The sequence below is a fragment of the Amycolatopsis sp. A133 genome (assembly GCF_031082405.1).
Classification (GTDB): domain Bacteria; phylum Actinomycetota; class Actinomycetes; order Mycobacteriales; family Pseudonocardiaceae; genus Amycolatopsis.
In genome coordinates, this window is record NZ_JAVHJU010000043.1 from 113,979 (window position 1) to 171,649 (window position 57,671).

The following is a 57,671-nucleotide window of genomic DNA, read 5'->3' on the forward strand; positions in this document are numbered from 1 at the left end:
CGCTGCAGCTGCTCGGTCAGGTCGTGCCGTCGAACGTCTCGGAATCCGATTCCGGCGAGGATTCCGTCGTACTGCCCGGGCTGGCTGAGCTCGTTCAGCCGGAACGTTTCGGCGAGGGTTTCGCGTTGCGCCGGCCCGAGCGGGAGGCGCTCGGTGTAGTCGCTGAACACCAGCCGTCCGCCCGGGGTGAGCACCCGGTGGATTTCGCGCAGGCACTCCGCCCGGTCCGGCAGGTACATGAGCGCTTCGATCGCCCACACGGCGTCGAACGAGCCGTCGGCGTACGGCAGCTTCATCGCGTCCACCTGTTCGAAGCGCACCAGGTCACCGACGCCTCCGGCCGCCGCGAGCGCGGTGGCGCTGCGGACCTCCTCGCCGCTGACCGTGATCCCGGTGACCGACGCGCCGGTCTTCTTCGCCAGCCGGACGGCGGGGCCGCCCGCGCCGCAGCCGACGTCGAGCACCCGGGCGCCGGCACCGGGCCGGAGGTGGGAAATGAGGTAGTCGGTGAATCGGTCTTCGGGTGCGTCGCCGGGATCGGTGTCCGGCCCCCAGTACCCGATGTGCCGATTGCTTCCCATCAAGATGTCGTAGAGCCAGTTCATATTGTCGTAAAGCTCACCGACCTGCGCGGGATCGGACGTGCTAACCACCCCCCATGGCCGGTGGCTCTCAAGCCGCGAGCCACACCGTCTCCTTCCGCATCGTAGCGGACGCAGCGGCGGAACAGTGAAGATTCACCCGGCGCGAAGGGACCGGTTTCCGGTGCACGGCACCACTCAGGACATAAGACGATGGTGAGTTGCGCAGTTCCCGCGGCCGTTGACATACTCGCGGCATGTCCCGGGCCAGTACTCTTACCGCTCCCTTGCGCCATCCCGACTTCCGGCGGCTGGTCACCGGGCGCACCTTCGCCGAATTCGGCAACGCCGTCGCGCCGGTCGCGCTCGCGTTCGCCGTGCTGGACCTGACCGGATCCGCCGTCGACCTCGGGCTGGTCGTCGGCGCCCGCTCGCTGACGAACGTGGTGCTGGTGCTCTTCGGCGGGGTGCTCGCCGACCGGCTCCCGCGGTCGGTCATCCTGCAGGGCACCGAAACCGCGGCGGCGATCACGCAGGCCGCCATCGCGGTCAGCGTGCTCGGCGGGTTCGCTTCCGTACCGTTGCTGCTCGGGCTCAGCATGGCCAACGGCGCGGTGTCGGCCATCGCGTTGCCCGCTTCCTCCTCGATCGTCCCGCAAACCGTGCCCGCTCCCCTGCTCCAGCCGGCCAACGCGCTGAACCGGATGCTCTCCAACACGGGCCGGTTCGTCGGCGCCGCGGGGGGTGGCGTGCTGGTGGCCGCCTTCGGTTCGGGCTGGGCGATCGGCGCGAACGCCGCGCTGTTCCTGTTCGCCGCGCTTTCCTACCGGCGCCTGCGCATCGCCCGCCCGGAGCGGACCGGGAAGTCGCGGCCGTTCGCCGAACTCGCCGAAGGCTGGCAGGAATTCCGGTCGCGCACCTGGGTCTGGGTCGTCGTGCTCCAGTTCATGCTGGTGAACGCCGCCGCGGCGGGCGGGATCTTCGTGCTCGGACCGGCCGTCGCGGACGAGACCTTCGGCCGGGCGGGCTGGGGCCTGGTGCTGGCCGCGGAAACCCTGGGCTGGGTGCTCGGCGGGGTGGTGGCCGCGCACTGGCGGCCGCAGCGCGCGCTGGCGATCGGCGTCGCGTTCGTGCTCTGCAACGCGATTCCGCTGCTGGTGCTGGCGAAAGCGCCGAACGTGGTGCTGCTCGTGGGCGTCATGCTGCTGACCGGCTGCGCCATCGAGCTGGGCGCCGTCGCGTGGGACGTTTCGCTGCAGGAACACGTGCCGGCGGACCGGCTCGCCCGGGTCTACTCCTACGACGTCCTCGGCTCGATCATCGCCGTGCCGATCGGGCAGGTGGCCGCCGGGCCGCTCGCCGAACGCTGGGGTCGCGAACCGGTGCTGCTGTGCGGCGCCGCCGTCATCGTGGTCGCGACGCTGCTCGCCTTGTGCAGCAAGCAGGTTCGCGGCCTGCGGCGCAGCACGCCCGAGTCCGCCCCGATCGCCTAGCGGCCGCGGTACCCGCCGCGTGAACCCCACCTCCAGGGACTTGACGTCCGTGAAGGTGGCCTTCACGGACGTCACCCTTCCTCGGGTACGGCGGCGGTCCGCGTCACGAGATCACGCAGGAGCGGCCCGAAGTGCCGGACCGGCTGCGGATCCAGCATCTCCTCGTGCAGGCAATCGACTTCGTGGACCTCGGCTCCCCCCTTGGCGAAGCCGGCCCAGCCGAGGCCTTCTTCGTCGCGGAGCTTCCGGGAACCCGCCGCCTCGATGCTGACGATCCGGCCGCCGAACACCCGCGTCCGGTGCGCGTCGAACAGGCGCAGGCAGTGGCGGGCGATCTCCGCGAGCCCGGCGACCCGGGTGGCCGACAGCTCGGCCAGGTCACCGGCCCCGCGGATCGACTGCTCGACGAGGTCGAGGACGTCCGCCGGCTCGTCCACGGCTTCCCCGCCCGGCCCCGGCGACGGGACGGCGTCGAACAGCGCCAGGAGCGGCACCGGCTCGCCGAGTTCTTCCAGTACCACAGCCATTTCCTGCGCGATGGTGCCGCCGAAGGACCAGCCCATCAGCGTGTACGGACCGGTGGTCTGGACCTGCCGCACCAGCGCGAGGTACGCGTCCGCCAGCTCCCGGACCGACCCCGGCCGCCGCTCGGCGTCGACGTAGGCGCTCGACTGGAGGCCGTAGACCGGGTGGCCCTTGGGGATGTGCGGCAGCAGCCGCGAGTAGCACCAGCTCAGCCCGCCGATCGGGTGGACCAGGAACACCGGGTCGAGGCCACCTTCGGCCCGCAGCGGGAGCAGGGTCGCGAAGGAGTCGCTCTGGGCCCGGTCCAGCCGTCCGGCCAGGCCGGCGACGGTCGGGTTCTCGAACAACGTCCGGATGCCCAAGTCCACCCCCAGTTCCGCGCGGACGCGGGAAACCAGCCGGCTGACGAGCAGGGAATGGCCGCCCAGCTCGAAGAAGTCGTCGTCGATCCCGGCGCGCTCGATGCCCAGTACCTCGGCGAAGAGGCCGCACAGGGTCTTCTCCAGCGGGCTGCGCGGCTCGTCGGCGGGTGCGGACCGGGCGGCGAACGGGGCCGGCAAGGCCCGGCGGTCCAGCTTGCCGCTGGAGGTCAGCGGCAGCCGGTCGAGCTCGACGATCGCCGGGACCATGTACTCCGGCAACGACTCGGCCGCGAACCGGCGCAGCCGGGCCGGTTCCACCGGCTCGGCCGGCACCACGTAGGCCACCAGACGCCGGTCGCCGGGCCGGTCCTCGCGCACGACCGCCGCGGCCCGGGCCACGCCGGGGTGCCGCAGCAGCACCGACTCGACCTCGCCGAGTTCGATCCGGAAACCGCGGATCTTCACCTGATCGTCCGCGCGGCCCAAGTACTCCAGGCCGCCGTCCACCCGACGGCGGACCAGGTCACCCGAGCGGTACATCACCTCACCCGGCGCACCGAACGGACACGCCACAAACCGTTCCGCCGTCAACCCGGGCCGGTTCAGATAACCCCGCGCCACCTGCGGGCCCGACACGTACAGCTCGCCCGCGACGCCGGGCGGGACCAGCTGCAGGTTCGCGTCCAAGACGTACACCGTGAGCCCCGGGATCGCCGGGCCGACGAGACTGCGGGAACCATCGCCGACCAGCGCGGGATCCAGCGGCAGCATGGTGACGTGCACGGTGGTTTCGGTGATCCCGTACATGTTCACCAGCCGCGCGGCACTCTCCGGGTGGCGCGCGTACCACTCCTGGACCCGCTCGAACGACAGCGCCTCACCTCCGAAGATGATCAAGCGGAGCGGGAGCTCGCGGGGCTCGGTGTGGATGAGTTCCGCGAACGCCGACGGCGTCTGGTTGAGCACCGTCACCTGCTCGGCGACCAGCAGGTCCAGCAGGTCCGCCGTCGACCGCGTCACGTCCTGCGGGACCACGACCAGCCGGCCGCCGTAGAGCAACGGTCCCCAGATCTCCCACACCGAGAAGTCGAACGCCAGCGAGTGGACCATCGCCCACACGTCGGCCGGGCCGAAGCCGTAAGTGTCCTCTGTGGAGCGCATCAGGCTGACGACGTTGCGGTGCGGGACCACCACCCCCTTGGGGTTGCCCGTCGTGCCGGACGTGTAGATGACGTAGGCCGGGTGGGAAGGCAGCAGTGGCGAAAGCCGGTCGCCGTCGACGAGGTCGTCCGCGGACTTTTCCGAAGCGGCAGCAAAAGTGTCCTCGGTGACGGTCAGCACCGGAGCGACGTCGGCCAGCATCAGCTCGACCCGCTGCGCCGGCCACCCGGGGTCGACCGGGAGATAAGCGGCACCGGCTTTCAGGACCGCCAGCACCGCGACGATCATGTCGACCGACCGCGGCAGCCGGATCGCCACGAACCGCTCCGGGCCGGCGCCGTGCTCGACGAGCAGCCGGGCGAGCCGGTTCGCCCGCGCGTTGACCTCCGCGTACGACAGCGAAGCCGCACCGGACACCACGGCCACCGCGTCCGGCGTCTCCCGGACCCGCGCCTCGAACAACGCCGGCAGGGTGACTTCCGGCACCACCACGGGGTTCCCGGCGCCGAGCAGCAGCTCCCGTTCCCCGCCGGTCAGCACGTCGGCCCGGCTCACCGGCCGATCGGGGTCGGTGGTCAGCTGCCCGAGGAGGGCGGTGAACCGCTCGGCGAGGGCCAGGACCGTGTCGTGGTCGAACAGGTCGGTGGCGTACTCGATGACACCGGTGACGCCGGCCGAGCCGGCCGATTCCCGGAGCGCGAAGTTCAGGTCGAACTTCGCCGAATCCCGCCCCGGCACGTCCAGCTCGCCGACCCGCAGGCCGGGCAGGGTGAAGGAGACGGTGTTGTTGGTGTCGAAGGCCAGCATCACCTGGAACAGCGGGTGCCGGGCCAGCGACCGCGGCGGGTCGAGCAGCTCCATCAGCCGCTCGAACGGCAGGTCCTGGTGCTCGAACGCGGCCAGGTCGGCCCCCCGCACCCGGGCCAGCAGCTCGCGGAACGTCGGGTCCCCCGAAACGTCCGTGCGCAGCACCAGCGTGTTGACGAAAAACCCGACCAGGTCGTGCAGGGCCTCGTCGCCCCGGCCGGCCACCGGCGTGCCCAGCGGGATGTCGGTCCCGGCGCCGAGCCGCGACAACAGCACCGCCAGCGCCGCCTGCACCACCATGAACGGCGTCACGCCGGTCAGGCGCGCCAGCTCGCCGATCGGCGCGGCCACGGCCACGGGAACTTCCGCGCCGCGGTGGCTCGCCACCGCCGGCCGCGGCCGGTCGAACGGCAACGCCAGCTCCTCCGGCAGGTCCGCCAGGGTCTCGCGCCAGAACGCGGACTGCCGGGTCAGCAGGCTGCCCGGGTCGTCTTCCGAGCCCAGCAGCTGCCGCTGCCACAACGCGTAATCGGCGTACTGGACCGGCAACGCGGCCCACGCCGGCGCCGCCCCGGCCAGCCGGGCCGCGTAGGCCTCGGCGATGTCGCGGCCCAGCACGGCCAGCGACCAGCCGTCGGCCGCGATGTGGTGGACCAGCACCACGAGCACGTGCTCGGCCGGACCGGTCGAGCACCCGCGGATCCGGACCGGGAGCTCGGCCGCCAGGTCGAACACGTACCCGGCGGCCTCGGCCACCAGGTCAGGCACCCGATCGGCCGGGGCGTCGCTCCACGTCAGCGGCAGCTTGACGGCGGCCGCGGGCACCACCCGCTGCACCGGCTCCCCGTCGACCACCGGGAACACCGTCCGCAGGCTCTCGTGCCGGCCCACGACGTCACCCAGCGCCGCCTCGAGCGCGCCGACGTCCAGTGTCCCGGTCAGCCCGAGCACCAGCGGCACGTTGTAGACCGCGCTCGGCCCCTCCAGCTGCCCGATGAACCACAGCCGCCACTGCGCGAACGACAGCGGCACCCGCTCCGGCCGCACCACCGGGACCAGCGGCGGCCGGACCCGGGCACTGCCGAGGCGTTCGAGGAGACCGGCGACCGTCGGGGTCTCGAACACCTGGCGGACGCTCAGCTCCAGACCCGCTTCCGCCCGCACCCGGCTCACCAACCGCGTCGCCAGCAGGGAATGCCCGCCGAGTTCGAAGAAGCTGTCGTCGACGCCGATCTGCCCGACGCCGAGCACTTCCGCCAGCACAGCGCACAACGAGGCTTCCAGGGGCGTCCGCGGTGGACGGCCGGCGGGACCCGGGCGTTCGGGTGCGGGCAGGGCCCGGCGGTCGAGCTTCCCGTTCGAGGTCAGCGGCAGACGCTCGAGCTCGACGACCGCCGGGACCATGTATTCCGGCAACGACTCGCCGACGATCCCCCGCACCTGCGCGGGCACCAACGACGCCCCGTCCGCCGGGACCACGTACCCGACCAGGCGCTTGTCCCCGGGCCGGTCCTCCCGCACGACCGCCGCGGCCTGCGCGACCCCGGGTACGGCGGCCAGGGCCGCCTGCACCTCACCGAGTTCGATCCGGAAACCGCGGATCTTCACCTGGTCGTCCGCACGGCCCAGGTACTCCAGGCCGCCGTCCACCCGCCACCGGGCCAGGTCACCCGACCGGTACATCACCTCACCCGGCGCACCGAACGGACACGCCACAAACCGTTCCGCCGTCAACCCGGGCCGGTTCAGATAACCCCGCGCCACCTGCGGCCCCGAAACGTACAGCTCCCCGGCGACGCCCGGCGGGACGGGCCGCAGCGCGGAATCCAGCACGAAGACGGCCAAGCCCGGGAGGGCCCGGCCGATGTCACCGCCCCGTCCGTCCACTTCGGACTCCAGGGCCAGGTGCGTGACGTGCACGGTGGTTTCGGTGATGCCGTACATGTTCACCAGCCGCGCGGAACTGCCCGGGTAGCGGGCGAACCACTCCTGGACGTGCTCGGCCGGCAGTGCCTCACCGCCGAAGACGACGTATCGGAGGCACAGGTCGCGCGGTTCGGCTCGGACCAGTTCGGCGAAGGCGGACGGCGTCTGGTTGAGCACCGTCACCTGCTCGGCGGCCAGGAGGTCCAGCAGATCGGCCGGTGAGCGGGTGACGTCCTGCGGGACGACGACCAGCCGTCCACTGTGGAGCAGCGCGCCCCACATCTCCCAGACGGAGAAGTCGAAGGCGAGCGAGTGGACCATCGCCCACACGTCGGCCGGCCCGAACCCGAACGCGTCCCGGGTGGCGCTGAGCAGGACGGCGACGTTGCGGTGCGGGACCACCACGCCCTTGGGATTGCCCGTCGTCCCGGACGTGTAGATGACGTACGCGGGGTGCGACGGCAGCAGCGGGGAAACGCGCCCGCGGTCGGTGAGGTCGTCCGCCGCCTGCTCCTCGGCGGCCGCGAACGTCTCCTCGGTGACGACCAGCACCGGGGCGGCGTCGGCCAGCAGGAAGCCGATCCGGTGCGGGGGCAGCGCGGGATCGATCGGGAGGTAGGCGGCACCCGCCTTCAGCACCGCGAGGACCGCCACGATCAGCTCGGCCGACCGCGCCAGCCGCACGCCCACGAACCGCTCCGGGCCGGCGCCCTGCGCCACGAGCACCCGCGCCAGCCGGTTCGCCCGCGCGTTCAAGTCCGCGTACGACAGCGATACCGCACCGGACACCACCGCGACCGCGTCCGGCGTCTCCCGGACGCAGGCCTCGAACAACGCGGGAATCGTGGCTTCGGGGACCGTGACCGCGCCGGAGTTCCATTCGGTGAGCAGCACCTCGCGCTCCCGGCCGGTCAGGACGTCCGCCTGCCCGATGGGCCGGCCGGGGTCGGCGACCAGGTGCTCGACCAGCCGCACCAGGCGGCCGGCGAGGGTGCGGACCGTGTTGTCGTCGAACAGGTCGGTCGCGTACTCGATGCCGCCGGTGATCCCGCCCGGCCGGCCGCCGTCGTCCCGGACCTCCCCGAACTCGAAGTTGAGGTCGAACTTCGCCGAAGCCCAGCCCGGGAGCTCCAGTTCGGTGGCCCGCAGGCCCGGCATGGTGAAGGAAACCCCGGCGGTGGTGTCGAACGAGACCAGCACCTGGAACAGCGGGTGCCGGGCCAGCGACCGCGGCGGGTCGAGCAGCTCCGTCAGCCGCTCGAAGGGCAGGTCCTGGTGCTCGAACGCGGCCAGGTCGGTTTCGCGGACCCGGGCCAGCAGCTCGCGGAACGTCGGGTCCCCCGAAACGTCCGTGCGCAGCACCAGGGTGTTGACGAAAAACCCGACCAGGTTGTGCAGAGCGTCGTCGCCGCGACCGGCCACCGGCGTGCCCAGCGGGATGTCGGTCCCGGCGCCGAGCCGCGACAGCAGGACCGCCAGCGCCGCCTGGACCACCATGAACGGCGTCGCGCCCACCTGGCGCGCCAAGTCGTCGATCCGCGCGTGCACGTCCGCCCCGATGCGCACCGGCACGTGCGCCCCACGGTGACCGGCCACGGTCGGACGCGGCCGGTCGAACGGCAGCGCCAGCTCCTCCGGCAGTCCCGCGAGGGTCTCCCGCCAGAACGCGGACTGCCGGGCCACCACACTGGCCGGATCGTCTTCCGAGCCCAGCAGCTCCCGCTGCCACAACGCGTAATCGGCGTACTGGACCGGCAGCTCCTCCCAGGCCGGCGCCGTTCCCGCCAGCCGCGCCGCATACGCGGTCGCGAGGTCGCGGCCCAGCACCTCCATCGACCAGCCGTCACAGGCGATGTGGTGCACCAGCAGCAGCAGGACGTGCTCGTCCGGCCCGGTCGAGAACCCCCGCGCCCGCACCGGGATCTCGGTGGCCAGGTCGAACACGTACCCGGCGGCCTCGGCAGCCAGGTCCGCCGGGGCGTCGCCCCACTCGAGCGGAAGCGCCACCTCGTCCGCGGGCACGACCCGCGGCACCGGTTCGCCGTCCACGACGGGGAAGATCGTCCGCAGGCTCGCGTGCCGTCCGACGACGTCGGCCACCGCCGCCCGCAGCGCGGCGACGTCCAGCGTCCCGGACAGCCGCAGCGGCAGCGGCACGTTGTAGACCGGACTGGGGCCTTCGAGCTGGCCGATGAACCACAGCCGCCACTGCGCGAACGACAGCGGCACCCGCTCCGGCCGGTCCACCGCCATCAGCGCGGGCCGGGCCTGCCCGGCGGCACCGTCGAGGCAGCGGGCCAGCCCGGCGGCCGTGGGGAACTCGAACACCTGGCGGACGCTCAGCTCCCGGCCCAGCACCGACCGCACCCGGCTGGTCAGCCGCGTGGCGAGCAGGGAATGGCCGCCGAGGTCGAAGAAGCTGTCGTCGATCCCCACCCGGGCGACGTCGAGGACCTCCGCGAGCAGGTCGCACAGCGACGCCTCCAGCGGTGACCGCGGCGCCCGGCCGGCGGCCGCCCCCGAATAGTCCGGGGCCGGCAACGCCCGCCGGTCCAGCTTCCCGTTGCCCGTCAGCGGCAGGCCGTCCACCACGACCAGCGCGGCCGGGATCATGTAGTCCGGCAGCGACTCGCCCGCGAACTCCCGCAGCCGCGCGGGATCCACCGCGGCCCCGGGGGCCGGCACCACGTACCCGACCAGCCGCTTGTCGCCCGGCCGGTCCTCGCGCACGACCACGGCGGCCCGCGCCACCTCGGGCCGCGCGCTCAGGACCGCTTCGACTTCACCGAGTTCGATCCGGAAGCCGCGGATCTTCACCTGGTCGTCCGCGCGGCCCAGGTACTCCAGGCTGCCGTCGGCCCGCCACCGGGCCAGGTCACCCGAGCGGTACATCACCTCGCCCGGCGCACCGAACGGACACGCCACAAAGCGTTGCGCGGTCAGCTCCGGCCGGTTCAGGTAACCCCGCGCCACCTGCGGCCCGGACACGTACAGCTCGCCCGCGACGCCCGGCGGGGCCGGTCGCAGGCCTTCGTCCAGGACGTAGAGCGCGAGCCCAGGGATCGCGGTGCCGATGAGGCTGCGCGTGCGGGACCGGTTCACCAGGCCGGGATCCAGCGCGAGGATGGTGACGTGCACGGTGGTTTCGGTGATGCCGTACATGTTCACCAGCTGCGCCGGGCTTTCCGGGTGCCCGGCGTACCAGTCCCGGATCCGCTCGAACGACAGCGCCTCGCCGGCGAAGACGATCAAGCGGAGGCTGAGCCCGCGGGCCTCGGTGCGGGCCAGCTCGTAGAACGCGGACGGCGTCTGGTTGAGCACCGTCACCTTCTCGGTGACCAGCAGCTCCAGCAGGTCCGCCGGTGAGCGGGTGACGTCCTGGGAGACCACGACGAGCCGGCCGCCGTAGAGCAGCGCGCCCCAGATCTCCCAGACCGAGACGTCGAAGGCGAGGGAGTGGACCATCGCCCACACGTCGTCCGGCCCGAAGCCGTACGTGCTTTCCGTGCCGGACATCAAGCTCACGACGTTGCGGTGCGGGACCACCACGCCCTTCGGGTGGCCCGTCGTCCCGGACGTGTAGATGACGTAGGCCGGGTGCCCCGGCAGCAGGGGTGAGACCCGCTCGCCGTCGTCGAGGTCCCCGGCCGCTTTCCCGGCGGCCGCGGCGAAGGTGTCTTCGGTGACGGTCAGCACCGGGGCGACGTCGGCCAGCATCAGCTCGACCCGCTGCCGCGGCAGCGCCGGGTTGACCGGCAGGTAGGCGGCACCCGCCTTCAGGACGGCCAGCACCGCGACGATCATCCCGGCCGAGCGGGGCAGCAGCACGGCCACGTACCGCTCCGGGCCCGCCCCGTGTTCGACCAACAGCCGCGCGAGCCGGTTCGCCTGCGCGTTCAGCTCCGCGTACGTCAGCGAGACAACGCCGTCGGCCACCGCGACCGCGGCGGGCGTGCGCCGGGCCTGCGCCTCGAACAACGCGGGCAAGGTGTCCCCCGGCACCTCCCGGGCGCCGGGGTTCCACTCCTCGAGCAACAGCCGCCGTTCCCGGGCCGTCAGCACCTCGGCGCGGCCGATCGGTTCCCCGGGCGCACCGATCAGCTGCTCGACCAGCCGCGCCAGCCGGCCGGCCAGCGCCTCGGCCGTGTCGTGGTCGAACAGGTCGGTGGCGTATTCGACGGCGCCGTCGATCCCCGCCGGACGGCCGTCCGGCCCGAACCGCTCGCGGAACTCGAAGTTCAGGTCGAACTTGGCCGAATCCCGGCCCGGCACCGCGACTTCGCCGACCCGCAGGCCCGGCAGGCCGGCCGCGGGCTCGTCCGCGGTGTCGAAGGCGAGCATGACCTGGAACAGGGGATGCCGGCCCAGCGACCGCGGCGGGTCGAGAAGCTCCGTCAGCCGCTCGAAGGGCAGGTCCTGGTGCTCGAACGCCGCGAGGTCGATCTCGCGGACCCGGGCCAGCAGCTCGCGGAACGTCGGATTTCCCGAAACGTCCGTCCGCAGCACCAGCGTGTTGATGAAGAACCCCACCAGGTCGTGCAGGGCCTCGTCGGCGCGCCCCGCGACCGGCGTGCCCAGCGGGACGTCGGTCCCGGCCCCCAGCCGCGACAGCAGCACCGCCAGCGCCGCCTGCACCACCATGAACGGCGTCACGCCCGCCTCGCGCGCCAGCTCCTCGATCCGCGCGTGCACCGGGGCGGCCAGGACGAGCGGGACCTCCGCACCGCGGTGGCTCGCCACCGTCGGACGCGGCCGGTCGAACGGCAGTGTCAGTTCCTCCGGCAGTCCCGAGAGCGCGTCGCGCCAGAACGCGGACTGGCGGGTCACCACACTGGCCGGATCGTCCTCCGAGCCCAGCAGGTCCCGCTGCCACAACGTGTAGTCGGCGTACTGGACCGGCAGTTCGGGCCAGGCCGGCGCCGCCTCGGCCAGGCGCGCGGAGTAGGCCGTCGCGAGATCGCGGGCCAGCAGTCCCATCGACCAGCCGTCGCACGCGATGTGGTGCACCAGCAGCACCAGCACGTGCTCGGCCGCCCCGGTCGAGAAGCCCTGCGCGCGCACCGGGAGCTCGGTGGCCAGGTCGAACACGTGGCCCGTGGCCCCGGCCACGAGTCCGGCCAGGCGATCCGCGTCGGCGTCGGCCCACGCCACCGGCAGCACGGCTTCGGCCGCCGGCACCACCCACTGGACGGGCTCGCCGTCCACGACCGGGAAGGTGGTCCGCAGGCTCTCGTGGCGCGCCACGACGTCGGCGAGCGCGGCCTCCAGCGCGCCGAGGTCCAGCGCGCCGGACAGCCCGAGCACCAGCGGCACGTTGTAGACCGCGCTGGGCCCTTCGAGCTGCCCGAGGAACCACAGCCGCCGCTGCGCGAACGACAACGGCACCCGCTCGGGCCGGCCGGCCCGGACGAGGGCGGGCCGGGCCGGCCCGCTGCCGCCGTCGAGACACCGCACCATGCCGGCGACCGTGGGGAACTCGAACACCTGGCGGACACTCAGTTCCAGGCCCAGCACCGAGCGGACCCGGCTCGCCAGCCGCGTCGCGAGCAGGGAATGGCCGCCGAGCGCGAAGAAACTGTCGTCGATCCCGACCCGGTCGACGCCGAGCACGTCCGCCAGCACGCCGCAGAGCAGCACCTCGAGCGGTGACCGTGGCGACCGGCCGGCCGTCACTCCCGCGTAGTCCGGCGCCGGCAGCGCCCGGCGGTCGAGTTTGCCGTTGGCCGTCAGCGGCAGCCGGTCGACCTCGACGACCATCGGGACCATGTACTCCGGCAGGGTTTCACCCATGACCTCGCGCACCTGCGCGGGGGCCACGTCCGCGCCGCCGGCCGGGACGACGTACCCGACCAGCCGTTTGTCGCCCGGCCGGTCCTCGCGCACGATGACAGCGGCCTGCGCCACGCCGTGCTGAGCGCCCAGCACGGCCGCCACTTCGCCGAGTTCGATGCGGAAACCCCGGATCTTCACCTGGTCGTCCGCGCGGCCCAGGTACTCCAGGCTGCCGTCGGCCCGCCACCGGGCCAAGTCACCCGAGCGGTACATCACCTCACCCGGCGCACCGAACGGACACGCCACGAACCGCTGCGCGGTCAGCTCCGGACGGTTCAAGTAACCCCGCGCCACCTGCGGCCCCGACACGTACAGCTCCCCGGCGACACCCGGCGGGACCAGCTGCAGGTTCGCGTCCAGGACGTACAGGGCGAGCCCGGGGATCGCCTGGCCGATCAGGCTCCGCGCGGGCGAGCCGGCCACCAGTGCGGGGTCGAGTTCCAGGGTGGTGACGTGCACGGTGGTTTCGGTGATCCCGTACATGTTCACCAGCCGCGCGGCACTCTCCGGATACCGGGCGTACCACTCCTGGACCCGCTCGAACGACAGCGCCTCACCGGCGAAGACGATCGTGCGGAGGCGGAGGTCCCGCGGCTCGGCGCGGACGAGTTCGTAGAAGGCGGACGGTGTCTGGTTGAGCACCGTCACCTTCTCCGCCGCCAGCAGGTCCAGCAGCTCCGCCGTCGACCGCGTCACCTCCTGCGGGACCACGACCAGCCGGCCGCCGTAGAGCAGCGCGCCCCAGATTTCCCACACCGAGACGTCGAAGGCCAGCCTGGCTGTCAGCGACCAGACGTCGTCCGGCCCGAAGCCGTAAGTGTCCTCTGTGGAGCGCATCAGGCTGACGACGTTGCGGTGCGGGACCACCACACCCTTGGGGTTGCCCGTCGTGCCGGACGTGTAGATGACGTAGGCCGGGTGCCACGGCAGCAACGGCGAAAGCCGGTCACCGTCGTCGAGGTTCTCCGCCGATTTCCCTGACGAAGCGGCAAAAGTGTCCTCGGTGATGGTCAGCACCGGAGCGACGTCGGCCAGCATCAGCTCGACCCGCTGCACCGGCAACCCGGGATCGACCGGCAGGTAAGCAGCACCCGCCTTCAGGACCGCCAGCACCGCAACGATCATGTCGACCGACCGCGGCAGCCGGATCGCCACGAACCGCTCCGGACCGGCCACGCGCTCGACGAGCAGCCGCGCGAGCCGGTTCGCCCGCGCGTTCAGTTCGGCGTAGGTGAGCGAGACCGCCCCGCAGGTCACGGCGCCCGCGTCCGGGGTCTTTGCGGCCTGCGCCTCGAACAGGGCGGGCAAGGTCGCGTCCGGCACGTCCCGCGGGCCGGGGTTCCACGCGCTCAGCAGCAGTTCGCGCTCCCGGCCGGTCAGCACGTCGACGAGGCCGACGCGCTGCCCGGGATCGGCGATCAGCTGCCCGGCCAGTGCGGTGAACCGGGCGGCGAGCGCCTCGACCGTGGCGTGGTCGAACAGATCGGTGGCGTACTCGACGACGCCGCTGATCCCGGCCGGCCGCCCGTCCGGCTCGAACCGTTCGCGGAACTCGAAGTTCAGGTCGAACTTCGCCGAATCCCAGCCCGTGACGTCCACCTCGTCGACCCGCAGGCCCGGCATGGCGAAGGACGTCCCGGTGTCGGCGTCGAAGGCCACCATCACCTGGAACAGCGGGTGGCGGGCCAGCGACCGCGGCGGGGCCAGGATCTCGACCAGCCGCTCGAACGGGAGGTCCTGGTGCTCGAACGCCGCCAGGTCGGTCTCGCGGACGCGGGCCAGCAGCTCGCGGAACGTCGGGTTGCCCGAGACGTCCGTCCGCAGCACCAGCGTGTTCACGAAGAACCCGACCAGTTCGCGCAGCATTTCGTCGGCGCGTCCGGCCACCGGCGTCCCGAGCGGGATGTCGGTCCCGGCCCCCAGCCGCGACAGCAGGACGGCGAGCGCGGCCTGCACCACCATGAACGGCGTGACACCGTTCTGACGGGCCAATCCCTCGATCCGCGCGTGCGTCTCCGCGTCCAGGAGCACCGGCACGCCCGCACCGCGGTGGGTGGCGACCGCCGGCCGCGGCCGGTCGAACGGCAACGGGAGTTCTTCGGGCAGCTCCGCCAGGGTCTCGCGCCAGAACGCGGCCTGCCGCGACACCAGGCTGCCCGGGTCGTCGCCGGCGCCCAGCAGATCCCGCTGCCACAGCGTGTAGTCGATGTACTGGACCGGCAGCTCGGCCCAGCCGGGCGCGGTCCCCGAGAGCCGCGCCGCGTAGGCCGTCGCGAGGTCGCGGCCGAGCATCCCCCACGACCAGCCGTCGCACGCGATGTGGTGCACCAGCAACACCAGCACGTGCACGTCCGGCGCCACCGAGAACCCCTGCGCCCGGATCGGGATCTCGGTCGTCAGGTCGAACACGTACCCCGCGGCCCCGGCCGTCAGCCCGGCCACCTCGCCGGCGCCGGCGGCCACCCAGGACACCGGCAGCGCGACCTCGCCGGCGGGCACGACGCGCTGCGCCGGTTCCCCGTCCACCAGGGGGAACACCGTCCGCAGGCTTTCGTGGCGCTCCACCACGTCGGCGACCGCCGCGTCCAGCGCGCCGCGGTCCAGCGGCCCGGACAGCCGCAGCACCAACGGCACGTTGTAGACCGCGCTCGGGCCGTCCAGCTGGCCGATGAACCACAACCGCCGCTGCGCGAACGACAACGGATACATGTCGGCTCCCCCTTGCCGCGGCCGGTGCCGGCACCGGCCGCGGCGGAATCGTGCTCGGATTCGGTGACGGCTATTCGTGGTCCAGCTCGGCCAGCGGCCGGTCGCCGCCGGCGACCATGGCCTCGAGCAGGTTCCGGTAGTACTGCGGGATGCGTTCGGCGAGGTCCGCGGGAACGACTTCGGCCGCGGACTCGAAGTCGCACCGGAAGCCGTCCGTGCGGTCGACGACGTTCAGCGCCAGCGGGTTGCCGATGTGCCGGATCGGCACCGGCTCGGCTTCGGTGACCACGAGCCCGTCCAGGACGGGCACGCTCACCTGGCGGTAGAACGACATCGACGTCGTGAACAGCTCGCTGCGCAGCCCGGCCCCCGGCGGGGCGAGGTCCGTGAGCAGCGCCGCGAACGGGTAGTCCTGGCTTTCCAGCGCGGTGACCAGCTGGTCCAGGACCTCGGCCACGTAGTCCGCGACCAGGACGTCCGACGGCAGCCGCAGCCGCAGCGGCAACAGGTTCGAGCAGTACCCGACCACCTGGTCCAGCGCCGGCGGGCGACGGGCGGACGCGACCGGCACGACGACGTCGTCCTGCCCGGTCAGCCGGTGCAGCAGGGCGCCCCAGGCCGCGACCAGGTAGGCGAACACGGTGACGCCCTCGGCGCGGGCCGCCTCGCGCATCCGGTCGCAGAAGCCCGGGTCGAGGTGGACGCTGTGCCGGACCGCGCGGTAGGGGAAGCTCGCCGGCCGGCCCGCGGACGGCAGTTCCGGCGTGGGGGCCTCCTTGAGGAGGGCGTGCCAGTAGTCGCGGTGCGCGGCGGCCCCGGGACCGGCGGCGACCCGCTCGTGCCAGCCGAGGTAGTCCCGGAACTGGACGGCCGGCGGCAGCCCGGGGCTCGTGCCCCGGCACCCGGCGTTGTACAGCGCGGCCAAGTCGTCGAGAAGGACGCTGTAGGACCAGCCGTCGACCAGCGCGTGGTGCACCGCGAGGAGCAGCAGGTGCCGTTGGGTGTCCGTTCGTACCACCGCGGCGCGGAACGCCGTCTCCGGTGGCTGCCCGGCCCAGGTCCGGAGGAAGTCGCCGAGGTCGGCCTCGGTCCCGCAGGTGTGCTCGGTCAGCACCGTCTGCGGGGTGGGCTGGACGACGAGCGTCTCCCCGTCCGCGCCGAACGCGGTCCGGAGGCTCTCGTGGCGGTCGACCAGGCCGCGCACGGCGCCGCGCAGGACGTCGTGGTCGAGCGGGCCGTCGAGCCGGAACCCGAGTGACATCTCGAACGCGGGCACGGCCCCCTCGTCGAGGTCCCGCAGCTGCCGCTGGGCGAGGGTGCCGCGCAGCGGCGCCGGCCGCGGGCTCGTCCGCCGTTCGCCGAGCAGGCCGTTGGCGCGCAGTTCCTCGGCGGACTCGCGCACCGCGGTGCGGATGTGGTCGAGGTCGGCCTGCTCGTGCGCGGTGGACAGGAAGAAGTTGCGCAGCTCCCAGACGAACACACCCCGGTCGAGCAGGTTGAAGTAGAACGGGTCCATGTTCTGCTCGTGCTCGAACTTGAAGATCGAGGAGAACCGGCGGACCTCGATCGGCAGTTCGAGCTCGCGGAAATCGGCGTTGAGCTGCCCGGCGAACACCTCGGTCTTGCGGTCGAGGTCGCGCTGCAGGCCGGGTCCCTCCGCGCGGAGGTGGTCCAGGACCGCCTTGGCCGCCGCCATGGTCAGCGGGTGCTGGTTGAACGTGCCGCCGAAGAAGGTCGATTCCACCGTCGGGCCGGAGTCGTCGCCGAAGTGCCAGACGCCGCCGTCGATGGCGTCCATGACCCCGCCCCGGCCGGCGATCACGCCGAGCGGCAGGCCGCCGCCGACGATCTTGCCGTAGGTGGCCAGGTCGGCCTCGATGCCGTACAGGCCCTGGACACCGGCCGGGTGGCAGCGGAAGCCCGTGACCATCTCGTCGAAGATCAGCTTCGTCCCGCAGGTGTGCGTGATTTCCCGGAGCCGGCGCAGGAATTCGGGCTTCTGCACGCCCGGCGTCCGCAGCGTCACCGGCTCGGTCAGGACGGCCGCGAGTTCCGGGCCGTGCTTGGTGAGGAAGTCGAGCGCCTCGTCCGTGCCGAATTCGAGGACGTAGACGTTTTCCACCGCACCCGGCGAGATGCCCGGCGCGAGCGGCTTCGTGCCGAAGACGCCGTTCTCGCGGGACGGCACGGCGAGCACGCCGTCGAAGTGGCCGTGGTAGGCGGTGGAGAAGACCGCGATCTTGTCCCGGCCGGTGGCCGCGCGGGCGAGGCGCACCGCCGTCATCACCGCTTCGGTGCCGCTGTTGAGGAAGGCGACCCGTTCCATGCCGGTGAGTTCGAGCAGGCCGGCGGCGACGTCCTCGACCAGCTGGGTACGCGGCCCGAGGCTGAAGCCGACGTCCATCCGCTCGCGCACGGCCGAGGTGACGACCGGCGGGTTGTGCCCGAGCAGGTGCACGCCGTAGCCCAGGGTGAGGTCGACGTACTCGTTGCCGTCGATGTCCCACAGCCGCGCGCCCCGGCCGCGCTCGGCGACGATCGGGTACAGCAGTTCTTTGGTGGCGGGCCGGAACCCGACGGTCGACCGGCTGTCGGCGACCATCGGCCGGTACCGCTGCGCGAAGTCCTTCGAGCGTTTCGTCCGGGCGCCGAGCCGCTCGGCCAGCGCCTTCAGGTAACGGGTGCGCTGGGCCGAGTCCACGGTGTCGGCGGCGCGCCGCGAGCCGGGCCACAGCGGCACCACGGACTTCGTCGCGGGCGTCGGTGGGTTCGGCTTGGCCGGCGCGGGCGGCTCGGTCCCGGCCAGGACCTCGAGCTGACGCTGCATGACCAGCAGCTGTTGCTTGATCAGGTCCTGCACTGCCGTGGAGACGCTGGTCGTCGGCGCTGCGGCGACCGGCGCCGGGGCCGGGTCCGGGGTGGGGGCCGGCGGGCCCGGGAGCTTTCCGGCCGGGGCGTGCGCGTGGAGGTACCCGGCGAGGTCGGCCGGGGTCTGGAGGTCGCCGAAAACCTGGCGGAGCGTCACTTTGCAGCTGTAGCGGTCTTCGACGAGCCGCAGCATGCCGAGCAGCGCCATCGAGTCGGCCCCGAGGTCGGTGAACGTGACACCGGCGTCCAGTTCGGCGGGCGGGACGTCGAAGTAGCCGCCGACGAGGGCGCGGACTTCCGCCAGCAGGGGTTCCACGGTGTGCTCCTCGTGGTCGGGCGGCGGGCTGTCGTCCGCCACCGGCCGTTCGGTGGCCGGCGGCGGCGCGAGGCGGTGGGTGGTGCGGTTCAGCGGGTGCGCCGGCAGCGGGACGCGGCGGTGGGCCTCCCCCGACCAAGCCGACCAGTCCACGGGCACGCCCGCGGCCCACAGCCGGCCCGCGGTGGCGAGCGGGTGTTCCCCGGCGCCGATCTCGAGCACGGTCGTCCCGGCGAAGGCCTCGGCCTGCCGGTCGCCGGTCCAGACGTCCCGGGTCCAGTGCAGCGGGTCGAGCAGCCGCTCCGGCGGCAGTTTCCCGCCGGTGACGGCCGAGCGGACCGGAATCCGCGGGATGGCGGGGTGCAGCTCGGGAGCGCGGTCGAGCCGCCCGGCCCGCCAGTCCAGCAGCGCCACCGCTTCGGCCGGGGCCAAGGCCCCGGCGAAACAGGCCGCGAGGACTTCGCCGGCCCCGGTTCCTCCGGCGGCCACCGGGTGGACGCCGGATTCCGTCCACCAGGTGGCGAGGACCAGTTCCGGTACCGGTTCGGCCAGGTCGGCGAGCGCGGGCAGCTGCGTGACGAGCGCCCGGAACTCTTCGGGAGGGATTTCGCCGAACCGGAAGGCCACGGCGGGGGCCTCGGCGGGCCGGCTGCCGTCGAAGGCAAGCGACTTCGCGGTGGCCGCCACGGGCCGGCTTTCCGCCAGCGCCCGCAAGCCCGCCGCCGCCGTGGCGTGGTCCTCCGCAACAACCGCGAACCGATGGGCGTACCCGCGCCGGCCTCGGCGCAGTGTGTAAGCCGCGTCGGCGAGGGTGGGGGCGTCCGGCTCCGCCAGTGCGCGCGCCAGCCGGGTGGCCAGCTCGCGCAGGGCCGGCTCGGTCTTCGCGCTCACCGCCAGCAGCTGCGGGCCGCCCGTCTCGGGCGCGGCCGGCAGCGGGGGTGCCTCCTCCAGCACCACGTGCGCGTTGGTGCCGCCGATGCCGAACGAGCTGACCCCGGCTCGCCGGGGCGTTTCTCCCCGCGGCCAGGCCATCGGCAGGGTGTTGATGGTGAACGGGCTGCCCGCCAGGTCGATCCGGGGGTTCGGCCGGGTGAACGTCGGGTGGCCCGGGATCTCGCGGTGCCGCAACGCCAGGACCGTCTTGATGAAGCCGGCGATGCCCGCCGCCGCGGCGAGGTGGCCGACGTTCGCCTTGACCGAGCCGAGGGTGCACCGGCCCGGCCGGGCGCCGCCCTCGGTGAAGGCTTCGGCCAGCGCGGCGAACTCGACCGGGTCGCCCAGGGTCGTCGCGGTGCCGTGCGCCTCGACGTGGGAAACGGTGGCGCTGCCGACCTCGGCGACCGCCTGCGCCTCGGTGATCACCGCCCGCTGCCCGGAAATGCCCGGGGCGGTGTAGCCGATCTTGTCGGAGCCGTCGTTGTTGATCGCCGACCCCTTGACCACGGCCAGGACCTGGTCACCGTCCTCGATGGCCTCGGCGAGCCGCTTCAACGCGACCAGCCCCACGCCGTCGCCGAAGGTCGTGCCCGCGCCTTCGGCGTCGAACGGGCGGCACCGGCCGTCCGGGGAGAGGATCATGCCCTCGCTGAAGAAGTAACCCGGGTAGCCGGCCGCGATCACCGAGACACCACCCGCCAGCGCGACGTCGCATTCGCCGGCGAGCAGGCTCTGCACGGCCATGTGCACCGCGACCAGCGACGTCGAACACGCGGTCTGGACGTTGACGCTCGGTCCCGTCAGCCCGAGCTTGTAGGAGATCCTGGTGGTCAGGTAGTCCTTGTCGTTGGCGATCATGAGCTCGGTGCCGGCGTGGCCGAGCGGGTCGCAGGCGCGGGCCACGACGTTGGTCAGGTACGTGTTCATCGACGCGCCGGCGAACACGCCGACGGCCTGGTCGCCCGCTCCCCCGGCGTAACCGACGGTGTCGAGCAGCTCCTGCGCCACCTCGAGCAGGAGCCGCTGCTGGGGATCGAGCAGTTCGGCTTCCCGCCGGGTGTAGCCGAAGAACTCGTGGTCGAAGTCGTACGCGTCCGGCAGGTGCGCGGCCCGCTTGACGTAGGCGGGATCACGCAGCACCCGCTCCGGCGCGCCGGCCGCCGCGAGTTCGGCGTCGGTGAACGTCGTGAGCAGGTCGTCCCCGGCCCGCAGCCGGCGCCAGAACCGATCGAGATCCGGCGCGCCGGGGAACCGGCCGCACATCCCGATCACGGCCACGTCGTTCGCGCGGATCCCGTCAGACATCCTTACCCCCGTTGGTCTCCGGACGCTGGCGCTCCCGCGCGCGCAGCCGGGCGCTGCGGGCCGTGCCGTCCGCCAGCTGCACCCGGCGGCTCGACGCCCGGCCCCGGCCCGGGTCCGCGACGACCGCGGTCCCGGCGAGGCGCCGCGCCAGGCCGGCCACCGTCGGGTAGCGGAACATTTCCGGCACCTGCAGCGGCCGGTCCGGGCTCTCGCCGGCGAGCAGCTCGTGCACCTTCATCAGCAGCAGGGAATTGCCGCCGAGGTCGAAGAAGTTGTCGTCGGGCCCGATACCGCGGCGGCCGAGCACCTGCTGCCAGACGGCGGTCACCCGGCCGACGTGGGCGCTGGGTGCCGCCCCGGCGGGCACTCGCGCCGGCGCGCTGCGCCGGGGGCCGCCGGGCTCGACTTCCGTCGCCACCGGCAGATCCGCGATACCGCGGCCGGGGTCGGCGAGCGCGGCCCGCAGCAGCGCCACGTAGTTCCCGGTCACCTCCCGGGCCGCGCTTTCGGAGAACACGGCCCGGCGGTACTTGAGCAGCCCGACGAGCCGGTCGCCGTCGTGGACGACCTCCAGCACGAGTTCGAGCTGGTCGTCCTGCTGGTCCAGCCGGAACGGCACCGCGGTGAGCCCCGCCCAGGCGACCGGGGCCGCGTCCTCGTCGGCGACGTACAGGGCCGCCAGCGCCGGGTACCGGCTCGGCTTCTGGTAGCTGAACATCGCCTGGAAAATCGGGTTGCGGTCGTCCACCCGGCGTGGCGCCAGCTCGCTCACGAGCAGCTCGAACGGGTAGTCCTGGTGCTCCAGTGCCTCGACGACGGCGGTGCGGGTCCGGCCGAGCTGCTCCCGGTACGACGCCGCGTCACCCAAGTCGGCCCGCAGCACCACCGGGTTGACGAAGTTGCCGACGCACCCGGCCAGCCCCGGATCGGTCCGGCCGGCGAAGGGCGAGCCGACCAGCACGTCCCGCCGGCCGGTGTAGCGGCTGACGAGGACCTGGAAAACCGTCAGCAGCACCGCGTACGGCGTGGCGCCTTCGGCCTTGGCCAGCGCGAACACACCGTCGGCGAGCTCGGCGGGGATCGGGAACACGACCGAGCCGCCCTCGGCGGCCTCGGGATCGACGTCGGACCGGGGCCACCCGACCGGTTCGAGCCGGCCGGAAAGCCGTTCGTGCCAATAGGACCGCGCCCGGGCGCCCTTCTCACCGTCGATCAGCGCACGCTGGTGGGTGACGAAGTCGGTGTACCGGGCCTCGTGAGCGGGCAGCTGCGCGGGGCGCCGCTGCACTTCGGCGAGGTAGAGCTGCTCGAGTTCGGCCAGGACGATGCCGAGCGACCAGAAGTCGCAGATCACGTGGTGCAGGGTCAGCAGGACGAGAGCCTCCCCCGGCGCCACCGCGAACACCCGCACGCGGAACAGCGGGCCGGCCGCGAGGTCGAACGGCTCGCGGTAGGCGCCGCGCACAGCGTCCCGGAGCTCCTGCTCGCTCCACCCGCGCGCAGCCCGCTCGGCGAAGTCCGGTTCGAGCCAGCCGTGCACCGTCTGGCTGTCGACGCCGCTGAACGTGGTGCGCAGGGCCGGGTGCCGCCCGGCGAGCGACCGGACCGCCGCGTGGAACGCGGTGCCGTCGAACCCGCCGGTGAACCGCGCGGTGAACCCGACGTGGTAGGACGCGCTGTCCGGGTTCATCCGGTGCAGCAGCAGCAACGGGCGCTGGGCGTGGGAAAGCGGGTGGGCGGTCCGCGCCTGGGCGGCGCGGGCCCGCAGTGCCGCCTCGAGTTTCTTGCGGACGTCGTAGTCGGTCATGCGGTTCCGTCCTGCTCGGCCAGCCAGGGCAGGAGCGCCTCGAGCTGGTCCTCGGTCAGCGAGTCGAGGTCGGCCAGGAGCCGTTCCGCCTCCTCCGCGGAGAAAGGCCCGGCCGGGGACGGCGGCGCAGCGGAGCCGGCCGGGACGGCCGGGGCGGCCGGCGCGTCGAGCACCAGGCGGTCCGCCAGCTCGTCGACGAGCAGCCGCAGCGCCTTGCCTTCGAGGAGGCCGGTGAGCGGCAGGTCGATGTCCAGGTCGCGGAAGATCTGGCCGCGGACCTCGACGGCCACCAGCGAATCGAGCCCGGCTTCCGCCAGCGGGAGCTCCTCGTCGACCGTCGTCTCGGCGATGCCGAGGCGGGTGGCCAGCATGCCGCGCAGGTACCCGAGCACCAGTTCGCGGCGGCGGTCCGGGGTGGCCGCCGGCCAGTCCCGCCGCAGCCGCCGGACCGGCTCCACCGCGTCGGGGGCGGGTGTCCCCGCCTCCGCGGCGACGGCTCGCCCGCCGGGGAACCGGGCCAGGTAGCGGGACCAGTCCACGGAGAAGACGCCGTAGTGGGCACCGGGCGCCGTCAGCAGCCGGTCCAGGGCGGCGAAGGCCGGCTCGGCCGTCAGCGGGGTGAACCCGCCGTCGGACAGCCGGGCCTGCAGGCGCTCGCTCAGCCGCGCCACCATGCCCGCCTCCCACGGCCCCCAGCCGACGCTGAGGGCGGGCAGGCCCAGGCCCCGCCGGTAGTGCGCGAGCCCGTCGAGGAAGGCGTTGGCCGCCGCGTAGTGGGCCTGCCCGGGCGCGCCGAGCAGCGCGGCCGTGGACGAAAAGAGGATGAAGTGCTCGAGGTCGAGGCCCAGGGTGGCCCGGTGCAGGTGCCAGCCGCCGGTCACCTTGGGCGCGAGCACCGCCTCGAACCGGTCCCAGCTCAGCTGCGGCAGCACGGCGTCGTCGAGCACGCCGGCGGCGTGGACGACGCCGGTGAAGCCGCCCCACTCCCGTTGCGCGCGCTCAACCAGCCGCCCGACCGCGGCTTCGTCGGTGACGTCGAGATCGGCGAGCGTGATCTGCAGGCCGGGCACGTCCTCGACCCGCGCTTCGGTGGCCCGGCGCGAGGCGAGCACGACGTGCCGCACCCCCTGCCGGGCCAGCCAGGCCGCGGTGCGCAGGCCGAGCGCCCCGGTCCCGCCGGTGATCAGGTAGCACCCGCTCAGGCGGCTCCCGGCCGTCGGCGGCACAGCCGCCGGCACGGAGACGCGGCGGAGCGTGGGCCGGTAGGCGCGGCCGTCGCGGATCGCGGCCTCCGGCCCCGGCACGTCCGGCAGCATCCGCAGCGCGCCGGCGAGATCGCGGGGGTCCAGGTCGAGCAGGCGCACGCCCAGCTGCGGGGCTTCCAGCGCGACCGTGCGGCCCAGGCCCCACAGCATCGAGCCGTACGGGTCGGCGGCGGCCCCGGCCACGGCCACCGCCCCACGGGTCAGCAGCACCACGGAGGCCGGCGGCCGGCCCGCCTTCGCGGCGGCCTGCACGAGCGCGGGCACGCTGCCGCAGGCGGTGCGCGTGTCCTGGTCCAAGCCGAGGCAGTGCAGGACGTGCGCCGGTCCGGTTTCGCGGAGCAGCCGTGCGAGGTGGTCGGCGTCGGCCGGGTCGAAGGTGGTGCTGACCTCGGCGACCACGCACCGGCCGCCCCGCGCCTCCAGCGCCGCGACCGCGTGCCGCCAGTGGCCCTGGCGGTCGGCGAGCACGAGCCAGGTCCCGGCCGGGGCCGGCGCGCCCGCCGTCTCGACCGGCTCCCAGTCCTCGGCGTGGATCGGCGCCTCGGCGGCCGGCGGCGTGCGGAAGGACACCGCCCGCAGTTCGAGGCCGAAGAGCTCGAGCAGGGGGTTGCCGTCGTGGTCGAGCAGCGAGACGTCGGCGACGGCCCGGGTGGCTTCGGCCACCCGGTGGCGGACGCGCGCGACCCCCGATTCCGCCGTCGACGGGTGGAACACCGCGCGTTCGATCCGGAACGGCAGCAGCACGCCGTCCTCGGGCACCTGCCGGGCGATCCGCGCCGCGATGGCCAGCTGGACGCCGGAGTCGAGCAGCGCCATCGTCCGCTCGCGCGGCGACGCGGCCGTGAAGGTGAGGTCACCGGTGCTGTCGTCGCCGTCCAGGCGCAGCTGGTCGATCCACCGGAACGCGGGTCCGAACCGGAACCCGGCCGCCTCGAACCGCGGGTAGAGCTCCGGGACCGGCCGTCCGGTGCGGTGGGCCGCCGGGTCCACCGGCTGCGGGGCGACGCCTGCCCGCTGGATCCGGCCCTCCGCGTGTACCTGCCACGCGTCCTCGGCCAGCGGATCGTCCACCCGGGACAGTCCGAGCGACTGGGCGACGAACCGGCCGTCCGCGGCCGGCGTGAGCACGAGCTGCACGCGGCGCGGTTCGTCCGCGGCTTCCAGCGCGCGCGGGAACACCAGGTCCTCGACGACCACTCCGGCCTCGCCGGCGACCGCCTCCACCAGGCAGGCCGTGTGGTAGGCCCCGGGCACGACGAGCCGCCCGGCGATCTCGTGGTCGGCGAGCACGCGCGGGGCGTGCGCGGCGACGGTGGTCTCGTACCGCCGCTGCGGGGACTGCGGCAGGGCGAGCCGGGTCAGCGCCGGCGGCCGGTCGCCGGCCGGCCGCGCGGCTTCGGCACCGGACGGCGCCGGCGCGAGCCAGTGCCGGGTCCGCGCGAAGGGGTAGAGCGGGGCGGCCACCTTGACCGCTCGCAGCGGCCCGTAGTACCCCGCCCAGTCGACCGGGATCCCGGCCCGCTCCAGGCGCGCGAGGTGCGTGAGGACGCCGGCCCGCTCCGGCTTCCGGGGTGCCAGGCCCGGCAGGAAGACTACGTCGTCGCCGGCCTGGGCGCGGCCCGACGTGGTGAGCGTCCGGCGCGAACCCACCTCGAGGAAGACCGTGCACCCGCCGGCGAGCAGCTCGCCGAGGCCGGCCGCGAACCGGACCGGCGAGGTCAGCTGGCGGCCCCAGTAGCCCGCGTCGAGCCCGGTCGCCCAGGTGCCGGTGAGGTTCAGCGCCATCGGCACGGACGGCGGCCGGTGGGTGATCCGGCCCGCCGCCGCGGCCACGGCCGGGACGACCGGGGCGACCAGCGACGAGTGGAAAGCGTGCGTCGTCTCCAGGGGGATCGTCCCCCACTTCCGTGACCGGAACTCGGTTTCCAGCTCGCCGAGCTCCGCGTCCGGGCCCGAGACGGTGATCCGGTCCGGCGCGTTGTACGCGGCGACCGTCACCGCCCCGCCCTTGGCCGCGACCAGGCGTTCCAGCTCGGCCACGTCGGTGCAGCCGACCGCGACCATCCGGCCGCCGCCGGGCACGGCCGCGAAGGCGCGCCCGCGTTCGCAGACCAGCTCGAGCCCGTCCTCGACGCTGAACACCCCGGCCACGCAGGCCGCGGCGTACTCGCCGAGGCTGTGCCCCAGCACGGCGTCCGGCCGCACCCCGCAGGACGCCCAGAACTCGGCCAGCGCGACCTGCAGGAGGAAGACCGCGGGCTGGAGGAGCTCGGCCCGCGCTTGAGCCGCCGCGTCGGCGAACACGTCGAGCAGCTCGGCCCCGGTGAGCCGGCGGAAGTGCTCCGCGTGCCGGTCCAGCGCCGCGCGGAAAGCCGGGTGCTCGCGGTGGAGCTCGACGGCCATGCCGGCGTACTCGGAACTCTGGCCGGGGAAGAGGAACCCGATCCTCGGCCGGGCCTTCGCGGCTTCACCCGCGTCGGCTTGCCCGGTCCCGATGCGCAGCCACGACTCGATGCGCTCGGCCGCCGCCTCCCCGGTGTCGGCCACCACGCTGAGCCGGTGCCGCAGCGGGCGCCGCCCGACATGACTGGTGTGGGCCAGGTCCGTCAGGTCCGCGCCCGGCTCGCGCAGGCGGCTCGCCCACCGCCCGGCCAGCGTGTGCAGCGCGTCCGCGGTCTTCGCGCTGATCGTGACGAGGTCGTGGCCCGGACGCCGGTCCGCCGTCGCCCGGTCCGGGGCCTGTTCCAGCACGGCGAACGCGTTGGTGCCGCCGATCCCCAGTGAGTTGACCGCCGCCCGGCGCGGGGACCCGGGCATCGGCAGCGGCTCGGCGTTGACGAACAGGCCCGAGCCGGCCAGCTTCAGCCGGGGGCTCGGGGCCGTGAAGTACGGGCTCGGCGGGACAAGGCCCTCGTGCAGGGCCAGCGCGGCCTTGATCAGGCCGGCGATGCCCGACGCCGCCTCCATGTGCCCGATCAGCGCCTTCACCGAGCCGATGGCGGTCGGGGCGTCCGGGCCGAAGACCTTCTTCAGCGCGCCGATTTCGGTGGGATCACCGAGCGGCACGCCGGTGCCGTGCGCCTCGACGTAGCCGATCGTGGCGGGGTCGACGCCGGAGACGGCCAGCGCCTGCCGCATCGCGCCGAGCTGACCGGGCAGGCTGGCGGCGCCGTAGCTGGCTTTGCCGCCGCCGTCGTTGTTGATCGCGGTGCCGAGGATGGTGGCGTAGACGATGTCGCCGTCGCGCACCGCGGCGGCGAGCGGCTTGAGGACGACGGCCCCCACGCCGCTGCCGAAGATCGTCCCGCGCGATTCGACGTCGAACGGGCGGCAGCGGCCGTCCGGCGACAGGATGCCGCCCCGGCGGTGCCAGTACCCGGCGGCCCGGGGCAGCCGGATGTTCACGCCACCGGCCAGCGCCGCTTCGCATTCGCCGCGCACCAGGCTCTGGCAGGCGAGGTGCACCGCGACCAGCGACGTGGAACACGCCGTCTGCACGGTCAGGCTCGGCCCGGTCAGGTTCAGCTTGTACGACACCCGGGTGGCGAGGAAGTCCTTGTCGGACCCGAGCTGTTCGAGCGAGGCCGTCGGGTCGGCCAACGTCCCGGCGTGGGTCAGCACCTCGGGCAGGTAGCTGGTGAGCACTCCGCCGCTGCCGGCGAAGACCCCGACCGGGGACGCGTCGCCGGCGGCCGGACGCAGGCCCGCGTGCTCCAGGGCGTGCCAGCACGTTTCCAGGAAGACGCGCTGCTGGGGGTCCATGACGGCGGCTTCGCGGCCCGAGATGTCGAAGAAGGCCGCGTCGAAGAGGTCGACGTCGTCGATCGAGGCGGCCGCCTTGACGTAGTCGGGGTCCTCGAGCCAGGCCGGGTCCACGCCGGCGCGGAGCAGTTCCTCGTCGCCGAGGTCGCGGATCGACTCGCGCCCGGCGAGGATCGCGTCCCAGAACTCGCCGACGTCCGCGGCTCCGGGGAACCGCGCGGCGAGGCCGACGATGGCGATCGGCTCGCTCATGCCGGCTCGCCGGCCCCGAGCCGGGGCGGCACGACCGGGTCGTAGGCCTGCAGCAGGTCCCCGACCGTGCGGACGCCGGTGATCGGCACCTCGTCGGAGAACGGGTCGGTGTCGAGCTCCAGCTCCAGGACGGCGACGAGCCGGGCCAGGTGCAGCGACTCCAGGCCGAGCTGGTCGACGAGCAGCCGGTCTTCGTCCAGGTGCTCGACCGGCCCGGCCACCTCGGTCACGATCTCGAGCAGAGCGGCCATGACCGTCTCGCGCCTGTTCATGCGATGCACACTCCCGTTCAGCAGGTGTAGCCGCCGTCGACCGTGATGGTCTGGCCGGTGATGAAGCTCGCCGCGGGCGAGGTGAGGAACCGGACGACGCCGAGCACGTCCTCGACCGAGCCGAGCCGGCCCAGCGGGGTCCGGCGCACGATCCGCCGTCGCCGGTCGTCGCCGATGCCGGCGGTCATCTCGCTCTCGAAGTAGCCGGGGGCGACGCTGACCACGCGGACGCCGGCCGGGCCGACCTCGCGGGCGAGCCCGCGCGTCAGCCCGTCGAGCGCGGCTTTCGCGGCGCCGTACACCGCGACGCCGGTCTGGCCGCGCAACGCGTTGATCGACGACATGTTGACCACCACGCCGGCCCGGCGGGCGAGCATGGGTTTGAGGCAGGCGCGGGCGAGCAGCACCGGCAGCGTCAAGTTGGTCCGCAGCGCGGCGTCGATCGCCGCCGGGGACGTCATCGTCAGCAGGCCCTCGAGCCCGATCGCGGCGTTGTTCACCAGCACGTCGATGCGACGGTGGCGGCGCACGGCCGCGCGGGCGAACCCGGCCACCGCGTCCGCGTCCGTTCCGTCCACTTCGGACCAGAAAAGCGAGTCGGTCTCCTTGCCCAGCACGGCCAGTTCGGCGGACTCCCGCCGGCTGAAGGTCTCCACCCGGTACCCGCGGTCGAGGAAGTCGGTCACCAGGGCCAGCCCCAGCCCGCGGCTGCCGCCGCTGACCACCGCCACCGGACGCTCGTCGGTCACAGCGCGCCTCCCTTCCGCTTGAACCGCTCACCGTGCAACGGCCGGTCCGAGACCGTGATGACGGCCGGGACCTTGTGCGACGGCAGGTGTTCGCCGCAGAACTGCCGCAGCCGGCGGTTCAGCGCCTTCCGCTCCTCCGGCTCGGCCAGCTCGACCGTGGCCACGACGATCGCGCCGGTGACCGCGTTCGCGCGGCCGGACACGACGACGTCGGCGACGTTGCCCGCGCGCAGCAGCACGTCCTCGACCTCGGCCGGCGACACCTTTTCGCCGCCGACGTTGATCAGCGCCGACCGCCGCCCGAGCACGCGCAGCGTCCCGTCCCCGGCCACCACGACCGCGTCCCCGGTGTTCAGCCACCCGTCGTCGTCGAACGGGCTGGGCGCGTTGAGGTACCCGAGCATGGCGCTGGGCGACTTGATCCACAGCACGCCGTCGCGCACCTCGGTGCGGAACCCGTGCCCGCCGACGGCCATCCGCAGCGAATCCGACGAGACGGACCGCGTGGGCAGGATGCCGGTCTCGGTCAGGCCGTAGGTCTGCTTGAACCGCACGTGCGGGAACACCTCCGCCGCGTGCGCGAGGGTGACTTCGCGCATCGGCTCGGTGCCGTAGGTGATCAGCTCGAGCGAGGACAGGTCGTGCTCCCGGTGGGCACCGGACAGCAGCAGCATGTTGAGGAACGTCGGTGTGGTCGGCAGCACCTGGACGCGGTGGCGTTCGATGGCCTCGCACGCGTGCTTCGGGGTGCGCCGCGGCTCGGTGATCACCGTGCCGCCGCCGAGGAGGGTGCGGAACAGCGTGTTGACGCCGCCGATGTGGTCCAGGGCCATGAACTGCAGCGTCCGCCGGGGGCGGGCCACCGCCCCGAACCCGCCGAGCAGCCGCGGCAGCGAAAGCAGGGCCGCCTTGCTCTCCCCCGTCGAGCCCGAGGAGAACAGCAGCAGGCCGGCTTCCCCGGACTCGGCGAGCTTCGCCGTCAGCTCGGGCCGCGGCTCGTCCGGTGCCGCGACCGTCGTGGCGGTCCACTCGCCGGGACCGCCGAACTCGACGACCTCGGTCACGTGCGCCGTCGCCATCCGGCGCGCCCGCTCCCCCGCCGGCGGATCGTGGGGCGCGAAGGGAACTACGACGCAGCGGCGGACGGCGAGGGCGGTGAAGAGCGCGACGACCTCGGGTGAGGCGTTCCCGACGACCGCGACGACCGCGCCCGCGGCCACGCCGAGCCGGTCGAGCTCGGCCAGCCAGGCGGTGGTGCGCGCGGCGAGCTCGCGGTAGGTGACCTGGCCGCCGTAGCCGGCCATCGCCTCGGCGTCGTCCTGCTCCGCCAACCGGGACAGCAGGGTGTCCATCAGGCGTCACCTCGCCGGCGCAGGGCGGGCCGGGGTGCGCTGTCGTCGGCGCCGAGCCGGTCCGCGATCTCGCCGATCGACTGCGCTTCGAAGAACGCGCGGATCCGCACCGAGCAGCCCAGTGCGGTGCGCACCCGCCCGATGACGGTCATGGCGAGCAGCGAATTCCCGCCCAGGTCGAAGAAGTTGTCCTCCGGGCCTGCGTGCGGCACGCCGACGACCTCGGCCACGATCTCGCACAGCTGCCGGACCCGCGGGTCCCCGGGCGGTGCCGCGGGCGAAGCCGGTTCCGGCTCGGCACCCGGGATCTCGATCGCCGACAACGCCTTGCGGTCCAGCTTGCCGTTGGGGGTGACCGGGAATTCGCCGAGGATCGCCACCCGGTCCGGCAGCAGCGCGGCCGGGAGCCGGCCCCGCAGGAATTCCCGGACGGCGGACGGCGTCAGCTCCGCCCCGGTGCCCTCGGCGGGCAGGACGCAGGCGACCAGCCGAGCCGCGCGGGTGCCCGGGTCGGTTGCGAAGACGGCAGCGCGGGCGATGGCGGGGTGCCCGAGCAGCGCGGCTTCCACCTCGCCGGGCTCGACGCGCAGGCCGCGCACCTTGACCTGGTCGTCGACGCGGCCCCAGAACTCCAGCTGCCCGTCGGGCCGCAGCCGGCCCCGGTCGCCGGTGCGGTACATGCGCTGCCCGGGCACCGGGCTGAACGGGTCGGCGACGAACCGCTCGCCGGTCTGCGCGGGCCGGCCCACGTACCCCTGGGCCACTCCGAGGCCACCGATGCAGATCTCGCCGACGAACAGCGGCGGCAGCAGCTGGAGCTGGTCGTCGACGACGTAGAGCCGCGACGTCCCGGCCGCGCGCCCGGCGACCTGGCGGGGGTGCTCGCCGATCTCCGCGACGGCCGAATCCACCGTGCACTCGGTGATGCCGTACATGTTGAACGCGACCAGCCCGGGCTGCTCGTGCAGGCGCCGCCACAGCCGGTCGGACGCGCTTTCGCCGCCCATCACGAGGATCTTCGGCGGGTGCGGCACGGCCGGCAGGCCGGCGTCGACCAGCACCTCCATCTGGCTGCTGTTGCAGTCCAGCAGGTCGATCGCCGACGCGGGGTCCGCCCCGCGAGCGAGCAGCCGCACCGGATCCATCCGCTCTTCCTCGCCGATCAGCAGCAGCCGGTGGCCGAAGGCGATCATCCCGAGGCACTGGTTGACGAACACGTCGAACGTCACCGAGCTCAACCCGCCGATATTCGCTTGGCGGCCCGCGGGAAGCCGGGCGTAGATCGGCGTGAGCTGGGTGGTGGCGAGCGCGACCACGCTCGCGTGGTCGACGAGCACGCCCTTCGGCTGCCCGGTGGAACCCGAGGTGAAGACGACGTAAGCGGGGGCGGCGCCCGGGCGGGCGGCGAACTCGTCCACCGGCTTCGCCGCGTCTGCCAGTAGCACGGCCGCCGAGACCGTCTCCACGTCCGAGAAGGGTTCGTCGGCGACCACGAGGGAAACGCCCGGGTCCTCGAGGAGCAGGCGGCGGCGGGCGACCGGCTGCTGCGGGTCCAGCAGCAGGAAAGCACCGCCGGCGCACCAGGTGGCGAGCATCGCGGCGATCAGGTCGCCGCGCCGGGGCAGGCAGATCCCCACGACCGTGCCGAGCCGCACGCCCCGGGCCCGCAGGGCCGCGGCCATCGTCCGGGCGCGGCCGGCCAGTTCGCCGAAGGTGAGCTGTTCGCCGTCCGCGGCGACCGCCTCGCGATCGGGGGTGGCCGCGGCGGTCCGGGCGAACAGGTCCCACGCCGAGGCGTGGTCCGCGGGCGGCGCGTCGTGCGCTTCGCCCGCGCCGAGCGCCAGCGTTTCCGCCAGCGTCCGTTCGTCGAGCAACGGGACGCTGCCCATCGGGACGCCGGGCGAGCGGGTGAGTGCGGCGAGCAGGTGCGCGTAGGCACCGGCGAACCGCCGCATGGCTTCGGCGGAGAACCGGCGGCGGTCGTATTCGACGGTGCAGGTGGTGCCGCCGGCCAGCCGCTGGATGTCCAGGGTCAGGTCGAACTGGATCGCCGGCACCTCCGCGGGCTCCCCCACGGGCGAGACCCGCAGGCCGTCGAGCGCCCACACCTCGCCCGGGTCGAGCGAGCCGTAACCGATGGCCGCCTGGAACAGCGGGTTGCGATCGGCGTCCCGGTGGGGCGCGACCTCGTCCACCACCACCTCGAACGGGACGTCCTGGTACTCCAGCGCGTCGTGCACCGTGTCGACCACGGCGTCGAGGAACCGGTCGAAGGTCAGCGACGGCGTGACCCGGCAGCGCAGCACGACCGTGTTGGCGAAGAACCCGATGGTGCGGAAGAACTCCGAGTGCGACCGGTTCAGCACCGGCGTGCCGACCGCGAGGTCGGCCGTTCCGGTCCAGCGTTGCAGCAGCACGAAGTAGACGGCGAGCAGGCCGGTGAACGGCGTGACCGAGCGTTCCCGGCAGAACGCTTCGAACTCCGCGAGCGTGTGTTCGGGCAGGGCGATCGGCAACCGGGCGCCGGCGAGCCCGCCCGCGGTTTCCCCGCCGTCTTCCGGCAACCGCGTCGGCTGGACTCCGGCCAGCCGGTCGCGCCAGTGGTCCAGGCCGGCGCGATCGACGCCGAGCGCCTTCTCCCGCAGGCAGAAGTCGGCGTACTGCGCGGCCGGCCCGGTGAAGCCCGGTGCGTCCGGGTCGGCGTAGGCGAGCCGCAGGTCTTCGGCGAAGACCTGCGCGGAAACCTCGTCGATGATGATGTGGTGGAACGCGAAGACCAGCAGGTGCAGCGCGTCCGACACCCGGATCACGCCGGCTCGCCACAGCGGCCCGGACGCGAGGTCGAACGGGCGGCCGATCAGCTTCCTGGCCTCGGTTTCCGCCCAGGCCCGGCGTCCGCCCGGCGATTCCCCCGGTGCCACGGCGAGGCCGGCCGCCACGGGCCCGGCCGGGTGCACCACCTGGAGGACTTCGCCACCACGCTCGAGAAACGTGGTGCGCAGTGTTTCGTGCCGTTCGGCCAGCACCGTGAGCGCGCGTTCGAGCCGGTCGAATAGCAGATTTCCCTCGACGGCGAGAACGGTTCCCCAGATATCGGCGGAACTGTCGGGCCGCAGCACCGAGGAAAAGTACATCCGGCGCTGGGCGGACGACGCGGAAACGACTCGCGAATGGCCGTCGGCGACGGTTCCGCCACCCCCTGAATCCGGCGAGCCGTGCAAATCAGCTTGACGCGCTCGTGACACGAAAGTCCTCCCACCGATCAGCCATGTCCGCGCGCGGACAGTCAGCCCGACAGTACCCGATCCCCGCACCGGAAATCACCGATGAACAAACCACGACCGCTCGCTTGTCCCGCCGGCGAGACATCGCCGCCGGGACGAGGCGAGCAGTTTGCCCCGCTGCCATTTGACCCGGATTTCACGCATTGCGCACCCGGCCACCGGCCCGCGCGGCGGCGCCGCCCGGCCGGGCCGACCAAGATCGATAAAGGGCCTTCCGGACCGAGTCCTCGCTGTTATAGTCGGTGGTGCAGCATGCACGAAGCGTACCTGGGGGGTAACGATGCGTACAGGTTCCATCTCGTCGCGCCCGGACGGGGCGGCGGCGCCACGGGCGACCGCGGAAACCGCCGGGCGGCCGCCCGAGGCGGGGGTCCAGTTCCACAAGTCCGGCTTGTTGTTCACGGCCAAGCACAGCCTCAGCACGTGGGAGAAGGTCGGCAGCAACCTCTTCTCCTTCGCGGACTCCTCGACCTGGTGGATCGCCGACTGGCTCGTCTACGGCGAATCCACGTTCCACGACCGCTACCGGGAAGCCGTGCAGCGGACGTCGCTCAGCTACCAGACGCTCCGCAACTACACCTGGGTCGCCCGCCGGTTCCCGCTGTCCCGCCGCCGGCAGGGCCTGAGCTTCAGCCACCACCTCGAAGTCGTGGCGCTCGACCGGCCCGAACAGGACTATTGGCTGAGGAAGGCCGAAGAGGCGACCTGGAGCCGAAACAAGCTCCGCGGCCAGATCCGCAGCAGCAAGCTCGCCCAGCAGGGCGAGATCACCCAGGCAGGAACCGGGAGCGGCACGGTCATGGACAGCATCGAACCGGCTCCGGCCGACGCCGCTCTCGCCGGCCCCGCACCCGAAGCGCCGCTGCTCGCCCTGCAGCTTTCGGCGGAGGACCTGGAGATGATCAAACGGGCCGCGGGCAAGGAAAGCGAGCCGGTCGAGGCCTGGGCGGCGGAAATGCTGCGGCGGGCCGCCGCCGGCTCCTGAACCGGCCCGGCGGCCTCACGCCGGATCGGCGGCCAGGGCGCTGAGCGCGTCGCTGAGCTCACCCAGCACCGGGTTCTTCAGGATGATGCGGACGGTGCGCGGGATCCCCAGCTCTTCGCTCAGCACCCGGCCGAGCCGGATGGCGATGATGGAGTTGCCGCCGATGTCGAAGAAGTCGTCTTCGAGACCGATGCCCGGCTTCCCCGTGAGCTCCCGGACGCTGCCGACCACCAGGGCATCCATGGAGTTGCGGAACTCGCTGTCGCTCGTCATGTCCCGGCCCTTCTCCGTCACTGTTCCGCGGCCATGGCTTCGACCAGGCCGGCCGGCCTCATGTCCGTCCAATGCGTGGAGACGTATTCGAGGCAGTTCGCCCGCGTGTCCTCGCCGTGCACCGCTTTCCAGCCGGCGGGCACGGGGCTGAACGCGGGCCACAGGGAATGCTGGTTCTGGTCGTTGACCAGGACGAGGTAAACGCCTTCTTCGTCTTCGAAAGGATTCGCCACGGCCGCAGTCTAACGACCGGCAGCACGACGGCGGCAAGGATTCTTGCGTCTGTCTCGCCGGCGGGACAGGATGGGGCTCGTGGCCGGCGGCTTGCCCGACGCTAGTGGTGAGGTGGGTATTCCAGTGTCCGATCGTGTTGCCGTGGTGGGAATGTCGATCCGCGCGGCGGGCGTGCGGAACACCGCGGATTTCTGGCAGCTGATCAGCACCGGCAAGACCGGGCGGCGGGAAATGGGCCAAGGTGAATTGACGCGGCGCGGCGTTCCGGAGCGGCGGTACAAGGATCCGGCGTACGTGCCCGTCACCTACCCGATGGCGGACAGTCTCGGCTTCGACCCGGCGGCGTTCGGCTTCAGCGGGCCCGAGGCGGAGCTGACCGACCCGCAGCACCGCGTGCTGCTGGAAGAATGCTACCGGGCGGTGGAAAGCTCGGGGTGCTTCATCGGTTCGCTGCCGGATCGCGTCGGGGTGTTCCTCGGGTCGCGCACGAGCGGCTACGGCCCGCGGATCGAATACCTTTCGGCCGCCGCCGGCCTCGACGTGGACGCGGCCGCCCTCGCCGTCGGCACCGACCCGGACTACCTCGCCAACCGGGTTTCCTACGCCTTCGGCCTCACCGGTCCGTCGATGACCGTGCTGACGGCCTGTTCGTCCTCGAGCGTCGCCGTCCACCTCGCGTGCCAGGCGATCCTGGCCGGGGAGTGCGACTCCGCGCTCGCCGGGGGTGTGGCGCTCGACGTGGGCGACGCGGGTTACCTGTTCGCCGAGGGCAGCATCAACTCCCCGCGTGGCCGGTGCGAACCGTACATGGCTTCGGCGGACGGCACGGTGGAGGGCAACGGCGCCGCCGTCGTCTTCCTGCGCCGGCTGGACGTCGCGCTGGCCGCGGGCCACCCGATCCTCGGCGTGGTCGCCGGCACCGCCGTGAACAACGACGGCCGGGAACGCGCCGGCTTCACCGCACCGGGGGTCGCCGGCCAGGTCGAGCTGATCGAAGAGGCCCTCGACGTCGCCGGGGTGCCTGCCGACGGCATCGGCCTGCTGGAAGGCCACGGCTCGGGCACGAGCATCGGGGACGCGCTGGAGATCGAGGCCGCGGCCCAGGCGTTCGGCGGCGCGGGCGCGTGCCGGCTCCACTCCGTCAAGGCGAACATCGGGAACCTCACCGCGGCGGCCGGCGCGGCCGGCCTCATCGCCTGCCTGCTCGCCCTGCGCCACGAGCGGATCCCGCCCAACGCGCCCCTGCTGACGGGCGCGCCGCCCGTGGACCTGCGGGGTACGCCGTTCACCCTGGCGGACCGGCCGGTCCCGTGGCCGCGTTCGGCGACCGGCCGCTACGGCGCGGTCAGTTCCTTCGGGCTGGGCGGGACGAACGCCCACGTCATCATCGGGGACGCCGAGGCGGAGGTACGGCTCGCCGCGCGCCGGGGGCGGTCGTGGCAGCTGCTTCCGCTGTCCGCGGACGATCCGGAACGCCTGCGCGCGACCGTCGAGGCGGTGCGCACCGCCGTGGACGGTGCCCCGGCCGACGTCCGGCAGGACATCGGCCACACGCTGCGGACCGGCCGCCCGGGGCTCGCCGCGCGCACGACCGCGCTGATCCCGTTGGAGGGCAACGGCACCTGGCCGGACCCGGACCGGTTCCGCACGGCTCCCCCGGGGCCGCCGCCGCTCGTCTTCCTGCTCCCGGACGAGGACGCCGGCGCGGCCCTCGCGCTCTACCGGACCGAGCCGGTCTTCCGGTCCACTGTGGACGAAAGCCTCGCCGTCATGGCGCAGACGCTGGACCCCGCGACGTTCGCGGCGGTACGCGACGCCGTCCGCGCGGGCGGGCCGGTTTCGCCGCCGGTGCTGCACCTGCTGGGCATCGGGCAGCACGCGTTCCTCGGCGAGCTGGGGATCCGGCCCGACGTGCTGGTGGGGCCGGGCGCCGGCGAGCTGACCGCCGCGCAGCTGAGCGGGGTCCTCTCGGCAGAAGACGCCGCCCGGGCCGTGTGCTGGCGCGGCCAGGCCCTGGCGGACACGCCTTCGGAGGCGGCCGCGCACTTCGCCCGCCGGCTGCGGGAGGTGCGGCTGCACGCACCCGGCACGCCGGTGGTTTCCGGCGTCACCGGGTCGTGGCTGACCGCCGAAGAAGCGGGCGATCCCGGGTACTGGGGTGTCCAGCTCGGCGAGCCCGTGCCGGTCGGCGAAGCCGTGCGCACGGTGGTGTCCGAGCACCCGGACGCCGTGTACCTCCAGCTGGGCGGCGGGACGGAACTGCTTGCCGCCGCCCGGCGCGGTGGCGTGGCCGAGGAGGCCGTCCTGGCCGCGCAGCCCGACATCTTCCAGGCCGTCGGCGCCCTGTGGGAACGCGGGGTGCGGGTCGACTGGGACGCCTACGCCGAGCGCGACCGGGCGCGGCGGATCGACGTGGCACCCCGGGCCTTCGCGCGGACGCCCTGGCTGCACCCCGCGCTGCGGGGGCACTGCCCCGGGATCGACCCGGCGGAACTGGCGGGAAAGCAGGCCGATCGATGACGTTCCCGTCTTCGCTGTCGCAGCGGCGGCTCTGGTTCACCGAGCAGCTGGTGCCGGGCACCGCCGTGCACCACCGGTGCGCCCGGTTCGCCGTCCGCGGCGAGCTCGACGTGCCGGCGCTGGAACGCGCGGTCAACGACGTCGTCGAGCGGCACGAGGCGCTGCGGACCCGCTTCGGTGTCGTGGACGGCGTCCCCGTCCAGGAGGTACTGGACCGGGCCGGGGTCACCGTGCGGCAGCTCGGCTCGGCCGCCGCGGTCGAGGAGTTCGCCCGCGAGCCCTTCGACCTCGGCACCACGCCCCCGTTGCGCGTGGGCGTGGTGCCGGGTGCGGCGCTGGTGTTCGTGCTCCACCACCTCGTCGCGGACACGCGCTCGATGGACGTTTTCCTGCGCGAGGTCGCGGAGCACTACCGGCACGACACGGTCCCGGACCTGCCCGCCCCGCCGGTCCGGTACGTCGACCACGCGACCGAGGAGCGTGCGCGGGTGGGCACGCCGCAGGCTCTCGAAGAGCGGGCGGCACAGCTGGCCGAGCTGGCCGGCTTCCCGACCGTGCTCGACCTGCCGGCCGACCGCCCCCGCCCGGCCGTGCAGACGTTCGCGGCGGCGGTTTCGTCGTGGCACGTCCCGGTTCCCGGGGCGCACGCCCTCGAGAAGGTGGCGCGGGAGCACGGCGCCACTCTCGAAATGCTGCTGCTGACGTCGTTCTCGGTGGTCCTCGGGCTGTGGTCGGGGCAGCCGCGGCTGCTGGTGGCGACACCTTCGGCCGGGCGCCCGGCCGAGGCGGACCAGCTCATCGGGTCGTTCGCGAACACCCTCGTGATCCCGGTGGACCTCACCGCCGATCCCTCGTTCGCCACCTGCCTCGAGCGCGTCCGTGACGCGTACCTGAACGCCGCCTCCCGAGACGTCCCGTTCGAGGAACTCGTCGACGGCGTGGCGCCCGAGCGCAGCCTGTCCCACCACCCGCTGGTCCAGGTGCGCACGACGGTCCGGACCGGACCCGGGCCGCGGCTCGACCTGCCCGGCGCCGGGCTGGAGCCGGTCGAGCCGCTCGCCGGGACCTCGCCGTTCGACCTCGAACTCGACGTCACGCTGCTCGACGAGGGGTTCGAAGCCCGGCTGCGCTATTCGACCGACCTCTTCGAACCGGTGACCGCGGAGCGCTTCGAGCGGCACCTGCGACGGCTGTGGGACCTCGCCGCCGCCGACCCGGGCGTCCGCGTCGAGGGCATCGACCTGACCGACGCCCGGGAGCGGGCCACGCTGGCCGAGCTCGGCACCGGCCCGGTGCGGCCGGTCGACTCCCGCGCGCTGCCCGCGCGGCTGGCCGAGACGGCACGCCGTCATCCCGGCCGCGTGGCGGTGAAGGCGGCCGACGGCGACTACACCCACGCCCAGCTCGCCGAGCGCGCCGCCGTCATCGGGGCGGAGCTGGCGGCCCGCGGGCTGCGGCCGGGCGAGCCGGCCGGCGTCGCCCTCCCCCGAGGCCGCGACCTGCCCGCCGGCCTGCTCGGCGTCTGGCACGCCGGCGGCGCGTACGTCCCGCTCGATCCGGCGTACCCCCGCGCCCGGCTGGCGCACATGACCCGGGACGCCGGCCTCAAGGTGCTGGTGAGCACGCGCGAACTCGCGGACCGGATCCCGGTACCCGATGGCACCGAAGTGCTGCTGCTGGACGAGCCGATGTCCGCCACCCCTGCCGCCCGGCCGGTGCCGGACGGCGGCAAAGTCGCCTACGTCATCTACACCTCGGGCTCGACCGGCCGGCCCAAGGGCGTGTCGGTCGGCCACGCAAGCCTCGGGAACCTCCTGGACGACTTCGCGGCCGAGACCGGGTTCGGCGCCGACGACCGGTTGCTCGCGCTGACGTCCCTTTCCTTCGACATCGCGGGGCTGGAGCTCTGGCTGCCGCTGCTGACCGGCGGGACGCTGGTCGTCGGGCCCGCCGGCATCGGGGGTGACCCGGACGGCCTGCACCGGCTGCTCTCCGACGAGGACATCACCGTGGTGCAGGCGACGCCGGCGACCTGGAAGCTCTACACCGCGACCACCCGCGTGGCGCCCCCGGCGCTCCGGCAGATCTGGAGCGGCGGGGAGCACCTGCCGCACTCGCTCGCCCAGGCGCTGACCGCGCTCGGCCCCGAAGTCCACAACCTCTACGGCCCGACGGAAACCACCATCTGGTCGACGCGGGCCGTGCTGCGGCCGTCGGACACCGTGACCGGGCTCGGCCGGCCCATCGCGAACACCAGCCTGTTCGTCACCGACGCCGCCGGCCGGCCCGTCCCGCTCGGGGTGCCGGGCGAGCTGTGCATCGGCGGCGCGGGCCTGGCCCTGGGCTACCTCGGCCGGCCCGAGCTGACCGCGGAGCGGTTCACCGAGGTGCGAGGGGTGCCGGTGTACCGCACCGGCGACGTCGTCCGCTGGCGGTCCGACGGGCACCTCGAGTACCTCGGACGGCTCGACGACCAGGTGAAGATCCGGGGCCACCGCGTGGAACCCGGCGAAGTCGACGTCGCCGTGCGCGCCTGTCCCGGCGTCCGCGACGCCTGCACGGTGGCCGTCCAGGACCAGCTGATCACGTTCGTGACGCCGGCGACCGAGCCGGAGCGGTCCGGCTCCGGCTCGGTTGACGGCGCCACGGACGACTGGCGCACCCTGTGGGACAACACCTACGCCGAAGGGGAACCCGCCGCGGCGGACGACCTCGACCTCAAGGGCTGGCAGAGCAGCTACACCAAGCAGCCGCTGCCCGAGCCGCACATGCGGGACTGGATCTCGCGGACCGTCGAGCGCATCGCCGGGACCGGCGCCCGCACCTTCGCGGAAATCGGCTGCGGCACCGGGTTGCTCCTGCTGCGCCTGGCTCCCGCCGCCGAGCGCTACCTGGGGGTCGACTTCTCCGCGAAAGCCGTCGGGCACGTGGCGGAGGCGGTCGCCCGGCGGGGGCTCGACGAGCGCGTGCGGCTGGCCACGGCCACCGCCACGCAGCTCGGCGAGGTGGCCGCCGGGGAGCGGTTCGACTGCGTGGTGCTCAACTCCGTCGCCCAGTACTTCCCGAGCCGGGACTACCTGACGTCGGTGCTGGCCGAGGCGAGCGGGATCGTCGCGCCCGGCGGCCACATCTTCGTCGGGGACCTGCGGAGCCTGCGACTGGCGGAGGCGTTCCACGCCAGCGTGCTGCGGACCGACGAGCGGCTGCGGACCGACGAGCTGCGCGGCCTCGCCGCCCGGGCCGCACTGGAGGAGGACGAACTGCTCGTCGACCCCGGCTACTTCGCCGCACTGCGGGAAACCATCCCGTCGATCACCGGGATCCAGGTCTCGCTCAAGGCGCCGGGCTTCGACAACGAGCTGACCCGCTTCCGCTACGACGTCCTGCTCCGGATCGGCGGCGAACGCCCGGAGCGGCCCGCCGGGCACCACGACTGGGCCGGGATCGGCGACCTCGCGGGCCTGGACCGGCTGCTCGGCGCGGCGGACGCGGCCGACGTCGTCGTCGACGGCATCCCGAACGCCCGCGTCGCCCGGTTCGCCGCGCTGCTGGCCGACGACGTGCCGGTTCCCCCGTGGTCGCTGGAGGACCTCGAGGAAATCGCGGCCCGGCACGGCCGCCGGGCGCACCACGCCTGGTCCTCGCGGTTCCCCGAGCAGGGGCGGGTCCGGACGACGTTCGGCCGCGGCGCGGCGTTCGTCCACGAAGAGCCGGCGATCGGCGGCCCGGTCACCAACGACCCGCGGCAGGGCGCGCTCCTGCGGATCCTGAAGCACCGCACGCGGGCGTTCCTGCGGCAGCGCCTGCCCGAGTACATGGTGCCGAACCGCGTCCTGACCGTGCCGGACCTTCCGCTGACGCCGAACGGGAAAACCGACCGGAACGCCTTGAAGGCCCTCGCCCGGCAACAGACGCCGAGCGCGGACCACGTCGCCCCGGACGGGCCCAGCCAGGACCTGCTGCACGAGGTGTGGTGCGAAGTGCTGGGCGTCTCCCGGGTCAGCGTCACCGAGAACATCTTCGACGCCGGCACGACGTCGCTGCTCGTCGTGCGGATCCAGCAGGAACTGCGCGACCGGCACGGCATCGACCTCCCGCTGACCGCCTTCTTCGCGTACCCGACGATCTCCGCGCTCGCCCAGGTCCTCCGCGCGCCCCGGGCCGCCGTCGAACGGGCCGCGAGCCCCCGGACGCGCAACACCACGGCCGCGCGGCGGCGGAACCACCGACGGCCCGGGGAAAGGCGGTGACAAAACCGATGGTGACCGTCTACACCGCCTGCCCGCCGATGGACGGCCATTCCCCCGCGGCGTACCGGAAGCTGCTGATCGACGTCGCGCGGTCGACCGAGCAGGCCGGGTTCACCGGCATCCTCACCCACACCGACAACTCGACGCTCGATCCGTGGTCGGCGGCCCAGCTGATCCTGGAGCACACGGACAACCTCGTCCCGCTGGTGGCCGTCAACCCGATCTACATGCACCCGCTGAGCGCCGCGCGGATGATCAACACGCTCGGGTACTTCTGCGACCGCCGCGTCGACCTGAACCTGGTGAGCGGCGGGTTCGCCCGTCACCTACGGGAAGCCGGGTGTTCCCTGGACCACGACCGGCGCTACGACCGGCTGGCCGAGTACGGCAAGGTGTTGCAGCTCGTGCTCACCGCGGGACGTCCGGTCAGCCATTCCGGCGCATACTACGAACTCGACTCGGCGAACCTGACCCCGCGGCTGGCCCCGGAGCTGATGCCGGGGTTCTACGTCTCCGGCGCGTCCGAGGCCTGCCGCCGCGTCCAGCGGGAACTGGGCGCGACCCGGCTGTCCTACCCGCACGAGATCAGCGCTTACGAGGGGACATCGCCGCTGCGGGGCACGGGTGCGGGGTTCGGGATCATCGCCCGGGAAACCGCCGAGGAGGCGTGGGCGGTCGCCCACGAACGGTTCCCGCTCGACGAGCTCGGCGAAGAACTCCACGAGTACGCGTCCGAAAGCGCCGAATCCCATTGGCACCGCAGGCTTTCCCGGGACGCCGTCCAAGCGTCGCCGCGGGAAGACCCGTACTGGCTCTACCCGTTCAGGTCGTACAAGACGTTCTCGCCTTACCTGGTCGGCAGCCACGCCGAGGTCGCCGAGGTGCTTTCCGGCTACCTCGCGCTCGGCCTGTCCACGGTCATCCTGGACGGCCTCCTGGAGCGGCCCGATCTCCACCACGCGGCGATCGCGTTCGAGCTCGCCCGTGCCGACCTGCCCGCCGATTGTTGAGGAACGATGGATTTCAGCCTGTTCTACTTCGCCGATGACAGCGGGACCGTGCAGGACGACCGCTACCGCCTGCTCCTCGACGGCGCCCGGTTCGCGGACGAGCACGGGTTCCACGCGGTGTGGACCCCGGAACGCCACTTCCACCCGTTCGGCGGGACGTACCCCAATCCCTCGGTGACCGGCGCGGCGATCGCCGCGGTCACCAGCCGCGTCAAGATCCGCGCCGGCAGCGTGGTGGCCCCGCTGCACCACCCGCTGCGGATCGCCGAGGAGTGGGCGGTGGTGGACAACATCTCGCGCGGCCGCGCCGGGGTGTCGTTCGCGTCCGGGTGGCACGCCGCCGACTTCGCGTTGAACCCGCCGGCGTACGCGGACCGGCGGAAGGTGATGTACGAGCGCATCGAGCAGGTCCGCGCGCTGTGGCGCGGAGAGCCGATCGACGCCGAAGACGGAGAGGGCAATCCCGCGAAGGTCCGGTCGTACCCACCGCCGGTGCAGGCCGAGGTACCGGTGTGGATCACCAGCGTCGGCGACGTCGAGACGTTCCGCAGCGCGGGCCGCATCCGCGCCGGGCTGCTGACCCACCTGATCGGGCAGAGCGCGGACCAGCTGGCCGAAAAGGTGGTGGAGTACCGGAAGGCCGCGACGGAGGCCCACGGCTGGCCGGGCCACGTGGTGGTGATGGTCCACACGTTCCTCGGCGAGGACAACGAAGCAGTCCGCGAACAGGTCCGCCCCTCGCTGACGGCGTACATGCGCAGTTCACTGGGGTTGATCCTGTCGTCGGACGGTCCCGGCGACCTCGAGCCGGACGAGATCGAGTTCCTGGTGGAGCGGACGTTCGAGCACTACTTCGACAACGTCGGCCTGCTCGGTTCGGTGGACAAGGCCGAGAAGGTGGTGGGCCGGCTGGCGGACCTCGGAGCGGACGAAGTCGCGTGCCTGATCGACTTCGGTTTGCCGGCGGAGGAGGTTCTTTCGGGCTTGGCGCACCTCGAACGCCTGCGGGAGGTGTGTCCCTGAGCTGCCCGGAGCCGGTCGGGCGTTGTACCCCGTTGGGTCGCGGACCATGGTGAGTGAGTCAGGCCGCTGCGGGGGATGTCGCCGCCGAGCGATCAGTTCCCGAACCGGTCGGCGGTAGCCGAGGCGGTCGGTGTCCGGGCTGCTCGGCAGCTTCGGGGGCCGCGCCCGGCTGACATCGTCGCGCGGGACAGACCCCCACTCGGCTGAACAACTTCGCAGCTGTGCTCCGCGGCCCGCCGGCTCGGCCGAACCGGGTGCGGTGTCGTGGTCACGGGCGCAGCTGGAGCTCCTCGGCGCGGGTGATTCCGGCGTCGTCGTCGAACTGGAGCAAGACGCGGGATGCGCCTCCCGGCACGTCCACCGGCACGTTCATGGTTTTGGTGTCGGTGGCGTCGCCGCCCGTTGACTGTCCACACGTGACGCTCTGGAGCTGCGGCGATCCTGCAGGCAGCACCGTTCGCGCAGCCCAGGGAGAGGCCGGGCTCATGTCGGTGTGCCCATCGGCGACCCGCTCGCCGGGATGTACGGCGCCTTCGGGGTCGTACCGGCTCCGGCCGAGCGGGCGGACACCGGCCGGACGCCGGGTGAGGCCGTCAGCCGGTCGGCGCGGTGCCGGCGAGTACCTGCTGGATCGCGGGGCCGACGGTCGCGACGATCTGTTCGGTGTCGGCGGCGACGAGCACCGGCACCCCGATGATCCGCCGGCCGGTGACGATGCCGACGAGCATCGCCGCGGCCAGGCCGGCGCGCAGCATCGCATCGCCACCGCCTCCGGCGCCGTGCAGCAACCGGGACTGGATGAACTCGCGCAGCTGCACGCACGCGTTCTCGTTGCCGACCGCGCCGCGCAGCATCGCCATCAGGGGTTCCGACTCCTCGGCGCTGCCCTCCCACGCACTCAGGTAAGCGCGCACCACGCGTTCGCCGAGGTGCTCGTCCGGCCCCTCGAAAGCCGTTTCGAACCGTTCCAGCGCCGACGCCGGGACGGCCATGACGGCGGCGAACAGGTCGTCCTTCGAGCGGAAGAACTGCATCACCTGGGAGGCGTCCACCCCGGCGTCGGCGGCGATCCGGCGGATCGTGGTCCCGGCGAAGCCGTCACGGGCGAACCGCGCTCTCGCCGCGTCGAGCACGGCCTGCCGGGTACTGCCGGGTCCGGGCTTGCGGCCGCGACGGACCCCCGTCGCCGGCGCCTCATCCTGCGCGGTCATGCGGCGAGTGTAACGGCCACCGCATTTTTCTCCACAAGCGTTGAGTTTTCGCGCGGTCGGTCGTACGGTCGGCTTCGTGCAGGAACCGTGCCCGAGCGAGAGGAGCTGCCTCGTGCGGCCCGGCAGTGGTCGAGCACCACCTGGAGCACTTCGCGGTGGAGTTCCACACCTGGATCCTCCGCGCCGCGTCGGAGTCGTCGGCACGCTGAGTTCACCCGTCGAAGCGGAAGTACACCGTGCGGTGGTAGTCGCCGGTGGCGGCGTTGGGCCGGCTCTCCGGGCCCAGCGCCGCGACGCCGTGGAACTTGTTGCCGATCGGCGCGATGCCGTCGAGCAGCGAGACGTTGCCGGCCGGGTAGGTGACCACGGCGTTCTGCGGGTCCGGGCCCACGGCCGGGGTGAACAGCCGCAGGTACAGGCCCTCCTCCGCGGCGACCACCGTGACCGCGCCCTCGGTGGTGTCCAGTACCGCCCAGCACGTTCGCGCGTGGTAACCCTTGAACTCCGGGTAAGCGAACTCGCTCGCCCCGGTGGCGGTGTTGTTGTACGGCTTGGTCCAGACGTCGGGCTGCACACCGCGCAGCCGGTTCTTGTAGACGCGGTGCGGCCCGTCGCCGAGCCACGTCAGGCCCCGGACGTTCGCCTCCGGGTAGTCGAAGTTCACGCCGAGGTGGTCGTGGTCGCCGGTGGCGCGGTAGCGGTATTCCAGCCGCAGCCAGCCGTTCGCGTCCAGGCGCCAGCGCACGGAGGTCAGGTCGCCGCGGTAGTCGCACTGCACGACCCAGCCGGTGCCGTCGCGGAAGTGGCTGAACGCGGTGAGCGTGGCCGCTCCGCCGGCCGGCGCGGGGCCGTTGGCCAGCGACACCGGCGTACTGCCGCGGCGCACGCCGGTCAGCCGCCCGTCGGCCTTGCCGATGGTCACCCGGGTGGCGCCGGCGACGAGCACGACGTCGGCGGCGGTCTCGGTCGCGGTGACGCTGCCCGTGGTCGCCGGCTTGACCAGGCGCGCGGCGAAGTCCGGTGCCTTGCGGACGCGCCACGTCCAGCCGGCGACGTTCCGGCCGGCCGGGTCGGTCACGCTCAGCCGCAGCGCGTCGGCGGCGGCCCAGTCGGCGGGCAGGCCGAGCGTCACCGCGCCGGTGGCGCCCGGAGCGACGTCCGGCGCGCCGGCCTCGCCTTGGGACAGGACCTGGTGGCCGGTTCCCGCGCCGGGCACGGGGAAAGCCAGCAGCTGCCAGGTGAACCGGCACTGCCGGAGGTTCGTGAAGTCGTACCGGTTGACCAGTTTCACGGTCTTGTCGAACGACACGGGGAAAACCGCGTCGTAGTAGGCCGGACTGGCCAGCTGGACCGGCGACCAGATGTCCTTGATCGTGAAGAAGCTGGCTTCCTTTTCGCGGTACGGGCCGAGGATGCCGTCGGGAGCGCGGCTGCCGTTGGTGTCGAGGGCCCCGCCGCGGTCGTCGCGCGCGACGCTTTCGTCGACGAGCGCCCAGATGAAGCCGCCCGCCGAGCGCTGCGACCCGCCCATGAGTTTCCAGTAGTCGTTCAGGCCGGCCCCGGCCCCACCGTCGTAGAGCCCGTGCAAGAACTCGGTCGGCAGGAAGATCGTGCTGCCGGCGACCTTGCTCGCGGTGCTGCTGTAGGTCTGGTAGTGACTGGTGTCGACGCCGCCGAACGTCGTCCACGGGTGCAGCACCGGCCGCCGCTGCGGGTCGTGCTGCCCGAAGTCGTCGTCCAGCGCCGTGTTCCAGCCGCCCTCGTTGCCGTTGTCCCAGAACAGGATCGACGGGTGGTTGACGTCGCGCTCCACCAGGGCCTTGACCAGCGGGGCGCCGACACCCTCGTCGTAGCGGCGCTGCCAGCCGGTCAGCTCGTCCAGGACGTAGAGCCCGAGCTCGTCGCAGAGGTCGAGGAAAAACGCGTCCGGCGGGTAGTGCGACATCCGGACGGCGTTCATGTTCATGTCCTTCATCAGCCCGATGTCGAGCCGGGCGAGCCGCGGGCTCGACGCCCGGCCCGACGTCGGCCAGAAGGTGTGCCGGTTCGCTCCTTTGAGGACGATCCGCTTCCCGTTGACGTAGACGCCGTCACCGGCGCGGACTTCGATCGTGCGGAACCCGAAGCGCTCGACGGTGCTGTGCCACGGCTCGCCGGCGGAACTCGCAAGCGTCAGCTCGACCTGGTGGAGGTTCGGCGTTTCGGCCGTCCACAGCGGTGGCCGGTCCGTGGTGGTGGTCACGGTCGCGCTGGTCGCGCCGCTCGCCACGGCTACCGAAAAGGCCGCGCCGACGGCCGTGCCGTCGAGCCGGCGCAGCCGCGCGGTCAGCCGGCCCGCCGCGGGCACGCCCGCGAGCGCGACCTGGGCGGTGAAAGTCCCGTCCGCGCGGGCGTCGATCGCGACGCGGTCGATCCGGGCGGCCGGGTAGGCCTCCAGCGAGACCGGCCGGAAGATCCCGCCGAAGTTCCAGAAGTCGCCGCGGCGCTCGGCGTCGTTCACGGAGTTGTCGGCCGATTCCTTGCTGACGGTCGCTTCCAGCAGATTCGGCTCGCCGAGCCGCAGCAGGGGCGTCACGTCGTAGCGGAAGCGGTAGAAGCCGCCCTGGTGCACCGGCCCCGCCGAGACCCCGTTGACCCGCACGTCGGCGTCGGTCATGGCGGCCTCGAACACCAGGAAGATCCGGCGGCCGGCCCAGGACGCCGGTGGTGTGAACGAATGCCGGTAGTGGCCCTTCTCCGCCGGGACGAGATCCCCGCCGTAGTGGTAGCTGCCGAACCCGTGGCACTCCCAGTTGGACGGCGTCGGGATCGTGGCCCATTCCCCCGCGCGCCGGCCGGCCGTGACCTGGAAGTCCCAGTCGACGGTGTGGTCGGCGTCGCTGCCGGTGAGGAGCAGCGTTTCGGTCACCGGCCCGGTTCCGGCCGCCGAAGCGGCTCCGGACGTCGGCCATCCCGCCGCGGCCACGCCGGCCGCGCTGATCGCCAGAGCCTGACGACGGGTGAGTTCCACCAGACCTCCCGAAATCCGATCTGATATATGAAACACCGTACAACGGCAAGCGCTCACTGAGCGGACAGGCAGCCGGACAAGTCTTGACGTCCGGGCGCGGGCCTGCGATAGGTAGGAGCATGTTCTCCTCGAACGTCCGCCGCCTCGGTCTCCTGACCGCGGTGATCGCCGCCGCCGCGTTGGTCGCACCCACCGCCACCACCGCGGCCGCCGCCACCGGCTCGACCGTGATCGGCGTGGCTTCCGGGCGGTGCCTGGACGTCGTCGGCAACAGCACCGCGGCGAAGACGCGCGTCAACATCTACGACTGCAACGGGCAGGCCAACCAGGCGTGGACGTTCACGACGGCGGGCGAGCTGCGGGTGTACGACGCCGCGATGTGCCTCGACGTCGCCGGCGCGAGCACCACGTCCCCGGCCGACGCGCAGATCTACCCCTGCACCGGCGGCGCCAACCAGAAGTGGCGGATCAACGCCGACGGCTCCATCACGGGCGTGCAGTCGGGTCTCTGCCTGGACGTCACCGGGGCGGGCACCGCGAACAGCACCCTGGTCGGCTTGTACACCTGCAACGGCGGGGGCAACCAGAAGTGGCGGACGTCCCTCGGCGACACCCAGCCGCCGAGCGTGCCGGCCGACCCCCGGGTGAGCGACCTGGTCTGCGACGCCGTGACGTTCTCGTGGAACGCCGCCACCGACAACGTGGGCGTGGCGTTCTACGACGTCTACCACGACGGTCAGCTGATGAAGTCGGTGAGCACCCTGTCGACCAGCCTGACCGTGGTCGGCGGCGTGACCTGGGGCCTGTACGTCAACGCGCGGGACGCCGCGGGCAACGTCTCGCAGGCCAGTGCCACGGTGCCGATCACGCCGCCGCAGTGCCAGCCCGATACGCAAGCGCCGAGCGCGCCGACGAAGCTGGCCGGCAGCGCGTCCGGCACGACGGTGACCCTGAACTGGACCGCGGCCACGGACAACATCGGCGTCCGCGCCTACGACGTCTACCGCGGTGGGGCGAAGGTCGGCGCCGTCACCGGGACGGCCACCGCGCCGCCCGCGACCACCTTCGTCGACAGCGGGCTGGCGGCGAACACGAGCTACGCCTATCACGTCGTCGCGCGGGACGCCCAGGCGAACGTGTCGGCGCCCAGCGCGACCACAACCGTGACCACCGGCGCGGCCTGCGGCGACTCCGTGTGCGCGGTGACGCAGATCGCCACCGACACCGACATCCCGTGGGGCCTGGTGACCCTGCCGGACGGCACGATCCTCTACACCCGGCGCGACGCCCACGACATCGTCCACCTCAACCCGGCCACCGGGGCCAAGACGTCGGTGGGCACGGTCCCCGGGGTGGACAACACCGACGGCGAGGGCGGCCTGCTCGGTCTGGCCGTCTCGGCCGGGTTCGCCGGTGACCACTGGCTCTACATCATGCACACCTCGCCGTCCGACAACCGGATCGTGCGGATCAAGCTGGAGAACGACCAGCTCGGCACCGAGCAGGTCCTGCTCAGCGGGTTGCTGCGCAACAAGTTCCACAACGGCGGCCGGCTGCGCTTCGGGCCCGACGGCAAGCTGTACGCCAGCACCGGCGACGCCCAGAACGGCGACAACGCGCAGAACAAGGCCAGCCTCAACGGCAAGGTCCTGCGGCTGAACCCGGACGGCACCGTGCCGTCGGACAACCCGTTCGGCAACTACGTGTGGAGCTACGGCCACCGCAACCCGCAGGGGCTGGCGTTCGACTCCCAGGGCCGGTTGTGGGAGCAGGAGTTCGGCAACGCGGTGATGGACGAGACCAACCTGATCACCAGGGGCGGCAACTACGGCTGGCCGGCGTGCGAAGGCACCTCCGGGACGTGCGGCACCGCGGGGTTCATCGCCCCGAAGCGGACGTACTCGACAGCGGAAGGCTCCTGCTCCGGCATCGCCATCGTCCGCGACGTGCTTTACGTCGCCTGCGAACGCGGAACCCGGATGTACCGGGAGGTGATCAGCGGCAGCGACCTGACGAACGTCCAGGCGTACTTCAACGGCACCTACGGACGGCTGCGCACGGTCGAGCCCGCACCCGACGGCGGCCTGTGGCTGACCACGACCAACAACGGCGACAAGGACAGCATCCCCGGCAACAGCAACGAGAGGATCTTCCACGTCGCGTTGGGTGGCTAGCCGGGCTCCCCACCGTCGAGGCACCCCGGTCGGCGACCGGGGTGCCCGCACAGGCGTTGCGTGGAGATCGGCGATCGTGTGTTCGGCTTGGGCATCCGTCACCGGCCGTTGAACGTGCGTTCCCGGGTCCTGCCGTCGGCGCTGTCGCCGAAGAGGCGGGCGTCCTGGCCGGGCGAGTGATCCGCGGACTTCGGGACCGGAGATGCCTGCAGCTGTTCCGTGCGCAGGCGCGGCAAAGCGTACGGATGTGCCCGGCGTACCCACTTCACGAGCTGTTCGCGGACCAGGCAGCGCAGGTCGAACAGCGTCGGCGCGTCGGCCGCGCTCACCAGCGCACGCACGCGGATCAGCGTGTTCACCGCGTCGGTCACCTGCAGCACGCTGACCCGGCCGTCCCAGAGGTCGGTGTCACCGAGGATCCGGCGCAGCTCCTCGCGCATCTCCTCCACCGGTACCGACCAGTCCAGATCCAGCTCCACCGTGCCGAGAAGCTCCGCTTCCCGGCGAGTCCAGTTCTCGAACGGCTGGGACATGAAGTAGGACGTGGGCATCACGAGCCGGCGGTCGTCCCACAGGTGGATCACCAGGTACGTCAGCGTGATGTCCTCGATGCGCCCCCACTCGTTCTCCACGATCACCACGTCGTCGAGCCGGATCGCATCGCTGAACGCGATCTGCATCCCGGCGAACACGTTGCCGAGCAGGGACTGCGCGGCCAGCGCCGCCACCGCGCCCACCACGCCGGCCGAGGCGAGCAGGCTGGTGCCCGCGGCCCGCGCCATCGGGAAGGTCATCAGCATCGCGCCGAGCGCGAGCAGCGCGACGCCGGCCACGGTGATCCGGCGGACCAGGGTGACCTGCGTCTGCAACCGGCGGGCGTGCCGGTTGTCCGGGACGTCGACCCGCAGCCTCGACAACGCTGCCCGCTCGATCGACGTGAGGACCCCGGCGACGAGCCACCCGCCGACCCCGATCAACGCCAGCCCGAGCCCGTGGTCCACCGGTCCCCGCCAGGGCCCCTCCGGGAGGCCGAAGGTGCAGGCGCTGCGCACCGCGACCACCGCGGCGAACCACAGAAACGGCCGGTGGGCGTGCACCGTCAACTCGGCCAAGACCGCGGAACGCCGTCCCAGCCGCCGGATCACCCGGCGGAAGACGTGCTCGGCGACGAGGAAAAGCCCGAACGCCGCCGCCGCGACGACCGCGGCGGACACCAGCCGTCCCCATCCGTCGGACACACCCCTCCCTCCTTCGCGCATTCTCGTTGCTCGTACCCACGGCGGTTGCTTCCCGACACAGTGGCCGTCCTCACAGGCCGGAGATGCGGTCAGGCCTCGGCCGAGCCGACGGCTCCGGGCATGACACTCACGCAATACCCGGTGCGCCGTAACCCCGCGCGGATCCGGGGTTGCCTTCGAGCGCGCTCGAATCTCTAGCGTCGTGGTGGTGACGGAGAGCAAGAACAAGACGTGGCTCATCACCGGTGCGACCTCGGGGCTCGGCCTGGCACTGGCCGAGGTCGCTTTGGAAGCGGGGGAACGCGTGGCCGGCACCGCGCGCCGGACCGGACGGTTCGAGGCCCTGAAGGCGCGCTACGGCGACCGGCTGCTGGCCGTGGAACACGACGTGCGCGACGTCGACGGCGCCGCCGCGGTCGTGGAGCGGGCGCTGACCGTGTTCGGCCAGGTGGACGTGCTGGTCAACAACGCCGGCGCCGGTCAGGTCGGGGCCTCGGAGGAGGTGTCGGACGGTGAGCTGCGGGACATGCTCGATCAGCACCTGTTCGGGCCGGCCGCCTACGTGCGCGCCGTGCTCCCGCACCTGCGGGCGCGCGGGTCGGGCGCGATCGTGCAGATGAGCAGCCAGGGCGGGCGGATGTCGTTCCCCGCGGTGGGTAGCTATTCGGCAGGCAAGTTCGCGCTGGAAGGCTGGTCCGAGGCCCTGGCGGGTGAGGTGGCGCCGTTCGGGGTCCGGGTGCTGATCGTGGAGCCCAGCCGGTTCCGGACGGAGTTCAACGCGTCCGGCGTGCTGCGCACCACCCGCCAGGACGCGAACTACGACGGGGTGATCGGCGCGGTGCGGGCGAACCTGGCCGAGGCCGACGGCGTTCAGGAAGGCGACCCCGTGCGGGCCGCCGCCGCGATCCGCGACGTGCTGGCGGCCGAAGACGCGCCGCTGCGCCTGCCGCTCGGTGCGGAAGCCGTCCGCAACCTCACCCGCGGCTACCGGCGTTCGCTCGAGGACGTCGGGAAGTGGGCCTCGGTCAGCGAGTCGGCCGACTTCCCCGGCATGCCCCCCGCCGTACGCGCGTTCTGAACTACGATTTTGCCCATGTCCACCGAACTGCTCGTCGAACGCATCCTCGCCGCCGACGACGCCCCGGCGGTCTCGGCGGCCGAAGCGGTGCACGGGCTGCTGGACGACTCGGTGATCGACGACTTGGCGGCGCCCCTGGGGATCGCCGAAGCCGCCGAGTTCGTCGGGCTGACCCCGCACACCCTCCGCTACTACGAGCAGCAGGGGCTCGTCCGGCCCGCCCGCAACGCCGCCGGCTACCGCGCGTACTCGGCGCCGGACCTCCGCCGGCTGGTGTTCCTGACCCGGATGCGCCTGTCCGGCATGACCATGCAGGACCTGAAGCGGTACATCGAGCTGGCCGACCGGGGTGACAGCACGATCCCCGAACGCTCGCGCATCATGGCCGACCAGCGCGCCCGCATCAAGAAGCAGCTGCGGGAGCTGACCCTCGCGCTGGAGACGACCGAGTACAAGATCCGCACCTACGGCGGCCACCCGGCCGGTTGACCGGGTTCGGCCCGGACAGCATCAGCCTGTCGCTTCCCCGGCGCCGGCTCGTTCGCGCGCAGCGAGGATGTCCGGGACGTGCGTCTCCGCCCACTGTCGTACGGCACGCAGCGGAACCAGCAGGGAACGGCCGAGCTCGGTCAGGGCGTACTCGACGTGCGGCGGGTTGCCGCCCAGGTCGGTGCGGGCGAGCAAGCCGTCGGCCTCCATGGCGCGCAGCGTCTCGGTGAGGGCTTTGGGGGTGATCCCGCGGATATGCGCTTTGAGCTCGGTGAACCGCATCGGCCCGTCCTCCAGGGCGTTGACGGCGAACACCGTCCACCGCGCCCCGATGCGGTGCAGCACGGTGCGGCTCGGGCACGTCGCCGCCATGACGTTGTACGCCTTGCCCACGGGGGTCCTCCCGGTAGCGTTGAAGATACCGGTAGCAAATCTATACCGTCGCGATCATGAGCGAGAACTTGACAGGCAAGCGAATCCTGGTCGTCGGCGGGGCCCGCGGTATCGGCGCTGAGATCGTCCGGCGCACCGGGCAGGACGGCGCCGACGTCGTCGTCGCCACCCGGTCCGGCCCCGAAGTCCGGATCGACGTCACCGACGAGGCCACCATCGCGCGGGCCGCGGAGTCGCTCGGCGCCTTCGACCACGTGATCTCCACCGCGTCGGCGCACCACGACGTGCCGGTGCCCGACCTGGAACACGACAAGATCCAAACCGCGTTCTCCACCAAAGTCGTCGGCCCGCTGCTGCTGGCCAAGCACTTCGCCCCGCGGATGCCCGCCGGCGGATCCTTCCTGTTCTTCTCCGGCATCGTGGGCTGGAAGCCGAAGTCCGGCACCGTCGTCAAAGGTACGGCGAACGCGGCCCTGGCCGCCCTGGTCACCCACTTGGCCGTCGAGCTCGCGCCGCTGCGGGTCAACGCCATCGCGCCCGGTATCACCGACTCGGGCACCTGGGACCGGCTTCCGGACGAGCGTCGCCGCGCCTTGTACGACAGTGCCGCCGCGGCCTCCCTCGCGGGCCGGATCGGGACGCTCGAGGACGTCACCGACACCGCCCGGTGGCTCCTGGGCGCGGGATGGGTGACGGGCGAAACGGTCCACGTCGACGGCGGCGCCCGGCACCGCTGATCCCCACGCCGCCAGCGCCATGGCGGCCAACTCGTGGGGCGGCGGCTGGAGCGCCCGGCCGTCGCCGCGGTGGCGGTGGTCGTCTCCCCGGCGGTCATCACCGCGCTCGCCTCCCTCGGCCGGCCGCCCCCGCTCCACGGCGGAGAGGAACCGCACGGTGTAGCGGGTCCCGGCGGCCAGTCCGGGCAGCCGGATGCGGCCGGGCGGGGCCCAGGCGCCGATCTGCGGGGCGACGAAGGCGAAGAGCGCTTCGGTGTGGTCCTGAGCGACGACGCCGTGGAGCCAGTGCGCCGGGTCGGGGTGGTCGCTGCGGACGACGGTGCCGCTGTGCAGCAGCGGCCGGAACCGCTTGTGCAGCGCGATCCACGCCGTGAGTTCGGCGAGATCGCTTTCGCTCGCCGACGTCAGGTCCCACTCCATGCCGAAGTGCCCGAAGAACGCGGTGCCGGCGCGGAAGTCGAGGGTGTGCGTGCGGCCGGTGGTGTGCGCCGTCGGCGCACCGACGTGCGAGCCCAGCATTTCCGGGGGCAGCAGCAAACCGGTCCAGCGCTGGATGTGCTGCCGCTCGAGCGCGTCCAGGCCGGCAGGCGATAGCCGGCGTCGCCCGGCAGGTCCAGCCGTGCTGGATGCGGGCCGAATCCGGCATCATGGGGCGATGTCACCTGAGCCGGAGCAGGCGCGTCGCGGTAGGTCGTACTGCCCTTATTGCCGTAGTGCCGGCGTGACCGATGAGGAACCAGGTGGTTTCTGCCCGACTTGCGGCGTCCGGCTCTCCTTCGGCCGGAATGGGGCGACCGAGCTTCACGTCTTCGGTAGCCATGCCGAGGAAGTCCAGGCCGTAACCGATCACCTGTCGAAAGCTTTGGCTCGACGAGAAATCTCGAGACTGCGGTCGCCTTGGTTCTCCGGCCTGTTCTACCTCACCGCGGTTGTGGTGATCACAACTCTGCTGTTGGCCGTGGCACGGATCCTCGCGCTGTGGGCGCTGCCGGTCGTGATCATCGGCGCCGTATTGCTCATTTCGGTCGTGGGAGCCCTTCAACTACGCGCGGACGATCGTTTGAGCGAGCGCAACTTCGTGAAGCTCATGGGTGACGTGCTGCGCCGGCTGCCACTCGTCTTCAGGCGAGAGCGACCGGGTGGCCCCGAAGATCAATAGCAGCCGTCCTGGGCGCGCAGGACCTCGGAACCGGACCTGGACCTCAGGGCGTGAGACTCTCTCACCCAGCACTTGATCCTCGGCGGGCGGCTTGCCGCACCGGGCGCACTCAACCGAGCAGGTCGCTCACCAGGTGGCGTGCGTAGGCGGCATCGAGCTGATCCGGGCGGAACAGGATGCGGTACATCATCGGCGCCACCACGCGGTCGAGCACCGTCTCCACCTCCGGAGCGTCCTCGCCGCGTGCGGCCGCCCGGGCGAGGATCACCTCGATCTGGCCGGCCGCGTACGCCGAACACCGGCCGGCGTTGCTTCCGTCCGAGTCGCCCAGCAGCGCGTCCCGGATGTAGGCGCGCCCCGGCGGTGAGGACATCTCGTCGAGGAACTGCTCGGCCCACGCCTCCAGGTCGGCCGCGAGGGTGTCGCGGTCCTCGGGCGGCGCTTCGGGCCGCAGCCGTTCCACGGCGACGTCGGAAAGCAGCTCGTGCAGGTCTCCCCAACGACGGTAGATGGTCGACGGCGTGACCCCGGCGCGTGCGGCGATCCGGGGCACGGTCAGCGCGGCACGCCCGGCTTCGGCTTCCAGATCGCGGACGGCCGCGTGCACCGCCTCCTGGACGCGGGCGCTGCGGCCGCCCGGGCGCACCATCGGCTTCCGGCTCATCTCCTCAGCTTAAAGCAAACATGTTGCTTCTAGCGCAAGCCCGTCTTATCCTCACTAAAGCTAAACATTAGCCTTAAGGAGGTAGCATGTCCCCTTACCGCTGGAACCACCTGACCGCACCCGAGCTGCGTGAGCTGGCGGACCGGGACGCGCTCGTGCTGCTGCCGGTGGGGTCCACCGAGCAGCACGGCGCCCACTTGCCCACCGGCGTGGACGACTTCCTCGCCACCCAGGTCTGCCTCCGTGCCGCCGCGCTGGCCGGTGCGCGCGTCCCGGTGGTCGTGGCTCCTTCGGTGTGGTGCGGGCTGGCCGAGCACCACATGGCCTTCGGCGGCACGCTGACCCTTTCGCTGGCCACGTTGCACGCGCTGTTGCGGGACCTGTGCCGGTCCGTGCTGCGGGCGGGGTTCCGTCGCGTCCTGCTCGTCAACGGCCACGGCGGCAACGCGACCGCCCTGCACACATTGGCCGGCGAGCTGACCGCCGAACTGGGCACCCCCATCGCGGTCACCAGCTACTTCACCGCCGGTGCCGCCGCGATCGCGGAGACGCTCGAAACCCAGAACCAGCTGATGCACGCCTGTGAGGGCGAGACCTCGATGATGCTGGCGGCGTTCCCCGAGTTGGTGCGCCGGGAGCTGGTGGCCGAGGCGGCCGGCCCGGCGATCGCCCTGCAGCCGGAGGACCCGGTGCCGGTGTACCGCCCGACGCCGTTCGAGCGCATCACACCTTCGGGTGTCGCCGGGGACGCACGCGCCGCCACGGCCGCCAAGGGGGAAGCCCTTCTCGACGGGTGCGCGCGTGCGCTCGCCGGCGAGCTCCTCAGCTTCCCGTGACCGTGAGCGACTGTTCCCAGGCGTGCCCGGCCCGCAACAGCAGTGGCTCTTCCAGCGGCCGTCCCAGCAGCTGCAGCCCGATGGGCAGCCCGGCCCGGTCAGTACCCGCCGGCACGGTCAGCGCCGGCACACCGGCGATGTTGGCGGGAGCCGACAGCCGGACGTAGGCGTCCGGCACGCTCTCCGCCGTGCCGTCCGGCCAGGTGACCGTCTCCTGCCCGGCCGGCACGGCAGTCAGCGGGACCGCCGGGGCGGCGAGCACGTCGACCTCCTCGAGCATGCGCAGCCACTCCCGCCGCATGAGTGTGCGGGCGCGCCGGGCCCGCAGGTAGTCCCCGGCGGGCAGCAGTTCGCCGGCCTCGAGGAGCACGCGGACGTCGGCGGTGTACAGCTCGGGGACCGTGCGCAGCGTCCGCTCGTGGTAGGCGGTGGCCTCCGGGACCATCAAGCCCCACTGGATCGCCTGGATGTAACGCGTCATCGGGATCTCCACCTCGACGAGCCGCGCGCCGAGCGATGCCAGGCGCTCGACCGCCTGCCGCACCGCGGCTTCCACCTCGGGGTGCACGTGCTCGAAGTAGTAGTTGCGAGGTACGCCCACGCGCAGCCCGGCCAGGTCGCCGTCCACCGTGGCCGGTGCCCCTCCGGTCAGCGCGGGCAGGACGAGCGCGGCGTCCTCGACCGTGCGGGTCAGCGGACCGACGTGGTCCAGCGACCAGGACAGCGGAACCACGCCGTCGCGGGGCACCAGATCGTACGTCGGCTTCAGGCCGACGACCCCGTTCAGCGCGGCCGGCACGCGGATGGAGCCGCCGGTGTCGGT

The 57,671-nt window shown here is 72.8% G+C and carries 29 protein-coding genes and 1 pseudogene (2 of these 30 cut by a window edge); 12 read left to right on the forward strand and 18 right to left on the reverse strand.

The annotated features are described in order from the left end of the window. Positions 1-653 carry the 5' portion of a methyltransferase domain-containing protein gene (locus Q5425_RS27695; protein WP_308675247.1) on the reverse strand. The gene continues 169 nt to the left of window position 1, outside the view, so 653 of the gene's 822 nt are visible here — the first part of the coding sequence; the start codon lies at positions 651-653; its stop codon lies beyond the left edge, outside the window. Positions 654-838: 185 nt separating this feature from the next. On the opposite strand from Q5425_RS27695, the gene Q5425_RS27700 reads away from it, so the two are divergent. Continuing rightward, positions 839-2,074 (forward strand): MFS transporter, encoded by a 1,236-nt coding sequence (locus Q5425_RS27700; protein WP_308675248.1) that lies wholly within the window; start codon positions 839-841, stop codon positions 2,072-2,074. A gap of 71 nt (positions 2,075-2,145) precedes the next feature. On the opposite strand, the gene Q5425_RS27705 is transcribed toward Q5425_RS27700, so the two are convergent. The 8 genes from Q5425_RS27705 to Q5425_RS27740 all read right to left on the reverse strand — a co-directional run bounded on the left by Q5425_RS27705 (position 2,146) and on the right by Q5425_RS27740 (position 33,594). Next, on the reverse strand, positions 2,146-15,396 hold the full coding sequence (locus Q5425_RS27705) for a non-ribosomal peptide synthetase (protein WP_308675249.1): 13,251 nt from the start codon (positions 15,394-15,396) through the stop codon (positions 2,146-2,148). 70 nt (positions 15,397-15,466) lie between these two features. After that, positions 15,467-20,821, reverse strand: a complete 5,355-nt coding sequence (locus tag Q5425_RS27710) for an aminotransferase class III-fold pyridoxal phosphate-dependent enzyme (protein ID WP_308675250.1) — start codon at positions 20,819-20,821, stop codon at positions 15,467-15,469. After that, the gene (locus Q5425_RS27715; protein WP_308675251.1) at positions 20,814-22,628 is read right to left on the reverse strand and encodes a condensation domain-containing protein; all 1,815 of its coding nucleotides are present in this window, start codon (positions 22,626-22,628) and stop codon (positions 20,814-20,816) included. The genes Q5425_RS27710 and Q5425_RS27715 overlap by 8 nt, the downstream gene beginning before the upstream one ends. Next, complete coding sequence (locus Q5425_RS27720; RefSeq protein WP_308675252.1) at positions 22,625-27,907, reverse strand: type I polyketide synthase; 5,283 nt, start codon at positions 27,905-27,907, stop codon at positions 22,625-22,627. Before Q5425_RS27720 ends, Q5425_RS27715 begins: the two co-directional genes overlap by 4 nt. Further along, positions 27,904-28,179: a phosphopantetheine-binding protein gene (locus Q5425_RS27725; RefSeq protein WP_308675253.1), complete on the reverse strand. Its 276-nt coding sequence runs from the start codon at positions 28,177-28,179 to the stop codon at positions 27,904-27,906. Before Q5425_RS27725 ends, Q5425_RS27720 begins: the two co-directional genes overlap by 4 nt. A 17-nt stretch (positions 28,180-28,196) precedes the next feature. Continuing rightward, positions 28,197-28,928, reverse strand: a complete 732-nt coding sequence (locus Q5425_RS27730; protein ID WP_308675254.1) for an SDR family oxidoreductase — start codon at positions 28,926-28,928, stop codon at positions 28,197-28,199. Then, on the reverse strand, positions 28,925-30,280 hold the full coding sequence (locus Q5425_RS27735; protein ID WP_308675255.1) for a fatty acid--CoA ligase family protein: 1,356 nt from the start codon (positions 30,278-30,280) through the stop codon (positions 28,925-28,927). Before Q5425_RS27735 ends, Q5425_RS27730 begins: the two co-directional genes overlap by 4 nt. Beyond that, a complete protein-coding gene (locus tag Q5425_RS27740) occupies positions 30,280-33,594 on the reverse strand; it encodes an amino acid adenylation domain-containing protein (protein WP_308675256.1) in 3,315 nt (1,104 codons plus the stop codon). Before Q5425_RS27740 ends, Q5425_RS27735 begins: the two co-directional genes overlap by 1 nt. Positions 33,595-33,844: 250 nt before the next feature. Here Q5425_RS27740 and Q5425_RS27745 point away from each other — a divergent pair, with 250 nt between their 5' ends. Next, positions 33,845-34,549 carry an LmbU family transcriptional regulator gene (locus tag Q5425_RS27745; protein ID WP_308675257.1) on the forward strand — a complete coding sequence of 235 codons (705 nt, stop codon included), beginning with the start codon at positions 33,845-33,847 and terminating at the stop codon, positions 34,547-34,549. Between the two features lie 15 nt (positions 34,550-34,564). Here Q5425_RS27745 and Q5425_RS27750 read toward each other — a convergent pair whose 3' ends face one another. Together Q5425_RS27750 and Q5425_RS27755 are read right to left on the reverse strand one after the other, a co-directional pair. Continuing rightward, a complete protein-coding gene (locus tag Q5425_RS27750; protein ID WP_308675258.1) occupies positions 34,565-34,822 on the reverse strand; it encodes a phosphopantetheine-binding protein in 258 nt (85 codons plus the stop codon). 17 nt (positions 34,823-34,839) lie between these two features. Next, on the reverse strand, positions 34,840-35,055 hold the full coding sequence (locus Q5425_RS27755) for an MbtH family protein (protein ID WP_308675259.1): 216 nt from the start codon (positions 35,053-35,055) through the stop codon (positions 34,840-34,842). Between the two features lie 124 nt (positions 35,056-35,179). On the opposite strand from Q5425_RS27755, the gene Q5425_RS27760 reads away from it, so the two are divergent. The 4 genes from Q5425_RS27760 to Q5425_RS27775 are packed head-to-tail and all read left to right on the forward strand — an operon-like array spanning position 35,180 to position 43,859. After that, on the forward strand, positions 35,180-37,576 hold the full coding sequence (locus Q5425_RS27760; protein ID WP_308675260.1) for a type I polyketide synthase: 2,397 nt from the start codon (positions 35,180-35,182) through the stop codon (positions 37,574-37,576). Then, the gene (locus Q5425_RS27765; RefSeq protein ID WP_308675261.1) at positions 37,573-41,826 is read left to right on the forward strand and encodes an amino acid adenylation domain-containing protein; all 4,254 of its coding nucleotides are present in this window, start codon (positions 37,573-37,575) and stop codon (positions 41,824-41,826) included. The genes Q5425_RS27760 and Q5425_RS27765 overlap by 4 nt, the downstream gene beginning before the upstream one ends. Beyond that, entirely contained in the window at positions 41,823-42,836 is a 1,014-nt protein-coding gene (locus tag Q5425_RS27770; protein WP_308675262.1) for an LLM class flavin-dependent oxidoreductase, read from the forward strand. Before Q5425_RS27765 ends, Q5425_RS27770 begins: the two co-directional genes overlap by 4 nt. Positions 42,837-42,842: 6 nt before the next feature. Further along, on the forward strand, positions 42,843-43,859 hold the full coding sequence (locus Q5425_RS27775) for a MupA/Atu3671 family FMN-dependent luciferase-like monooxygenase (protein ID WP_308675263.1): 1,017 nt from the start codon (positions 42,843-42,845) through the stop codon (positions 43,857-43,859). A 593-nt stretch (positions 43,860-44,452) separates the two neighbouring features. On the opposite strand, the gene Q5425_RS27780 is transcribed toward Q5425_RS27775, so the two are convergent. Together Q5425_RS27780 and Q5425_RS27785 are read right to left on the reverse strand one after the other, a co-directional pair. Further along, a complete protein-coding gene (locus Q5425_RS27780) occupies positions 44,453-45,070 on the reverse strand; it encodes a TetR family transcriptional regulator (protein WP_308675264.1) in 618 nt (205 codons plus the stop codon). A gap of 211 nt (positions 45,071-45,281) precedes the next feature. Beyond that, positions 45,282-48,080: a glycoside hydrolase family 2 TIM barrel-domain containing protein gene (locus Q5425_RS27785; protein ID WP_308675265.1), complete on the reverse strand. Its 2,799-nt coding sequence runs from the start codon at positions 48,078-48,080 to the stop codon at positions 45,282-45,284. Between the two features lie 119 nt (positions 48,081-48,199). Between Q5425_RS27785 and Q5425_RS27790 the strand changes: the two genes are divergently transcribed. Continuing rightward, positions 48,200-50,254: a PQQ-dependent sugar dehydrogenase gene (locus Q5425_RS27790; RefSeq protein WP_308675266.1), complete on the forward strand. Its 2,055-nt coding sequence runs from the start codon at positions 48,200-48,202 to the stop codon at positions 50,252-50,254. 98 nt (positions 50,255-50,352) lie between these two features. On the opposite strand, the gene Q5425_RS27795 is transcribed toward Q5425_RS27790, so the two are convergent. After that, positions 50,353-51,492, reverse strand: a complete 1,140-nt coding sequence (locus tag Q5425_RS27795) for a mechanosensitive ion channel domain-containing protein (protein ID WP_308675267.1) — start codon at positions 51,490-51,492, stop codon at positions 50,353-50,355. Between the two features lie 208 nt (positions 51,493-51,700). On the opposite strand from Q5425_RS27795, the gene Q5425_RS27800 reads away from it, so the two are divergent. Both Q5425_RS27800 and Q5425_RS27805 read left to right on the forward strand, forming a co-directional pair. Continuing rightward, a complete protein-coding gene (locus Q5425_RS27800; protein ID WP_308675268.1) occupies positions 51,701-52,570 on the forward strand; it encodes an SDR family NAD(P)-dependent oxidoreductase in 870 nt (289 codons plus the stop codon). Between the two features lie 15 nt (positions 52,571-52,585). Continuing rightward, positions 52,586-53,059, forward strand: coding sequence for a MerR family transcriptional regulator (locus Q5425_RS27805; protein ID WP_308675269.1), 474 nt, complete (start codon positions 52,586-52,588; stop codon positions 53,057-53,059). A gap of 21 nt (positions 53,060-53,080) precedes the next feature. On the opposite strand, the gene Q5425_RS27810 is transcribed toward Q5425_RS27805, so the two are convergent. Next, positions 53,081-53,452: a helix-turn-helix domain-containing protein gene (locus Q5425_RS27810; protein ID WP_308675270.1), complete on the reverse strand. Its 372-nt coding sequence runs from the start codon at positions 53,450-53,452 to the stop codon at positions 53,081-53,083. 56 nt (positions 53,453-53,508) lie between these two features. Between Q5425_RS27810 and Q5425_RS27815 the strand changes: the two genes are divergently transcribed. Beyond that, positions 53,509-54,189 carry an SDR family oxidoreductase gene (locus Q5425_RS27815; RefSeq protein WP_308675271.1) on the forward strand — a complete coding sequence of 227 codons (681 nt, stop codon included), beginning with the start codon at positions 53,509-53,511 and terminating at the stop codon, positions 54,187-54,189. A gap of 381 nt (positions 54,190-54,570) precedes the next feature. Here Q5425_RS27815 and Q5425_RS27820 read toward each other — a convergent pair. Then, a pseudogene (locus tag Q5425_RS27820) lies at positions 54,571-54,708 on the reverse strand (alpha-galactosidase); the annotation flags it as partial. A 202-nt stretch (positions 54,709-54,910) separates the two neighbouring features. Here Q5425_RS27820 and Q5425_RS27825 point away from each other — a divergent pair. After that, positions 54,911-55,348 carry a hypothetical protein gene (locus tag Q5425_RS27825; protein ID WP_308675272.1) on the forward strand — a complete coding sequence of 146 codons (438 nt, stop codon included), beginning with the start codon at positions 54,911-54,913 and terminating at the stop codon, positions 55,346-55,348. Positions 55,349-55,457: 109 nt separating this feature from the next. Here Q5425_RS27825 and Q5425_RS27830 read toward each other — a convergent pair whose 3' ends face one another. Further along, a complete protein-coding gene (locus Q5425_RS27830; RefSeq protein WP_308675273.1) occupies positions 55,458-56,012 on the reverse strand; it encodes a TetR/AcrR family transcriptional regulator in 555 nt (184 codons plus the stop codon). 86 nt (positions 56,013-56,098) lie between these two features. Between Q5425_RS27830 and Q5425_RS27835 the strand changes: the two genes are divergently transcribed. Next, complete coding sequence (locus Q5425_RS27835) at positions 56,099-56,848, forward strand: creatininase family protein (RefSeq protein ID WP_308675274.1); 750 nt, start codon at positions 56,099-56,101, stop codon at positions 56,846-56,848. Here Q5425_RS27835 and Q5425_RS27840 read toward each other — a convergent pair. Then, positions 56,835-57,671 carry the 3' portion of an amidase gene (locus tag Q5425_RS27840; protein ID WP_308675275.1) on the reverse strand. 501 nt of this gene lie beyond the right edge of the window, so only the last 837 of its 1,338 coding nucleotides appear in the window; its start codon lies off the right edge, out of view; its stop codon occupies positions 56,835-56,837. The genes Q5425_RS27835 and Q5425_RS27840 overlap by 14 nt on opposite strands.

What these genes read in the sequence shown, in the direction of transcription:
- Q5425_RS27700 (WP_308675248.1), top strand. Translation starts at nt 839, where the DNA reads ATGTCCCGGGCCAGTACTCTTACCGCTCCCTTGCGCCATCCCGACTTC.
- Q5425_RS27705 (WP_308675249.1), bottom strand. Translation starts at nt 15,396, where the DNA reads ATGTATCCGTTGTCGTTCGCGCAGCGGCGGTTGTGGTTCATCGGCCAG.
- Q5425_RS27710 (WP_308675250.1), bottom strand. Translation starts at nt 20,821, where the DNA reads ATGTCTGACGGGATCCGCGCGAACGACGTGGCCGTGATCGGGATGTGC.
- Q5425_RS27715 (WP_308675251.1), bottom strand. Translation starts at nt 22,628, where the DNA reads ATGACCGACTACGACGTCCGCAAGAAACTCGAGGCGGCACTGCGGGCC.
- Q5425_RS27720 (WP_308675252.1), bottom strand. Translation starts at nt 27,907, where the DNA reads ATGAGCGAGCCGATCGCCATCGTCGGCCTCGCCGCGCGGTTCCCCGGA.
- Q5425_RS27725 (WP_308675253.1), bottom strand. Translation starts at nt 28,179, where the DNA reads ATGAACAGGCGCGAGACGGTCATGGCCGCTCTGCTCGAGATCGTGACC.
- Q5425_RS27735 (WP_308675255.1), bottom strand. Translation starts at nt 30,280, where the DNA reads ATGGACACCCTGCTGTCCCGGTTGGCGGAGCAGGACGACGCCGAGGCG.
- Q5425_RS27745 (WP_308675257.1), top strand. Translation starts at nt 33,845, where the DNA reads ATGCGTACAGGTTCCATCTCGTCGCGCCCGGACGGGGCGGCGGCGCCA.
- Q5425_RS27750 (WP_308675258.1), bottom strand. Translation starts at nt 34,822, where the DNA reads ATGACGAGCGACAGCGAGTTCCGCAACTCCATGGATGCCCTGGTGGTC.
- Q5425_RS27765 (WP_308675261.1), top strand. Translation starts at nt 37,573, where the DNA reads ATGACGTTCCCGTCTTCGCTGTCGCAGCGGCGGCTCTGGTTCACCGAG.
- Q5425_RS27775 (WP_308675263.1), top strand. Translation starts at nt 42,843, where the DNA reads ATGGATTTCAGCCTGTTCTACTTCGCCGATGACAGCGGGACCGTGCAG.
- Q5425_RS27780 (WP_308675264.1), bottom strand. Translation starts at nt 45,070, where the DNA reads ATGACCGCGCAGGATGAGGCGCCGGCGACGGGGGTCCGTCGCGGCCGC.
- Q5425_RS27790 (WP_308675266.1), top strand. Translation starts at nt 48,200, where the DNA reads ATGTTCTCCTCGAACGTCCGCCGCCTCGGTCTCCTGACCGCGGTGATC.
- Q5425_RS27805 (WP_308675269.1), top strand. Translation starts at nt 52,586, where the DNA reads ATGTCCACCGAACTGCTCGTCGAACGCATCCTCGCCGCCGACGACGCC.
- Q5425_RS27815 (WP_308675271.1), top strand. Translation starts at nt 53,509, where the DNA reads ATGAGCGAGAACTTGACAGGCAAGCGAATCCTGGTCGTCGGCGGGGCC.
- Q5425_RS27830 (WP_308675273.1), bottom strand. Translation starts at nt 56,012, where the DNA reads ATGAGCCGGAAGCCGATGGTGCGCCCGGGCGGCCGCAGCGCCCGCGTC.
- Q5425_RS27835 (WP_308675274.1), top strand. Translation starts at nt 56,099, where the DNA reads ATGTCCCCTTACCGCTGGAACCACCTGACCGCACCCGAGCTGCGTGAG.